The organism is Ramlibacter lithotrophicus (genome assembly GCF_012184415.1).
Lineage (GTDB): Bacteria > Pseudomonadota > Gammaproteobacteria > Burkholderiales > Burkholderiaceae_C > Ramlibacter > Ramlibacter lithotrophicus.
Genome location: NZ_VTOX01000003.1, coordinates 56,771 through 113,329 on the forward strand (window position 1 = coordinate 56,771; position 56,559 = coordinate 113,329).

54 protein-coding genes and 1 pseudogene (2 of these 55 only partly in view) are annotated in these 56,559 nt (G+C 69.4%); 23 read left to right on the plus strand and 32 right to left on the minus strand.

Features of this window, described 5'->3' with window-relative positions; translation table 11 throughout:
- The 3 genes in view from fliP to fliR are tightly spaced (at most 36 nt apart) and all read left to right on the plus strand, a layout consistent with a single transcriptional unit that may run on beyond the window.
- Positions 1-81: the final stretch of a flagellar type III secretion system pore protein FliP gene (gene fliP, locus RAMLITH_RS10120; RefSeq protein ID WP_168107288.1), read on the plus strand. 675 nt of this gene lie to the left of the window's left edge; the window shows 81 of its 756 coding nt (coding positions 676-756); its start codon lies beyond the left edge, outside the window; the stop codon is at positions 79-81.
- A gap of 3 nt (positions 82-84) precedes the next feature.
- Complete coding sequence (gene fliQ, locus RAMLITH_RS10125; protein WP_168107289.1) at positions 85-354, plus strand: flagellar biosynthesis protein FliQ; 270 nt, start codon at positions 85-87, stop codon at positions 352-354.
- A 36-nt stretch (positions 355-390) separates the two neighbouring features.
- Complete coding sequence (gene fliR, locus RAMLITH_RS10130; RefSeq protein ID WP_168107290.1) at positions 391-1,188, plus strand: flagellar biosynthetic protein FliR; 798 nt, start codon at positions 391-393, stop codon at positions 1,186-1,188.
- Here the strand turns inward: fliR and RAMLITH_RS10135 are convergent.
- The 20 genes from RAMLITH_RS10135 to flgB form a co-directional block, all read right to left on the minus strand.
- The gene (locus RAMLITH_RS10135) at positions 1,166-2,362 is read right to left on the minus strand and encodes a PAS domain-containing sensor histidine kinase (RefSeq protein WP_168107291.1); all 1,197 of its coding nucleotides are present in this window, start codon (positions 2,360-2,362) and stop codon (positions 1,166-1,168) included. The genes fliR and RAMLITH_RS10135 overlap by 23 nt on opposite strands.
- Before the next feature lie 9 nt (positions 2,363-2,371).
- Positions 2,372-3,574: a flagellar hook-associated protein FlgL gene (flgL, locus tag RAMLITH_RS10140; protein ID WP_168107292.1), complete on the minus strand. Its 1,203-nt coding sequence runs from the start codon at positions 3,572-3,574 to the stop codon at positions 2,372-2,374.
- Positions 3,575-3,588: 14 nt separating this feature from the next.
- Positions 3,589-5,280: a flagellar hook-associated protein FlgK gene (flgK, locus tag RAMLITH_RS10145; RefSeq protein WP_168107293.1), complete on the minus strand. Its 1,692-nt coding sequence runs from the start codon at positions 5,278-5,280 to the stop codon at positions 3,589-3,591.
- A 100-nt stretch (positions 5,281-5,380) separates the two neighbouring features.
- Positions 5,381-7,129, minus strand: coding sequence for a methyl-accepting chemotaxis protein (locus RAMLITH_RS10150; RefSeq protein WP_168107294.1), 1,749 nt, complete (start codon positions 7,127-7,129; stop codon positions 5,381-5,383).
- A 100-nt stretch (positions 7,130-7,229) separates the two neighbouring features.
- Positions 7,230-7,697, minus strand: coding sequence for a cache domain-containing protein (locus RAMLITH_RS10155; protein WP_168107295.1), 468 nt, complete (start codon positions 7,695-7,697; stop codon positions 7,230-7,232).
- A gap of 213 nt (positions 7,698-7,910) precedes the next feature.
- Complete coding sequence (locus tag RAMLITH_RS10160; RefSeq protein WP_168107296.1) at positions 7,911-9,629, minus strand: methyl-accepting chemotaxis protein; 1,719 nt, start codon at positions 9,627-9,629, stop codon at positions 7,911-7,913.
- An 88-nt stretch (positions 9,630-9,717) separates the two neighbouring features.
- Entirely contained in the window at positions 9,718-11,436 is a 1,719-nt protein-coding gene (locus RAMLITH_RS10165; protein WP_168107297.1) for a methyl-accepting chemotaxis protein, read from the minus strand.
- A 71-nt stretch (positions 11,437-11,507) separates the two neighbouring features.
- Complete coding sequence (locus RAMLITH_RS10170; protein WP_168107298.1) at positions 11,508-13,223, minus strand: methyl-accepting chemotaxis protein; 1,716 nt, start codon at positions 13,221-13,223, stop codon at positions 11,508-11,510.
- Between the two features lie 49 nt (positions 13,224-13,272).
- Positions 13,273-14,979, minus strand: coding sequence for a methyl-accepting chemotaxis protein (locus RAMLITH_RS10175; RefSeq protein ID WP_337786140.1), 1,707 nt, complete (start codon positions 14,977-14,979; stop codon positions 13,273-13,275).
- A 41-nt stretch (positions 14,980-15,020) separates the two neighbouring features.
- Positions 15,021-15,524 (minus strand): chemotaxis protein CheW, encoded by a 504-nt coding sequence (locus RAMLITH_RS10180; RefSeq protein WP_168107299.1) that lies wholly within the window; start codon positions 15,522-15,524, stop codon positions 15,021-15,023.
- A gap of 65 nt (positions 15,525-15,589) precedes the next feature.
- Positions 15,590-17,245 (minus strand): methyl-accepting chemotaxis protein, encoded by a 1,656-nt coding sequence (locus RAMLITH_RS10185; protein WP_168107300.1) that lies wholly within the window; start codon positions 17,243-17,245, stop codon positions 15,590-15,592.
- Between the two features lie 20 nt (positions 17,246-17,265).
- A complete protein-coding gene (gene flgJ, locus RAMLITH_RS10190; protein WP_168107301.1) occupies positions 17,266-18,297 on the minus strand; it encodes a flagellar assembly peptidoglycan hydrolase FlgJ in 1,032 nt (343 codons plus the stop codon).
- A gap of 5 nt (positions 18,298-18,302) precedes the next feature.
- Positions 18,303-19,406: a flagellar basal body P-ring protein FlgI gene (locus tag RAMLITH_RS10195; protein ID WP_168107302.1), complete on the minus strand. Its 1,104-nt coding sequence runs from the start codon at positions 19,404-19,406 to the stop codon at positions 18,303-18,305.
- A 2-nt stretch (positions 19,407-19,408) separates the two neighbouring features.
- Positions 19,409-20,095 carry a flagellar basal body L-ring protein FlgH gene (locus tag RAMLITH_RS10200; RefSeq protein ID WP_168107303.1) on the minus strand — a complete coding sequence of 229 codons (687 nt, stop codon included), beginning with the start codon at positions 20,093-20,095 and terminating at the stop codon, positions 19,409-19,411.
- Complete coding sequence (gene flgG / locus RAMLITH_RS10205) at positions 20,095-20,877, minus strand: flagellar basal-body rod protein FlgG (RefSeq protein ID WP_168107304.1); 783 nt, start codon at positions 20,875-20,877, stop codon at positions 20,095-20,097. The genes RAMLITH_RS10200 and flgG overlap by 1 nt, the downstream gene beginning before the upstream one ends.
- 23 nt (positions 20,878-20,900) lie before the next feature.
- The gene (gene flgF, locus RAMLITH_RS10210; protein WP_168107305.1) at positions 20,901-21,641 is read right to left on the minus strand and encodes a flagellar basal-body rod protein FlgF; all 741 of its coding nucleotides are present in this window, start codon (positions 21,639-21,641) and stop codon (positions 20,901-20,903) included.
- Positions 21,642-21,663: 22 nt separating this feature from the next.
- Positions 21,664-22,896 (minus strand): flagellar hook protein FlgE, encoded by a 1,233-nt coding sequence (gene flgE, locus RAMLITH_RS10215; protein ID WP_168107306.1) that lies wholly within the window; start codon positions 22,894-22,896, stop codon positions 21,664-21,666.
- A 53-nt stretch (positions 22,897-22,949) separates the two neighbouring features.
- On the minus strand, positions 22,950-23,609 hold the full coding sequence (locus RAMLITH_RS10220) for a flagellar hook assembly protein FlgD (RefSeq protein ID WP_168107307.1): 660 nt from the start codon (positions 23,607-23,609) through the stop codon (positions 22,950-22,952).
- Between the two features lie 64 nt (positions 23,610-23,673).
- Entirely contained in the window at positions 23,674-24,069 is a 396-nt protein-coding gene (gene flgC, locus RAMLITH_RS10225; protein WP_420376903.1) for a flagellar basal body rod protein FlgC, read from the minus strand.
- A gap of 20 nt (positions 24,070-24,089) precedes the next feature.
- Complete coding sequence (gene flgB, locus RAMLITH_RS10230) at positions 24,090-24,497, minus strand: flagellar basal body rod protein FlgB (protein ID WP_168107309.1); 408 nt, start codon at positions 24,495-24,497, stop codon at positions 24,090-24,092.
- A gap of 160 nt (positions 24,498-24,657) precedes the next feature.
- Between flgB and flgA the strand changes: the two genes are divergently transcribed.
- The 4 genes from flgA to RAMLITH_RS10250 all read left to right on the plus strand — a co-directional run bounded on the left by flgA (position 24,658) and on the right by RAMLITH_RS10250 (position 26,702).
- Positions 24,658-25,347: a flagellar basal body P-ring formation chaperone FlgA gene (gene flgA / locus RAMLITH_RS10235; protein ID WP_168107310.1), complete on the plus strand. Its 690-nt coding sequence runs from the start codon at positions 24,658-24,660 to the stop codon at positions 25,345-25,347.
- A gap of 100 nt (positions 25,348-25,447) precedes the next feature.
- Positions 25,448-25,726 (plus strand): flagellar biosynthesis anti-sigma factor FlgM, encoded by a 279-nt coding sequence (gene flgM, locus RAMLITH_RS10240; RefSeq protein ID WP_181956345.1) that lies wholly within the window; start codon positions 25,448-25,450, stop codon positions 25,724-25,726.
- The gene (locus tag RAMLITH_RS10245; RefSeq protein WP_238344128.1) at positions 25,726-26,172 is read left to right on the plus strand and encodes a flagella synthesis protein FlgN; all 447 of its coding nucleotides are present in this window, start codon (positions 25,726-25,728) and stop codon (positions 26,170-26,172) included. Before flgM ends, RAMLITH_RS10245 begins: the two co-directional genes overlap by 1 nt.
- A 116-nt stretch (positions 26,173-26,288) precedes the next feature.
- The gene (locus tag RAMLITH_RS10250; protein ID WP_168107311.1) at positions 26,289-26,702 is read left to right on the plus strand and encodes a hypothetical protein; all 414 of its coding nucleotides are present in this window, start codon (positions 26,289-26,291) and stop codon (positions 26,700-26,702) included.
- Positions 26,703-26,734: 32 nt separating this feature from the next.
- Here RAMLITH_RS10250 and RAMLITH_RS10255 read toward each other — a convergent pair whose 3' ends face one another.
- The 7 genes from RAMLITH_RS10255 to RAMLITH_RS10285 all read right to left on the minus strand — a co-directional run bounded on the left by RAMLITH_RS10255 (position 26,735) and on the right by RAMLITH_RS10285 (position 34,754).
- The gene (locus RAMLITH_RS10255; RefSeq protein WP_168107312.1) at positions 26,735-28,408 is read right to left on the minus strand and encodes a methyl-accepting chemotaxis protein; all 1,674 of its coding nucleotides are present in this window, start codon (positions 28,406-28,408) and stop codon (positions 26,735-26,737) included.
- Between the two features lie 162 nt (positions 28,409-28,570).
- Positions 28,571-29,506, minus strand: coding sequence for a hypothetical protein (locus tag RAMLITH_RS10260; protein WP_168107313.1), 936 nt, complete (start codon positions 29,504-29,506; stop codon positions 28,571-28,573).
- 130 nt (positions 29,507-29,636) lie between these two features.
- Positions 29,637-30,497: a flagellar motor stator protein MotA gene (motA, locus tag RAMLITH_RS10265; RefSeq protein ID WP_168107314.1), complete on the minus strand. Its 861-nt coding sequence runs from the start codon at positions 30,495-30,497 to the stop codon at positions 29,637-29,639.
- A 63-nt stretch (positions 30,498-30,560) separates the two neighbouring features.
- Positions 30,561-31,172, minus strand: coding sequence for a flagellar transcriptional regulator FlhC (gene flhC, locus RAMLITH_RS10270; protein ID WP_168107315.1), 612 nt, complete (start codon positions 31,170-31,172; stop codon positions 30,561-30,563).
- A complete protein-coding gene (gene flhD, locus RAMLITH_RS10275; protein WP_168107316.1) occupies positions 31,169-31,498 on the minus strand; it encodes a flagellar transcriptional regulator FlhD in 330 nt (109 codons plus the stop codon). Before flhD ends, flhC begins: the two co-directional genes overlap by 4 nt.
- A gap of 141 nt (positions 31,499-31,639) precedes the next feature.
- Positions 31,640-33,295 (minus strand): methyl-accepting chemotaxis protein, encoded by a 1,656-nt coding sequence (locus RAMLITH_RS10280; protein WP_168107317.1) that lies wholly within the window; start codon positions 33,293-33,295, stop codon positions 31,640-31,642.
- A gap of 19 nt (positions 33,296-33,314) precedes the next feature.
- Positions 33,315-34,754 carry a methyl-accepting chemotaxis protein gene (locus RAMLITH_RS10285; RefSeq protein WP_168107318.1) on the minus strand — a complete coding sequence of 480 codons (1,440 nt, stop codon included), beginning with the start codon at positions 34,752-34,754 and terminating at the stop codon, positions 33,315-33,317.
- Positions 34,755-35,166: 412 nt separating this feature from the next.
- Here RAMLITH_RS10285 and pilB point away from each other — a divergent pair, with 412 nt between their 5' ends.
- From pilB to RAMLITH_RS10315, 6 genes are all read left to right on the plus strand, one after another.
- Complete coding sequence (gene pilB, locus RAMLITH_RS10290) at positions 35,167-36,900, plus strand: type IV-A pilus assembly ATPase PilB (protein ID WP_168107319.1); 1,734 nt, start codon at positions 35,167-35,169, stop codon at positions 36,898-36,900.
- Positions 36,901-36,937: 37 nt separating this feature from the next.
- On the plus strand, positions 36,938-38,152 hold the full coding sequence (locus tag RAMLITH_RS10295) for a type II secretion system F family protein (RefSeq protein WP_168107320.1): 1,215 nt from the start codon (positions 36,938-36,940) through the stop codon (positions 38,150-38,152).
- Positions 38,152-38,994 (plus strand): prepilin peptidase, encoded by an 843-nt coding sequence (locus RAMLITH_RS10300; RefSeq protein ID WP_168107321.1) that lies wholly within the window; start codon positions 38,152-38,154, stop codon positions 38,992-38,994. The genes RAMLITH_RS10295 and RAMLITH_RS10300 overlap by 1 nt, the downstream gene beginning before the upstream one ends.
- Before the next feature lie 23 nt (positions 38,995-39,017).
- Positions 39,018-39,620, plus strand: a complete 603-nt coding sequence (gene coaE, locus RAMLITH_RS10305) for a dephospho-CoA kinase (RefSeq protein ID WP_168107322.1) — start codon at positions 39,018-39,020, stop codon at positions 39,618-39,620.
- Positions 39,621-39,696: 76 nt separating this feature from the next.
- On the plus strand, positions 39,697-40,455 hold the full coding sequence (gene zapD / locus RAMLITH_RS10310) for a cell division protein ZapD (RefSeq protein ID WP_168107323.1): 759 nt from the start codon (positions 39,697-39,699) through the stop codon (positions 40,453-40,455).
- 3 nt (positions 40,456-40,458) lie between these two features.
- Positions 40,459-40,677, plus strand: coding sequence for a DNA gyrase inhibitor YacG (locus RAMLITH_RS10315; protein ID WP_168107324.1), 219 nt, complete (start codon positions 40,459-40,461; stop codon positions 40,675-40,677).
- Between the two features lie 160 nt (positions 40,678-40,837).
- Here the strand turns inward: RAMLITH_RS10315 and RAMLITH_RS10320 are convergent, their stop codons facing one another.
- From RAMLITH_RS10320 to RAMLITH_RS25735, 5 genes and pseudogenes are all read right to left on the minus strand, one after another.
- Positions 40,838-41,317: an NUDIX domain-containing protein gene (locus RAMLITH_RS10320; protein WP_168107325.1), complete on the minus strand. Its 480-nt coding sequence runs from the start codon at positions 41,315-41,317 to the stop codon at positions 40,838-40,840.
- Positions 41,314-42,186, minus strand: a complete 873-nt coding sequence (locus RAMLITH_RS10325) for a DUF815 domain-containing protein (protein WP_168107326.1) — start codon at positions 42,184-42,186, stop codon at positions 41,314-41,316. The genes RAMLITH_RS10320 and RAMLITH_RS10325 overlap by 4 nt, the downstream gene beginning before the upstream one ends.
- 15 nt (positions 42,187-42,201) lie before the next feature.
- Complete coding sequence (gene argJ, locus RAMLITH_RS10330) at positions 42,202-43,428, minus strand: bifunctional glutamate N-acetyltransferase/amino-acid acetyltransferase ArgJ (RefSeq protein WP_168107327.1); 1,227 nt, start codon at positions 43,426-43,428, stop codon at positions 42,202-42,204.
- 53 nt (positions 43,429-43,481) lie between these two features.
- Positions 43,482-43,889, minus strand: coding sequence for a rhodanese-like domain-containing protein (locus RAMLITH_RS25730; RefSeq protein WP_420376904.1), 408 nt, complete (start codon positions 43,887-43,889; stop codon positions 43,482-43,484).
- A gap of 24 nt (positions 43,890-43,913) precedes the next feature.
- Positions 43,914-44,597, minus strand: a pseudogene (locus RAMLITH_RS25735) (MBL fold metallo-hydrolase); the annotation flags it as partial.
- 191 nt (positions 44,598-44,788) lie between these two features.
- Here RAMLITH_RS25735 and RAMLITH_RS10340 point away from each other — a divergent pair.
- The 10 genes from RAMLITH_RS10340 to RAMLITH_RS10385 form a co-directional block, all read left to right on the plus strand.
- Positions 44,789-45,919: a TRAP transporter substrate-binding protein gene (locus tag RAMLITH_RS10340; protein WP_168107329.1), complete on the plus strand. Its 1,131-nt coding sequence runs from the start codon at positions 44,789-44,791 to the stop codon at positions 45,917-45,919.
- 73 nt (positions 45,920-45,992) lie between these two features.
- On the plus strand, positions 45,993-46,616 hold the full coding sequence (locus tag RAMLITH_RS10345; protein WP_168107330.1) for a TRAP transporter small permease subunit: 624 nt from the start codon (positions 45,993-45,995) through the stop codon (positions 46,614-46,616).
- Positions 46,613-48,658 (plus strand): TRAP transporter large permease, encoded by a 2,046-nt coding sequence (locus RAMLITH_RS10350; RefSeq protein WP_181956346.1) that lies wholly within the window; start codon positions 46,613-46,615, stop codon positions 48,656-48,658. Before RAMLITH_RS10345 ends, RAMLITH_RS10350 begins: the two co-directional genes overlap by 4 nt.
- 127 nt (positions 48,659-48,785) lie before the next feature.
- Complete coding sequence (gene icmF, locus RAMLITH_RS10355; RefSeq protein WP_168107331.1) at positions 48,786-52,079, plus strand: fused isobutyryl-CoA mutase/GTPase IcmF; 3,294 nt, start codon at positions 48,786-48,788, stop codon at positions 52,077-52,079.
- On the plus strand, positions 52,076-52,537 hold the full coding sequence (locus RAMLITH_RS10360) for a thioesterase family protein (protein ID WP_202883259.1): 462 nt from the start codon (positions 52,076-52,078) through the stop codon (positions 52,535-52,537). The genes icmF and RAMLITH_RS10360 overlap by 4 nt, the downstream gene beginning before the upstream one ends.
- Before the next feature lie 155 nt (positions 52,538-52,692).
- Positions 52,693-53,466: an ABC transporter ATP-binding protein gene (locus RAMLITH_RS10365; RefSeq protein ID WP_168107726.1), complete on the plus strand. Its 774-nt coding sequence runs from the start codon at positions 52,693-52,695 to the stop codon at positions 53,464-53,466.
- Positions 53,466-54,170, plus strand: a complete 705-nt coding sequence (locus RAMLITH_RS10370) for an ABC transporter ATP-binding protein (protein WP_168107332.1) — start codon at positions 53,466-53,468, stop codon at positions 54,168-54,170. Before RAMLITH_RS10365 ends, RAMLITH_RS10370 begins: the two co-directional genes overlap by 1 nt.
- 76 nt (positions 54,171-54,246) lie before the next feature.
- Entirely contained in the window at positions 54,247-55,407 is a 1,161-nt protein-coding gene (locus RAMLITH_RS10375) for an ABC transporter substrate-binding protein (protein WP_181017774.1), read from the plus strand.
- A 59-nt stretch (positions 55,408-55,466) separates the two neighbouring features.
- Positions 55,467-56,354, plus strand: a complete 888-nt coding sequence (locus tag RAMLITH_RS10380) for a branched-chain amino acid ABC transporter permease (protein WP_168107334.1) — start codon at positions 55,467-55,469, stop codon at positions 56,352-56,354.
- A gap of 73 nt (positions 56,355-56,427) precedes the next feature.
- Positions 56,428-56,559: the start of a branched-chain amino acid ABC transporter permease gene (locus RAMLITH_RS10385; protein ID WP_168107727.1), read on the plus strand. Its footprint extends 816 nt past the window's final position; the window shows 132 of its 948 coding nt (coding positions 1-132); its start codon is at positions 56,428-56,430; the stop codon falls past the right edge of the window.

Genomic DNA, 56,559 nt, shown 5'->3' on the forward strand with positions numbered 1-56,559 from the left:
CCGTTCAAGCTGATGCTGTTCGTGCTCGCCGACGGCTGGCAGCTGCTGGTCGGCGCGCTCGCGCAGAGCTTCACCTTGTAGCCCATGACGCCCGAAACCGTCATGTCGCTCGGGGCGCAGGCCATCCAGCTCACCTTGCTGGTGTCCGCCCCGCTGCTGCTGGTCGCCCTGGTGGTCGGCCTGGTGATCAGCATCTTCCAGGCGGCCACGCAGATCAACGAAGCGACGCTTTCGTTCATTCCCAAGCTGATCGCCGTCTTCGTCGCGCTGGTGGTGGCCGGGCCCTGGATGCTCGCGCAACTGGTCGCCTTCATGCGGCAGCTGTTCGGCTCGATTCCGCAGCTGGTCGGCTGAGCCCGACCGCCGCGCCTCCCGGCCACCGAACACGCGATGGGCCCCGCCGTCATCTCCGTCACCTCCGCGGAGCTGATGGCCTGGACGGCGGCCTTCCTGTGGCCGTTCGTCCGCATGCTGGCCCTGGTCGCCACGGCACCGGTGCTGGGCGACCCGGCCGTGCCGCGCCAGGTCAAGGTCGCGCTCGCCGCCCTGCTTGCGTTCGCCCTCGCGCCGTCGATCGGCGCGGCGGCGGCGGTGCCCAGCGTCTCGGCCGAGGGGGTCTGGATCGCCGTGCAGCAGGTCCTCGCCGGCATCGCCATGGGCTTTTCCATGCGCCTGGTGTTCGCCGCCGTGCAGGTCGCCGGCGAGTACATCGGCCTGCAGATGGGCCTGTCGTTCGCATCGTTCTTCGATCCGTCCAGCAACGGCACCACCATGGTCGTGTCGCGCCTGCTGTACATGCTGGCGGTGCTGATCTTCCTCGCCATCGACGGCCACCTGCTCCTGATCGCGGTGCTGGCGCAGAGCTTCGAGACGCTGCCGGTCGCCGCGGCGCCGCTGTCCGCGGCCGGCTGGGCCGTGCTGGTGCGTTCGGCGGGGGAGATCTTCGCCAGCGGCCTGATGCTCGCGCTGCCGCTGGTCACCGCGCTGCTGATCCTGAACCTGGCGATGGGCATCCTCAACCGCGCATCGCCCCAGTTCAGCATCTTCGCCGTGGGCTTCCCGCTGACGCTGCTGGCGGGCGTCGCGATGCTGTACCTCCTGATGCCGCAACTGGCCGGCTTCCTCGACCCGCGGTTCGCGGCGGCGCTTGACAACGCTGGTCAGGTCATGCGGACACTTCGTCCCTGACCGGCGGCTCGAGGCCGTACTGGCAGGGCACGCACCCGGCCGCGGCGCAGGTGCCGAGCGTGAACGAGAAGGTGGCGCCCCGGCCCGGCGCCGACTCGGCCCAGATGCGGCCGCCATGGCGCTCGACGACGCGCTGCACGTTGGCCAGCCCGATCCCGGTGCCCGGGAATTCGGCCTGCGAATGCAGGCGCTGGAAGTCGCGGAACAGCTTTCCGGCGTGCGCCATGTCGAAGCCGGCGCCGTCGTCGCGCACCTGGTACACCACCTCGCCATCCGGCGCCGCCTGGGCAGTGAAGCTGATGCTCGCTTCGGCGCGGCGGCCGGTGAACTTCCAGGCGTTGGCCAGCAGGTTGTCGAGCAGGACGGTGAGCAGGTGGGGGTCGCCTCCGCCGCAGATGCCGTCCTGCACCTGCACCGACACGATGCGGTCGAGGTCGCGCAGCTGGAGATCGCGCAGGATGCGGCGTGCGGCGCCGCTGAGATCGACCCGGCGCACCGCCAGCGGCGCGTGCGCGATCCGGGCGGACGAGAGCAGCGCCTCCATGTGGCCTTCCAGCTGCCCGACGGCCGCCAGGATGCGCTCGACGTAGTGGCGGCTGCGGGGCGACGCCTCAGGACCCAGCACCCGGTCCAGGGCCCTGGCGAAGCCGGCGAGGGTGCCAAGGGGCGCCTGCAGGTCGTGCGCGACCGACACCGGCAACTGCCGCGGGGAGACGGGCGCGGAGCCTGGGGACGAGGCCGACGGTGCGGCAGGCCGCAACACGACGATGACGCGCGGCTCGCCGGCAGCGCCGGGGTACTGCGTCATGCGCACCTGCACGTCCACTGGCGTGCCGTCAACGCGCAGGGCGGTGACGGTGCCGGCCGCCTTGCCGGCGCGCCGCAACTCCGCGATCAGCGGCTCGACCCGGTGGTCGCGTGGCGCGAGCAGCGTCCGCACCGCGGTGACGCGGGCCAGCTGGCCCGGTTGCGCCCCGAGCAGTTCGGCGACGGCCGGGTTGGCGCGCTCGACGGCCCCGCCCGGCCCCAGCAGCAGCACGCCGTCCGAGGTGGCGGCGAACAGGAGGTCGAATTCCTCCCCGGGGCCGCCCGGCGGCATGCCGGCGGAACGCTCGCGCTGGTGTGCGGAGCCGGCGCAGCGTGTGACCGGTTGGCCGAGGGCGATCGGTTGCATCGCCGGGCGCTACAGGTAGTTGAACAAGGCGATGCTCTGCAGCCGGGCAAAGGTCTGCTGCGTGGCCCGCAGGTTGCTCTCGCGCTGCGCGAACTCGGTCAGCGCGCTCGCGTAATCGAGGTCCTGCAGTTCGGAGAGATAGGTCTGGTCGACGATGTTGCGCCATTCGCCGCTCGCGTCCAGCGAGTCCAGTTCGGCCAGGCGCGAGCCGACGGCCGAGCGCACGGTGAGCACGTTGTCGTGGGCGTTGGTGATCTTCGCGTTGGCCGTGCCGAGCGCGTTGCGCACGTCTGCCAGGGAAGCTGCGTCGGTCGCGGGAACCCGCAAGGCGGTGATCAGGTCGCGCATCGCCTGGAACACGTCGGTGCCGGCCTGCTGCGCATTGCCGACGGTGAAGACGTCGCCGGCGACCGGTGCGCCGTCGATCCGCACGGACAGGCCCGCAGCCGTGATCGGCTCGCCGGCCGTGAAGTCGCCGCTCGCGAGCACCGTGCCGTCGTCGGCGTTCCTGAGCGTGTACGTCGCCTTGGCCGTCGCGGTGGCGGTGGTGTCGAACGTCAGCTCGTAGTTCCCGCCGTCGGTGACGTTCACGCCGCCGAAGACGCCCGATCCCTGGTTGCCGGCGCCGGCCGCGGGCACCCGGACCGCGCTGCCCTGCACCGCGCGGAACACGCTCTCGCCGTCGTCCGTCACCGCCATCTGGCGCGAAACGTCGACCTGCACCAGCCGCTGTCCCTGGTCGCCGTTGTACGCCACGGTGGCGCCCTGCGCCACGAAGGGCGGGGCGTCGCCCTTGAACCCCGCGAACAGGTACTGCCCGTTCCCGTCGGTCGAATTGGCGACGCCCAGCAGTTCCGCGAACTGGCTTTCCAGCGCGGTGCCCAGGGTGGCGCGGTCCGCATCCGTCAGCGTGCCGTTGCCGGCCTGGACGATCAGCGCCTTGACCTCTTGCAGGACGCGGGTGGCCGACTGCAGGGCGGTCTCTTCCATGGCGAGCGACTGCCCGGCCCGGCTGCGGCTGGCCGCGTACTGCGACGTCTCGGCCAGCGACTGGCTCACGCCCAGCGCCCGCGCCGCGGCGACCGGATCCTGCGACGGCGTGATGAATTTGCTGCCGGCGCCGATCTTCTGCTGGACCTGGAACAGCTTCTGCTGCAGGCGGCCCATGCCGGCGGCGTTGCGTTCGAAGAATGCCTGCGTGCTGATTCGCATAGCGTGGATCCTGCTCAGCGCAAGCCGAGGATGGTGTCGAACATGGTGGAGGCGGCCTGGATCACCTTGGCGTTCGCCTGGTACATCTGCTGGTACTGCAGCAGGTTGGCCGTCTCCTCGTCCTGGTTCACGCCGGCCACCGAGTCGAGGCTGGCGCGCACCTGGCCGGCGAGGCTGGACTGGCTGGTGAAGGCCACTTCGACCTCCATCGCCTTGTTGCCGACCTCGCTGACCAGCCGCGCGTAGGCGCCGTTGAAGGTCGCCGTGCCGCCGACCACGGCCGCGCGCTGCAGTCCCGCCAGGGCCAGGGCATTGCGCCCGTCGGACGGCCCGCTCTGGCCGCCGTCGTCCGCGGGTCCGGCGCCGGCGGCGATCGCGACGGGGTCGGCGACCGCCACGTCGAAGTTCCGCGCGGCGGAGCGCGTCGGAACCACGAGGAACGAGTCACCCGCCTGCGGGGTGCCGGCCGCCCAGCTGAGCTCGATGCCGTCGAAGGTGATGCTGCCCGGTGCCGACGGATCGGCGCCCACCGGCGTGAAATCGACCGGCTGTCCATCCGACAGCCGGGTGACGGCCAGGCCCGGCACGCCCGCGGTGAGCCTGACCTGGACCTGGTAGTCGCTGGTCGTGAGCGCTCCGGCGTCGTCGATCGCCGCCGTGAACTGGAGCGGATCGGGATTCTGGCTGCGGGTGTCGCGATAGACCTCGGGCCCCGACAGGCGGAAGAAATCGCCGCCGGGGTCGCCGCGCAGGTCGATCCCGCGCGCATGCTGCTGGTTGAACTGCACCGCCAGCGCCGTCGCCAGGCGGCCGATCGCGTTCTGCGTGCCGGCGAGCGATTGCGATCGGAACGCCAGCACGCCGCCGAGCGCGCCGCCGCCGACCTCGCCGTCCCTCAGCTCGATCGCCTCGCCGTCCACGCCGACCAGGGCCACCGCCGTGCGGGTGGGGTCCGCCGCCGACGTGACGGCGGCCATCGTCGCGGTGCGGTCGCCCAGCACGAGCGTCTGGCCGCTGCCGACGAAGAGGTTGTACTGGCCGCCGTCCTGCCTGACGACCGCGACGTCGACCAGCTTGCTGAGGTCGTTCACCAGCTTGTCGCGCGTATCCAGCAGGTCGTTGGGCGGCTGGCCGCCGGTGGCCGCGGCCAGTTGCGAGATCTGCCGGTTCAGGCTGGCCACCTGGGTGGCGATGGCATTGACCTGGCTGACGCTGCCGGCGATCTGCTCGTTCAGCGATGCGTTCAGGTCCGTCAGGTACTGGTCGACCGAGCGGAACTTGCCGGCCAGGGCCGCCGCCGTGCTGAGCATCTCCTGGCGCGCCGCCGGATCCGCCGGCGTGTCGGCGACGCCCTGCACCCCGGTGAAGAACTTCTGCATCAGCGCGGACAGGCCGGAGTCGCGGTCGGCCAGCAGGTTGTCCAGCCGGCTGATCTGCGTCGCGTAGGTTTCCAGCCCGGCGGCCGACGAATCGGCGCGCGACAGCTGGGCCGCGAGGAATTCGTCGTAGCTGCGCTGGACGCTGGTGACCCGGGCGCCCGTACCGAGGAATCCGCCGATGGTGGCATTCGCCGGATTGGCCTGGACCACGACCTTCTGCCGGCTGTAGCCCTCGGTGTAGACGTTGGCCGTGTTCTGCGCCGTCGTCGCGAGGGCCGTGCGGGCGACGGTCAGGCCGGACAGGCCGGTGGAGAACAGAGTGGACATGGAACCTGGCTTTCGGATGCTGTCGTGGCGGTGGCGCCCGTCGCGCGGGCTCCCCTATTGCTGTTTATCGGCACGTTCCGCACGGCCGACAGGACGCGCGTCAAAACTCGGTCCACTCGTCCTTGCCGGCCCCGGCCATGACCGGCCCTCGCTGCCCGGCCCGCCGGGTCCCCGCTTCGGCCGCGACCGGTGCCGCCTCGGGCTGGGACGCCGGCCTGGCGACCAGCGGCTTGCGCGGCGGCAGCCCTGGCGGGCGATGCAACGGCCGCGAGCCGGCCACGGGCAACTCCGGGCGTTCGGTCGCGGTGGCGCCGACGTCCACCTTGAACACGCTCACCGCCTGCACCAGCGCGCCGGCCTGCCCGCGCATGGACTGCGCCGCGGCCGAGGCTTCCTCGACCAGCGCCGCGTTCTGCTGCGTCACCTGGTCCATCTGCGTGATCGCCTGATTGACCTGCTCGATCCCGCGCGTCTGCTCCTGGCTGGCCGCCGCGATCTCGGCCATGATGTCGCTCACCCGCCTGATGCTGGCGACGACCTCCTGCATGGTCTGCCCGGCGTCGGCGACGAGCCGGCTGCCTTCGCCCACCTTGCCCGCCGAATCGTCGATCAGGCCCTTGATCTCGCGCGCTGCCGCCGCCGAGCGCTGGGCCAGGCTGCGCACCTCCTGCGCGACCACCGCGAAACCGCGCCCCTGCTCGCCCGCGCGCGCCGCTTCCACCGCAGCGTTCAGCGCCAGGATGTTGGTCTGGAAGGAAATTCCGTCGATGACGGCGATGATGTCCGTCACCTTGCGGGACGATTCGTTGATCGACGCCATCGTTGCCACGACCTGACCGACCACCGTGCCGCCCCGGGCGGCAACCTCGGACGCGGACTGGGCCAGCCGGTTGGCCTGCGCCGCGTTCTCCGCGTTCTGCTTCACCGTCCCGGTCAGCTCCTCCATCGAGGCTGCCGTCTCCTCGAGCGAGGCCGCCTGCTCCTCGGTGCGCTGCGACAGGTCCTGGTTGCCGGCAGCGATCTGGTGGGACGCGGTCGAGATCGCCTCGCTGCTGGTGCGGACGTCGCCGACGATGCGTCCCAGCGAGTCGTTCATGTGCCTGAGCGCCTCGAGGAGCGCCCCGGTCTCGTCGCTGGCCCCGGCATCGATCGAGTTCGTGAGGTCGCCGGCGGCGATCTGCTGCGCGACGTCCCTGGCCGCCCCGATCGGACGCACGATGAGCCGGCTCATCGCGATGGCCGTGGCGGCCGAGACGGCGAGCGCGAGCACGAGGATCACGCCGAGCGCCAGCACGAGCTGCCGGAACGCCTGGCCCGCGGCCTCGTACTGCTCGCTGGCCAGGCGCGTCTCCAGGGCCACGAGCTGGTTCAGGTCCTTGAGCAGCGCCTGGAAACCGCCGTCGGCCGTCTGCATCGCGCTCATGCCCGTTTCCACCGCGACGGAACTGAGGTCGATCGCGGTCTCGATGTCGGTGCGGTATTTTTCCAGCTTCTTCACCGCGGCCTGGGCGAGCTGCCGCTCCTCGGGAAGGAGGCGCTCGTCGGCACCGAAGCGCCCCACCGCCTTGATCACGGCGGTCACCTTGGCCTGCTGGTCGTCCGCGACCTGCTTGATCCTGTCTTCCTTCAGGTTGTTGATCCACGTCAGCAGGCGGTACACGTTGGAATGCACCTCGCTGATCGCCTGCGACGAGTTCGCGGCGAGCTGGTAGCTGCCGAACCGCAGGTTGTACATGTCGCCGAGCGCCGCCTGCTGCCGGGTCATCACGCCGTAGGAGACGGCGCCCAGCAGCGCCAGGAACGCGATCGCGACGGCCGGGGCGGCCACCACCTTGTGCCACACTTTCATGGTCTTTCCTCGGCACCGCCGCGGTGCCTGACTGGCGCGGGCGCGCGCCGAACCGGTCGGTCGGCGGCAGGCGGGCGCCGCCCGCGCGCCGCCGTCGTGCTTACTTGTAGATGCCGCCGCAGACGACCGTGTCGTCGAGACGCTCGCAATACGCCGTCTTCGGCTCGACCTTCTTGCTGACCGGATTGAGGAACTTGTAGTCGGTCCAGAAGCTGCCCTTGGTCTTGGCCCACTCGACGCGCTCCTTGATGTACTCCTTGCCGTCGGTGTCCTTCAGGTCGATCACCATCTTGCCGACCATCTTCTCGTTGGTGCCGTGGGCGACGGCCCTGCCGTCCAGCTGGTGCACGGCCAGGTACAGGTCACGGTCGTGGAACTGGGCATTGGACTTGTCGTTGATGGCGGCGTAGCCCTTGTCCTTGCCGTTGGCCTTGATGAACGCCACTCCCTTCTTGACCATTGCTTCCGCTTCCTTGGCGGTGGCCGCGCCTTCCGCGCTCCACGCGGGGCCGGCGGCGAGCAGCGCGCCGAGCACGAGGGCGGCGGGCATGGCGAATGTGGTCTTCATCGGGGCTTCTCCTTCTCTCACGGTTGAAAAAAATCTTGGCGGCGTTGCGCCGTGAATGCCGTCGCGCGCGTGCGGGGCCACGCGGCGCGCCCGGGCACGCGAGGTCCCGGCATCAATGTACGGGGCTGCCACGGGTTCCAAATGGCCGAACACCGGGGCATTCATCGCGCTCTTCCGCGGCGGCTGCGCCTTCGTCGTGCAGCCGGCGCGGGACTAGAACTCGCGCCACTCGCCTGCTTCTGCGACGGCGGCCACCGCGAGCTGCGGCTGCGGCGGCACCGCCCTTGCCGGCCTGGCCCGCTCGAGCCTGCGCTGCGGCGCTGGCGGCGCCCGGTGTCCAGACGCCGCGGCCTGGACGGCGGCCGGTTCGACGCGCGGCGCCGGGCCGCCCTGCAGCTTGAACACGCTCACCGCCTGCACCAGCGCGCCGGCCTGCTCGCGCATGGACTGCGCCGCCGCCGAAGCCTCCTCCACCAGCGCCGCGTTCTGCTGCGTCACCTGGTCCATCTGCGTGATCGCCTGATTGACCTGCTCGATGCCGCGCGTCTGCTCGGCGCTGGCCGCCGCGATCTCGCCCATGATGTCCGTCACCCGCCTGATGCTGCCGACGATCTCGTCCATCGTCGCGCCGGCCTGGCCGACCAGTTCGCTGCCGGTATCCACCTTGCTGACGGAGTCGTCGATCAGCGCCTTGATCTCCTTGGCGGCCGCCGCCGATCGCTGCGCCAGGCTGCGAACTTCCGAGGCCACCACGGCAAAGCCGCGGCCCTGCTCGCCGGCGCGCGCCGCCTCCACCGCCGCGTTGAGCGCCAGGATGTTGGTCTGGAACGCGATCCCGTCGATCACCGTGATGATGTCGGCGATCTTGCGCGAGGCGGCGTTGATGCCCCCCATCGTGTCGACCACCTGTCCGACCACTGAGCCGCCCTTGACGGCCACTTCCGAGGCCAGCTGCGCCAGCTGGTTGGCCTGGCGGGCGTTGTCCGCGTTCTGCTTCACCGTCCCGGTCAGCTCCTCCATGGACGCGGCCGTCTCCTCGAGCGAGGCCGCCTGCTCCTCGGTGCGCTGCGACAGGTCCTGGTTGCCCGAGGCAATCTGGCCCGAGGCGGTGGAGATCGCGTCGGTGCCCTGCCGCACGTCCCGCACGATGTCCGTCAGGCTGGCCTGCATCGCAGCCAGCGACCCCAGCAGGGCGGCGACCTCGTCCTTGCCCTGGACCGAGATGCGGCGGCTCAGGTCGCCCTTGGCGACGCCGTCGGCAATCTCTGCCGCTCGCCGCAGCGGACCGGTGATGCTGAGAGTCAACCGCCAGGCCAGCACCAGGGCAAGCGCGACGGCAACCCCGCCGGACGCGAGCAGCAGCGTCGTGGCCTGCGCCCGCAGTTCCCGCGTGCGCCGGGCTGCCGCATCGAGGTCACGGCGCTCCAACTCGACCATTTCCTGCACCGCCGCGATGTAGGCCGTCGAGGTGGGTTCGAACTTCTCGGCGAAGATCTTGCTGGCGGCCTCGACGTCGCCGGCCCCCTTGGCCTTGGCGACCTCGTCGCGCGAGGTCAGGTAAGCCTTGCGGATCTGGCCGATCTTGTCGAAACGCTCGCGCTTTTCGGCCGTGTCCAGCGCCCCTTCCAGGAACTTTTGCAGCACGGTGGTTTCCTGCACCGCTTTGGCGGTGATAGGCGCAAAGTAGGCCACCAACCCCGCGTCGCTGCTCTTCGCAATGGCCGCTGCCCGCTGAACGCCGTTCGAAGTGTTGCGCATCCAGTCGGACCACGCGCGTTCGATCTTGATGTTCTTCTCCACCATCGCGTCGATCTCCACGCCCAGCTGCCGCATGCGCACTGCCGCGATCAGGCTGCTCCCGACGAACAGCAGCAGGATCAGGGCGATGAACAGCGTGAGGCGTTTGCCGATGGAAAGACTACTGAGAGACACGAAAAACACTCCGATGGGTTTGGAAGGAAGAAGGGATGTCAGGTCGCCGCCGTGGGCGGGCGTGCGGTGGCGGCCGCGCCGTAGTGGATCAGAACTCGGCCCACTCGTCCTTGCCGCTCGCGGCGAGCGCCGGTTCGCGTTGGCCCGCGGGAATGGCTTTCTGCGCCGTGGCCGCGAGCTTTCCGGCCGCCGGATGCGCGGCGGCCACGCGCCGGGCAGCCGCTTGCGCAGGCCTGGCCGCCGGCGCGAGGGACCGGACCGTGGCCATTGCGTCCACCTTGAACACGCTCACCGCCTGCACCAGCGCGCCGGCCTGCTCGCGCATGGACTGCGCCGCGGCCGAGGCTTCCTCCACCAGCGCCGCGTTCTGCTGCGTCACCTGGTCCATCTGCGTGATCGCCTGATTGACCTGCTCGATGCCGCGCGTCTGCTCGGCGCTGGCCGCCGCGATCTCGCCCATGATGTCCGTCACCCGCCTGATGCTGCCGACGATCTCGTCCATCGTCGCGCCGGCCTGGCCGACCAGTTCGCTGCCGGTATCCACCTTGCTGACGGAGTCGTCGATCAGCGCCTTGATCTCCTTGGCGGCCGCCGCCGATCGCTGCGCCAGGCTGCGAACTTCCGAGGCCACCACGGCAAAGCCGCGGCCCTGCTCGCCGGCGCGCGCCGCCTCCACCGCCGCGTTGAGCGCCAGGATGTTGGTCTGGAACGCGATCCCGTCGATCACCGTGATGATGTCGGCGATCTTGCGCGAGGCGGCGTTGATGCCCCCCATCGTGTCGACCACCTGTCCGACCACTGAGCCGCCCTTGACGGCCACTTCCGAGGCCAGCTGCGCCAGCTGGTTGGCCTGGCGGGCGTTGTCCGCGTTCTGCTTCACCGTCCCGGTCAGCTCCTCCATGGACGCGGCCGTCTCCTCGAGCGAGGCCGCCTGCTCCTCGGTGCGCTGCGACAGGTCCTGGTTGCCCGAGGCGATCTGGCCCGAGGCGGTGGAGATCGCGTCGGTGCCGGCGCGGACCTGCGCCACCACCTGCGCGAGGGAACCGCTCATGTCCTTGAGCGACTGCAGCAGCTGTCCGGTTTCGTCGCGTGAATCCACCGCGACCGTCGTGGTGAGGTCGCCGGCGGCGACTGTTTCGGCCAATGCCACCGCCCGTCTCAACGGGCGGGTGATCGCGCGGGTGAGTGTCCAGGCGACGGCGAGCCCGAGCAGCACCGCGGCGGCGCCGACGACGACCAGGACAAGCTCGCCCCGCTGGCGCAGGTGCTCGATTTTGCCGGCGGATGCCGCGGCGTCCTTGACCTGCATCTCCACCATCGCTGTGAGGTCCGCCTCGTACGCAGCGACGGCGGGGACCAGCCCCTGCTCCACGAGCTGCCGCGCCTGGGCCGTGTTGCCGTCGGCCTTGGCCTTCATGACGGCCTTGCGCGCATCCAGATACGCGGCGCGCTTGTTGGCGATCTGCGCCATCAGCGCCTTTTCCTCTGCCGTGGAGATCATGGACTCGAGCTTCTTCTGGTGCCCGGAAATCTGCGCGGACGCGGCACTGATCTCCTTCTGCAGGAACGCTTCGAGGTCCTGATCGCTGGTCTTTGCCATCGCGACCGTCCGCGCCAGGTTGGCGACCGTCCCCTGAAGCCACTCCCTTGCCACCCGCTCCATGGGCACGGCCCGGTCCACCAGCTCCCCGGTTGCCTGTCCGATGAACATGAAGCTGAACACGCCGATGACGGACGACGCCGTCAGAAGTGCGAGCACGAGCCCAAAGCCAAGCGCCATCCGCGTGGCGATCTTCCAGTTCTTCATTTGTGACTTCCCTCCCTTTGTTGATGCTTGGGCAGTTGCCGTGCTGCGCCGTGCGGCACTGCCCTTCCCGGCTAGGACGCTCTCCACTCGCCTGCTTCACCGGCGGCGGCCGCCGCGAGCCCGGGCTGCAGCGGATCCGGCCTGGCGGGCCGGGGCCGCGCCAGCGCGGCGCGCGCCGGCTGGTCGCGGCGGAGCGGCGGCTCGGGCTGGACGGCGGCCGGTTCGACGCGCGGCGCCGGGCCGCCCTGCAGCTTGAACACGCTCACCGCCTGCACCAGCGCGCCGGCCTGCTCGCGCATGGACTGCGCCGCGGCCGAGGCTTCCTCCACCAGCGCCGCGTTCTGCTGCGTCACCTGGTCCATCTGCGTGATCGCCTGGTTGACCTGCTCGATGCCGCGCGTCTGCTCCTGGCTGGCCGCCGCGATCTCGCCCATGATGTCCGTCACCCGCCTGATGCTGCCGACGATCTCCTGCATGGTCTGGCCGGCCTGATCGACCAGCTGGCTGCCCGCGTCCACCTTGCCTACCGAGTCGTCGATGAGCGCCTTGATCTCCTTGGCGGCCGCCGCCGATCGCTGCGCCAGGCTGCGAACTTCCGAGGCCACCACGGCAAAGCCGCGGCCCTGTTCGCCGGCGCGCGCCGCCTCCACCGCCGCGTTGAGCGCGAGGATGTTGGTCTGGAACGCGATGCCGTCGATCACGCCGATGATGTCGGCGATCTTGCGCGACGCGGCGTTGATGCCCGCCATGGTGTCCACGACCTGCCCGACCACCGCGCCGCCCTTCACCGCGACTTCCGACGCCGATCGCGCCAGCTGGTTGGCCTGGCGCGCGTTCTCGGCGTTCTGCTTCACGGTCCCGGTCAGCTCCTCCATGGACGCGGCCGTCTCCTCGAGCGAGGCCGCCTGCTCCTCGGTGCGCTGCGACAGGTCCTGGTTGCCCGAGGCGATCTGGCCCGAGGCGGTAGAGATCGCATCGGTGCCGGCGCGGACGTCGGTGACCACCGTCACCAGGCTGTCGGCCATGTGCTGCAGCGCCTGGAGCAATTGCGCCGCTTCGTCGCGGCCCCGCCCGTCGAGCCGCAGCCGGAGGTCGCCGGTCGCGACGGTTTCGGCGACCTGCACCGCTTCGCGCAGCGGCCGGGTGATGGACCTGGAGATGGCGACCGCCGCGCCGGCGCCAAGCGCGATGGCCAGGGCGCAGATGGCGAGCACCAGGGTGCGCGAGCGCAGGTAGTCCGCGCGCGCCTCGGCCGCACCGGCCTGCGCCGTCGCCTGCGCGTGCCGCACGATTTCGTCCGTCAAGGCGATCAGCTTGCGGCCGGAGGGTTCCGACTGGGTGATGAACAGCTCGGAAGCCTGGGCAGGACTGCCCTGGTCGGCCAGCTCCAGCAACCGGTTGTTGACCGGTACCGCCGGCTTGAGCTCCGCATCCAGCCGTTGCAGCAGACCCTTGATCGTGTCGTCGGGCGCGTTCTCCAGCAGCGCCTTCTTCGCGTTGCCGTAGCGCTGCCGGGCCCCGCCGATGTTGGCCTTCTGCGCATCGCGCGCCTCCTTGTTGCCGGCCTGCACGATGATGCTCATGCTGAGCATGATGTCGCGGATGCCGGCCGCGACCGTGGTCGCGTGCAGCACCTGGGCCGAGTTCCTGTCCACGATCGTGTCCAGGCGCTGCTGCATGTTCGTCATGGTGACGACGCCGAAGGCGCCGACGGCGGCGAGCAGCACCAGCAGCAGGCCGAAGCCAGCGCCGAGGCGCGCACCGATCTTCCAGTTCCGGAAACCCATTTGTCTTCTCCAGGTGATGTTCTGAACCCGAACGGCGCAACGGCGCCGCTCAGAACTCGGCCCATTCGTTCTTGTCTGTTTTCGCCGTTACCGGTTCGCGCCGCGCCGCGGACGGCATTGCGCGTTGAGCCGGCGCCGCGAGCTTTTTCGCCACCGGCGGTACAGCCACGCGCGTCGCCGCCGCAGGCGCGCCGACGCCCGCTTCCGGCCGGGTCGCGCGCTGCACGGCCTCGCCGTCCAACTTGAAGACGCTCACCGCCTGTACCAGCGCGCCGGCCTGCTCGCGCATGGACTGCGCCGCCGCCGAGGCTTCCTCCACCAGCGCCGCGTTCTGCTGCGTCACCTGGTCCATCTGCGTGATCGCCTGGTTCACCTGCTCGATCCCGCGCGTCTGCTCCTGGCTGGCCGCCGCGATTTCGCCCATGATGTCCGTCACCCGCCTGATGCTGCCGACGATCTCCTGCATGGTCTGGCCGGCCTGATCGACCAGCTGGCTGCCCGCGTCCACCTTGCCTACCGAGTCGTCGATCAGCGCCTTGATCTCCTTGGCGGCCGCCGCCGATCGCTGCGCCAGGCTGCGAACTTCCGAGGCCACCACGGCAAAGCCCCGGCCCTGTTCCCCGGCGCGCGCCGCCTCCACCGCCGCGTTGAGCGCGAGGATGTTGGTCTGGAACGCGATCCCGTCGATCACCGTGATGATGTCGGCGATCTTGCGCGAGGCCGCGTTGATGCCGCCCATGGTGTCGACCACCTGTCCGACCACCGAGCCGCCCTTGACGGCCACTTCCGAGGCCAGCTGCGCCAGCTGGTTGGCCTGGCGGGCGTTGTCCGCGTTCTGCTTCACCGTGCCGGTCAGCTCCTCCATGGACGCGGCCGTCTCTTCGAGCGAGGCGGCCTGCTCCTCGGTGCGCTGCGACAGGTCCTGGTTGCCCGAGGCAATCTGGCCGGAGGCGGTGGCGATGGAGTCGGTTCCGGCGCGAACCTGGCCCACCAGGCGCGCGAGGCCCTCGTTCATCGCCTTGAGTGCCTGCATCAGCTGCCCGGTCTCGTCCGTCGACCCCACCTCGATCCGCGCGGTGAGGTCACCGGCGGCGACAGTCGTGGCGATCCGCACGGCGGAGCGCAGGGGCCGCGTGACCGCCCTCGTGATGCCTGCCGCGGATGCGGTCCCCAGCAACAGGATGATGGCCGCCGTCCACAGGAGCGCGTTGCGGGCGGCCCGCAGGCTCTCCTCCACATGGCCACCGCCCGTCGCGACCATCTGGCGATTGCGCTCGCGCAACGCGGACAAGGCGCCGGCCAGGACCTTGTCGGCTCCCTGCACCGCCTGGTCGAGCTCGGGCACGGTGGCATCCCTGGCCCGCATTTCCGACAACCTCATCATCCCCGTCCGATAGGTCTTGACCCCCTCGCCGAGGGTCTTGAGCTGGGCGGCTTCGTCCGGCGAAACCTCCCCGGCCGCGGAGTACCTCGTCAGGGCCGCTTCGATCGCGGCCATGTCGGCCTGGAAGCGCTTGTCGTAGTCACCACCCCGGATGATGAAATTCTTGAAGTGGTGGATCGCGTCGGTCAATGCCGTCGATGCCTCGTCCAGAGCATCGCGCTTCTTCAGCACGACCTTGGCAACGTCGTCCCACTCGTCCCGCACGTCGTTCAAGCGGTTGACCGTGGTCGCGACGAGGACGGCCAGCAGCAGGAACACGACGGCGAATGCCAGGCCCAGCTTGACTGCAATCTTCAGGTTTCCCAATTTCACGTTGTCGCCCTCCAAGACGAGACCACTGTCGCTGGCGCCTGCTACGCCGCCACCTTCTCCACCAGTCCCATGTCGTCGCTGGACATCAGCTTGTCGATGTCCACCAGGATCAGCATCCGGTCGTCCAGCGTCCCCAGACCGATCAGGTAGTCGGTGTCGAGCGCGGCGCCCATCTCGGGCGGCGGCTTGATCTGGTCGGCGTCGAGCGTGATCACGTCCGAGACGCTGTCGACCACCATGCCGACGACGCGGCCGCGGATGTTCAGCACGATCACCACGGTGAACTGGTCGTACGTCGGCGTGCCGAGGTTGAACCTGATCCTCATGTCGATGATCGGCACGATGATCCCGCGCAGGTTCACCACGCCCTTGATGTACTCGGGCGCGTTGGCGATGCGGGTCACGGCGTCGTAGCCGCGCAGTTCCTGCACGCGCTGGATATCGATGGCGTACTCCTCCTTGCCGAGGGTGAACGTCACGACTTCCAGCCGGCGGTCGTTCGCGGCGGTGGCGTGGGGCCTGGCCCCGGTCAGCGTGTCTTCCATGGGTTTGCGTCCTTTCTCGATGGATATCGGCCGGTTGGCGGAATCGCGCAGGGTCGCGGGTCGGTTCATGCCGGTTGCGGCAGCCGCTGCGGGCGCGGGACCTCGTGCGGGAGGTCCGCCGCAGCCGCCGCCGGTGGCGCGGTCGGCGGCACGGCCGAGGCCGGCGCGACGTTGAACACGCGCACCGCCTCCAGCAACATCGCCGCTTCCTGCTGCAACGCCTTCGCTCCCGTCGCCGCCTGTTCCACCAGCGCCGCGTTCTGCTGCGTCACCTGGTCCATCTGTCCGATGGCCTGGTTGACCTGTTCGATCCCGCGCGTCTGCTCGTCGCTCGCGGCGGAGATGCCGCCCATGAGGTCGGCGACCCGCCGGATGCTGCCGACGATGTCGTGCATGGTCCGGCCTGCTTCCTCGACCAGCCGGGTGCCGGCACCGACCTTGCCCACCGAGTCGTCGATGAGGCCCTTGATCTCCCTGGCCGCCGTCGCCGAGCGCTGCGCGAGGCTGCGCACTTCCGAAGCCACCACGGCGAAGCCACGCCCCTGCTCGCCGGCGCGCGCCGCTTCCACCGCCGCGTTCAGCGCCAGGATGTTGGTCTGGAAGGCGATGCCTTCGATGACCCCGATGATGTCGGCCACCTTGCGCGAAGACTCGTCGATGGACGCCATGGTTTCCACGACCTGGCCCACCACCGCGCCGCCGCGCCCGGCCACCTCGGAGGCCGAACGCGCCAGCTGGTCGGCCTGGCGCGCGTTTTCGGCGTTCTGCTTCACGGTGCCGGTGAGCTGCTCCATGGAAGCGGCGGTCTCCTCCAGGCTGGCGGCCTGCTGCTCGGTGCGCTGCGACAGGTCCTCGTTGCCGGAGGCGATCTGCCGCGCCGCCGTGGCGATGGTCTCGGTGCCGCGCCGCACGCCGCCGACCACCTTCCCCAGGCTGGCGTTCATCTCCTGCAGGGCCGCCATCATCTGCCCGGCCTCGTCGCGCGACCGCACCCGCACTTCCACGGTCAGGTCGCCCGATGCCACGGCCCGCGCGACCGAGACGGCGTGCGCCAGCGGCCGCACCACGCCGCGCGTGACCAGCCAGGCCATCGCCGCGGCGGCAACCGCGGCCGCCGCGCTGAGCCCCACCAGCAGCAGCATGGCCAACCGGTACGAAGCGCGCGATGCGGCGGCGTCGGCTTCGGCCAGGCGCTTTTCTTCGGCGGCCAGCTGGCCCAGGGTGCCTTCCAGCTGCTGCTGCAGCGGCCGGACTTCCTTGAGCAGCACGTCGGTGGCGGCGCCCAGCCTCATCGCATCGGTGAGGTCGGCGACCTGCTGGGTCTTGGGCGCCAGCAAGGCGTACTGTTCGCCGGCCCGGCCGAACAGCGCCCGCTCCGACGCTGCCACCCCGGGGCCGGCGAGCAGCCCGGCCAGGCCCTGCTGCGCCGCGACGTATCGCTGGCGCAGCTCCTTCAGGCGCTGCAGTTCCTTCTGCAGTTCCGCCTCGTCGTCCTGGAACAGCAGCACGTTGCGGGTGGCGGTCTCGGTCGCCAGCAGCGTCGCATGCATGGCCGCCACGGCCTCGGTCCTGACATTGCGCGAGTGCACGATGTGTTCCAGCTGCGCCTGCATCCCGCTCATGCGGGCCACGCCCAGCGTCGCGACGACCACGAGCAACGCGACCACGGCCCCGAAGCCGAGTGCGAGCCGCTGGCCGATCCTGATGTTTCCGAAGTTCATGTCCCTTGCCTTGTCGTGTTTCAGAAGAGCCGCTTCATCACGCGCACCAGCTTGCTGGCGTATGCCGGGTCCGTCGCGTACCCGGCGCGCTGCAGCTCCCGCGCGGCACGGGCCGGGTCGGCTTCACCGAGCACCCGGCCGTACCGCGGATTGCCGGCGAGGAACTTCGCGTAGTCGGCAAACGCCTCCTCGTACGAGCCGTAGGCACGGAAGCGGGCCCGGACCTTGTGCGCGACGCCTTCGATCACCTCGGTGGTCGTGGCCTCCGTGACCGGTCCGCGCCACGACCGGTCGGCCTTGATGCCGAACACGTTGAAGCTGGGCGCCCCGTCGTCGCCGCGCACCTCGCGCCGGCCCCACGCCGATTCCAGCGCGGCCTGCGCGAGGATCAGCGTCTCGGGGATCCCGGTGGCCCGCGCCGCCGCGCGCGCGGCGGCGCCGAGCCGCTCGACGAAGCCCTGGACCCGGGCCGGCAGGCTGGTGGCGGAGCGGGGCGGCTCGCTGCTGCCGGCCGCACGGCCAGCCGCGTATGCGCCCAATGGAGCGAGCGCAACGGGCGCGGCATGGCCGGCGCGAATCGCCGTGCTGCGCGCCGCGCCGGCGCCGGCAGCCGTGTCGCCGCCCACCGCGCCCTCGCGAGGCGCGGCGGCGGCAGGGGTAGCGGGACGGACCGGCGCGGCAGCGCCCGGCCCGGCCGGCGGTCCCGCCGCGGCGGCGTCGCTGCCCAGCGAGCGGCGCAGCTGCTCGTACATCGAATCGGCCAGGCGCATGCCACGTCCGGAGAGGTGCTGGGCGAGCTGCTGGTCCAGCATCGACACGTACATCCGCGTGTGCTGGCCGTCGAGCAGGCCGCTGGCGGGCGTGGCGTCGCGCATGCTCTTGAGCATCATCCCCATGAACAGCGCCTCGAACTGGCGCGAGACCTGCCGCAGGCCCTCGTCCGGCGAGCGGCGGGCCGTCCGCCGCAGCGAATCCACGCCCTGCACGTCGAGGGCGAAACGCTGCTCCATGGCCGCGGTGGCCGCCGGGTGGGGTGCGACCGGACTGCTCATCGCACTCAGATGATTTCCAGTTCCGCGCGCAGCGCGCCCGCCGACTTCATCGCCTGCAGGATCGAGATCAGGTCCTGCGGATTGGCGCCCAGCGCATTGAGCCCCTTGATCACGTCGGCCAGCGAAGCGCCGGCCCTGACCATCTGCAGCGCCCCGCCGGGCTGCGAGAGCGAGATCTGCGACGTCTGCGCCGCCACGGTGGTTCCGCCGGAAAAGGGGTTGGGCTGGCTGATCACCGGCTGGCTGCTGATCACCACCGACAGGCTGCCGTGCGCCACCGCGCATTCCTGCACCCGCACCGCCTGGTTCATCACCACCGAGCCGGTGCGGGCGTTGATCACGACCCGGGCCACATCCTGCGCCGGCACCACGTCGATCGTTTCGAGACGGGCCAGGAAGCCGACGCGCTCGTGCTGCGCCGCCGGCGCCCGCACGCGGATGACCCGCGCGTCCACCGCCTCGGCCGTGCCGCCGCCGAACTGCCGGTTGATGGCATCCACGGCCCGCTGCGCGGTCCCGAAGTCGGACCGGTTCATCTCCAGCGTCAACGTGCCTTCCTCCCCGACCGGCGCGGGCACCGCGCGCTCCACCTGCGCCCCGGCCGGGATGCGCCCGGACGTGAGCTGGTTGATCTGGACCTTGCTGCCGTTGGCCGAAGCGCCGGCGCCGCCCAGCACCATGTTGCCCTGGGCCACCGCGTACACGGCGCCGTCGCTGCCCTTGAGCGGCGTCATCAGCAAGGTGCCGCCGCGCAGGCTCTTGGCATTGCCGAGGGAGGACACCGTCACGTCGATCGCCTGGCCCGGCCGCGCGAACGGTGGCAGCGTCGCGGTGACCATCACCGCGGCCACGTTCTTCAGCTGCATGTTGGTGCCGGGCGGCACCGTGACGCCGAGTTGCGCCAGCATCGTGTTGAGACTCTGCGTGGTGAACGGCGTCTGCATCGTCTGGTCGCCTGTGCCGTCCAGGCCGACCATCAGGCCGTAGCCGATCAGCGGGTTGTCGCGCACGCCTTGCACGCTGGCGAGCGCCTTGAGCGGCTCCGCGCCGGCCGGCAGCGACAGGGCCGCGGCCAGTGCGAGGGCGAGCGGCAGGAGAAGCTTGTCCATGGTCAGAACGGCATCGCGTTGAGGAAGAACCGCTGCAGCCAGCCCATCGTCTGGGCCTCGTTGATGAAGCCCTTGCTGCTGTACTCGATGCGGGCGTCCGCCACCTGCGTCGACAGCACGCTGTTGTTGCCGACCACGGTCTGCGGATTGACGATGCCGGAGAAGCGGATGAACTCGGTCCCCTGGTTGATCAGCATCTGCTTCTCGCCGCTCACCACCAGGTTGCCGTTGGCCATGACGTCGACGACGGTGACGGTGATCACGCCGTTGAAGGCGTTGGCGGCGGTGGCGCCGCCCTTGCCGCTCAGCGTGTTGTCGCCGCCCAGGCTCGCGTCCTGGCCGCGCAGCAGGCCGCCCAGGAACTTCGGCGAGACGCCGAAATCGGCCTCGACCTTGCCGTTGCGGCTGGCGGTGGTGGCGGAGTTCTTGCTCGCGTCGGCCTTTTCGCTGATGACGATGGTCAGGATGTCGCCGACGTGGCGCGGCCGCCGGTCCTCGAACAAGGCATGCCCGCGGGCGCCTTCCTGGAAGATCGCGCCCGGCGTGCGGGCCGGCGTCCGGTGTTCCGGCGCCGGGCGGGCCGTCATCGGCTGCTGCACCAGGGGCTGCGTCGGCACCTGGGCGCAGCCCGCGGCCAGCGCCAGCAGCGCGGGCACGGCGCGGCCGGCGAGCAGGCGCAGCGTCGCCATCACAACTGGCTCAGGCGCTGCAGCATCTGGTCGGATGCCTGCACCGCCTTGCTGTTGATCTCGTACGCGCGCTGGGTCTGGATCATGCTCACCAGCTCCTCCACCACGTTGACGTTGGAAGACTCGACGTAGCCCTGGCTCAGCAGGCCGGCGCCGTTGAGGCCGGGGTTGGTCTGCGTCGGCGTCCCCGACGAGTCGGTCTCGGCGTAGAGGTTCTCGCCCAGCGCCTGCAGCCCGGTGGGGTTGAGGAAGGTGGCGAGCTGCAGCTGGCCGACCTGCACGCTGGCGGTGCTGCCCGGCTGCGTGATCGACACCATGCCGTCGCGCGCGATCGTCACGCTGGTGGCGTTGGCCGGGATGGTGATGGCCGGCTGGACCGGATAGCCGCTGGCGGTCACCAGCTGGCCGTCGCGGTCCTTCTGGAACGAGCCGTCGCGGGTGTATGCCGTCGACCCGTCCGGCATCTGCACCTGGAAGAACCCGCCGCCGTTGATGGCGACGTCGTGCGGGTTCTCGGTCTTGGTGAGGTTGCCTTGGGAGTGGATGCGTTCGGTCGCGACCACGCGCACGCCCGTGCCCACCTGCAGGCCCGAAGGCAGCCGCGTCTGGTCGGAGGTCTGGCCGCCGACCTGCCGCAGGTTCTGGTACATCAGGTCCTCGAAGACGGCGCGGCTCTTCTTGAAGCCGGTGGTGCCGACGTTCGCGAGGTTGTTGGTGATGACGTCCAGCTGCTGCTGCTGCGCGTCGAGGCCGGTTCTGGCGATGGAGAGGGAGCGGAGCATGTGGTGGTCCTGTTCGTGGGGCGCTAGCCGTGGGCCAGCAGCCGGTTGGCGGATTGCGCGTTCTCGTCGGCGGTCTGCAATGCCTTCATCTGCATCTCCAGCAGGCGCGAGACGGCGATCATGTCGACCATGGCGTCGACGGCATTGACGTTGCTGCCTTCGAGGTACCCGCTGGCCACGGCGACGGCCGGATTGGCGTCCGCCGGCGGCAACCCGTCCGCCATGCGGAACAACCCGTCCTCGCCGCGCACCAGTTCGTCCGCGGCGGGATTCACCAGCTTGAGGCGGCCGACCTCCACCAGGCCGGTGGCGCCGTTGCCCGGCACCCGGGCGCTCACGAGGCCGTTGGCCGCGATCGAGATGGTGGACCCCGGCGGGATCACCAGCGGCCCGCCGTCGCCCAGCACCGGCAGCCCCGCTGCGCTGGTGACCTGGCCGTCCGGCGCCACCTGCAGGTTGCCGGCGCGGGTATAGGCCTCGCCGGCCGCGGTTTCCACCACCAGCCAGCCTGCTCCCTTGATCGCCACGTCGAGGTCGCGGCCGGTCTCGCTCAAGGGCCCTTGCCTGAAATCGGCTCCCGGCGTCGTGCCGACCACGAAGGCGCGGGTGGCGGCCTCCTCGCCGACCACAGGCACCGCCTGGAAGGCGTTGATCTGCGCCCGGAAGCCGGTGGTGCCCACGTTCGCCATGTTGTTGGCCACGGAGGCATGCTGCTCCATCGCCTGCTTGGCGCCGCTCATGGCGACATAGAGCATCCGGTCCATCGTCAGCTACTCCGGTTCGACTTCAGCGCAGGTTCACCAGGGTCTGCATGACCTGGTCCTGCGTCTTGAGGGTCTGGGCGTTGGCCTGGTAGCCGCGCTGGGCCGTGATCAGGTTGACCAGCTCGCTCGTGAGGTCGACGTTGGAGGCCTCCAGCGCGCCCGAGGTCAGCGAGCCGAGGGTCGTGCCTTCGCCGGGAGTGCCCGTCAGCGGCTGGCCCGACATGCCGGTCTCGCTCCACATGTTGTTGCCGATCGGCTCCAGCCCGTTCGGGTTGGCGAAGGAACTGAGGACGACCTGGCCGAGGACGTTGCTCTGGTCGTTGGAGTACTTGCCCGTGATCACGCCGTCGGTGCCGATCTCGTAGGAGGTCAGCACGCCGGACGTGTAGCCGTCCTGGCTGAGTCGCTGCACGGCGCTGATGTTGCCGAACTGGGTGCTGCCCGCCAGGTCGACGGTGAACGCCGGCGTCGCCGCGCCGTTGCCGTAGGTGCCGGCAATCGTGAAGCTGGTGTAAGCGGGCGCGGCATTCCTGATCGCGCCGTTCTCATCGAAGGTCACCGCCACCGCCGCCGGCGTCGTCGTGGTCCCGGTACTGCCGGCGAGCTGGGCCTGCACTTCCCATTCGCTGGTCGCGGTGTCGCTCTTGGTGAAGAACAGCACCACCTCGTGCGGATTGCCGAGGGAATCGAACACGTTCAGGGCGTTCGAATAGTGGTAGGTGCTCGAATCGGTGGCGACGAACGGCGTGGCGACCCGGTCGATGTCCTGCCTGCGCGAGTCCAGGTTGAACTGCGCCGTCACCGCGGCCGTGGCCTTCGGGGTCATCGACTGCGTGGGAAACCGCAGCGCGGTGGGCGTGCCGCCGGCCAGCGACCCGTTGGCGGTGACCCCATAGCCGGTCAGGCGCATGCCGTTGGGGCTGACGACGTAGCCGTTCGCGTCGACCGTGAACTGGCCGTTGCGCGAGTACGAGACGCTGCCGCCCTCGGGACTTTCGACGCGGAAGAAGCCGTTGCCGTTGGTGATGGCGAAGTCGAGCGGGCGGCTGGTGAGCTGGACCGACCCGGCCGCGAAATTCTGCTGCACGGCGGCGACCGACACGCCCAGGCCGATCTTGGATCCGGCGATGACGTCCTTGAACGCCACCGTGGAGCTCTTGTAGCCGATGGTGCCGGAGTTGGCGATGTTGTTGCCGATGGCGTCCAGCTGCGCGGCCGATGCCGCCAGACCGGTGATGCCTTGCGAGAAGCTCATGGTGAATCCTTGTTGCTGTGATCGGTCGAAGGGCTGGCGCGTGCTGCCGCGGCTCAGCGAAGGATGCGGACGTCGGACAGGGCGATGCGACGACCGCTCGCCAGGTCCAGGGAAACGCCGGCCGGTCCCGGCGCGACGCCGCCCACCTGCTCGTACACCAGCGTCGAGGCGGGGACGGTCGCCGGACCGTTGGCGGCGACCACGCGCACCTGGTAGGCACCGGCCGGCACCGGCCGGCCGGCATCGTCCAGGCGGTCCCAGGCGGCATCGTGCAGGCCGCCCGGCTGGGCGCCCAGGTCGATGGTGCGGACGACGGTTCCCGCGGCGTCCGTGACCAGTGCCTGCACGGAGGCGGCGGACGAGGGCAGTTCGACGGCGAACGCGGCCGGTCCCTCGCCGGCCGGCAGGCTGCTGCCGGGCGCCAGCGCCCAGCGGCCGACCATCCCGGCCGCCTGCATCATCTGCCCGGCCCCGCTTTGCGCCAGCATGGTCTGCAGCGTCGCATTCATCTTCTCGATGCCGCTGACGGTGCTCATCTGGGCGAGCTGGGACGTGAGCTGCGCGTTTTCCATCGGATTGAGCGGATCCTGGTTCTTCAGCTGCGTCACCAGCAGCTTCAGGAAGCGCTGCTCGTTGGCGGCGCTCGCCGGCGTGGCCTGGGCAGCGGCGCTGGCGGCGGTCGGGTCGGAAGCAGAGAGGGCACCGATGGACATGAGTCGTCTCCGGCACGGCGCGGTGGCGCGTGCCCGAACTGAAAATGGATGGGGCGGGTTGCGTCTACTGGCCGATGCTGAGCGTCTTCACCATCAGGGCCTTGGCCGTGTTGAGCACTTCCACGTTGGCCTGGTAACTGCGCGACGCGGAAATCATGTTGGTCATCTCCTCGACCACGTTGACGTTGGGCAGCGTCACGTAGCCCTCGCCGTTGGCCCGCGGATTCTTCGGGTCGAAGACGGTGCGCAGCGGCGACTGGTCCTCGACCACCTCGGCCACCCGCACGCCGCCGACCTCGTCGGCAGCGCCGCCCGCGACCTCGAAGACGACCTGGCGGGCCCGGTAGGGCTGGCCGTCGGGGCCGGCCACGCTGTCCGCGTTGGCCAGGTTGCTGGCCGTCACGTTCATCCGCTGCGACTGCGCACTCATCGCGGAAGCCGCCAGGTTGAAGATGTTCATGGACATGGGCAGGCGTTCTCCTATTGCTGCAGCGCCGCCAGCAGCGACTTGATCTTGCCGCTGACCACCGTCAGCCCGGCCTCGTAGCGCATCGCGTTGTCGGCGAAGTTGACGCGCTCGGCATCCATCTCGACGGTGTTGCCGTCGATGCTGGACTGGGCCGGCACGCGGTACAGGAGGCTCGCGTCGGTCGCCACGGCAGCCCCCGCGTGCAGGTGCCGGGCGGAAGTGGTCGCGAGCGTCGGCGCGCCGGCAGCCGCGCCCTGGGCGAGCACCCGGCTCAGCTCGCCGGCGAAGTCGACGTCGCGCGCCTTGTAGCCCGGCGTGTCCGCGTTCGCGATGTTGGCGGCCAGCACCTCCTGGCGCCGCGCGCGCAGGGCGAGCGCCTCCTGGTTGAAGCGCAAGGCCGCATTCAGCTTGTCGATCATCGTTCTCGGTCCTTGGGGCATTCCACGGCGGGGGTCGAGCCTGGCACCGTGTGAAGGAATTCTGCGGGACCACCGGCCCCGTCAATGGGCCGAACAGAGGCGGGTTTCCGCCGGTCCTCACCACTTCGGCCACGCACCCGGTTCCTAGAATGGCGGCATCGTGACGACCCGATTCGCCCGCTCCTGGCGCGCCACCTTGCTGGCGCTGCTCGCCGCCGCCTGCGCGAACGCGGCGGGCGCGCCGCTGGACGCCAGGGTGCGCGCCGCGATCGAGAGCTTCCTGCTCGCCCAGGCCGCCGGCGCGCCAGGGCAGGTGACGGTGCGCGTGCTGGACCCCGCGGGCGCGCTGCCTGCGTGCACGGCGCTGCAGCCGTTCCTGCCGCAGGGCGTGGCCGCCTGGGGCCGGCTCTCGGTGGGCGTGCGCTGCGCCGACGAGCGGCCATGGACCCGGTTCCTCGGTGCGCAGGTCGCGGTCCAGGGCCGCTACCTCGCGGCCGCGCGCGCAATCGGCGCCGGCCATGCACTGGACGGCGCCGACGTGCTCGAGCGCGATGGCGACCTCACGAAGCTGCCCCGGACGGTGCTCACCGATCCGGCCCTCGCCGCCGGGATGGTCGCGGCCAACCCGATCGCCCCCGGCGCCCCGCTGCGTTCGGACCTGCTGCGCGCGCCCGTCGTGATCCGCCAGGGCCAGGCAGTGCGGGTGGTGACCGAGGGCGCGGGATTCACGCTGGCCACCGACGGGCGGGCCGTGACGCAGGCCGCCGCCGGGGGCGCCGTGCAGGTCAGGACCGCCGCCGGGCGCCTGCTGACGGGGACCGCCCGGCCCGACGGCAGCGTCGGCCTGTGACGCACGGCAAGCCGGCCATGGCACAAGAAAATCTCACGCCGCGCCCTCGCGGTTCGGCCGCGACGGCCGATAAAGCGGGTAGTCCTTCTGGGGAATCATCTTGAAAATCGACCAAACCACCGGCTCCGCCGTCCCGCTGCGGCTGCCCGCCGAGGCGCGACGGGCGCCCGCACGACCGTCGTCCGAGCCGCAGGGCATCCAGGGGCAGGCCCCGTCCAACGTGCGCCGGTTCCCGGAACCCGCGGACGGCACGTTCGACGCCGACAAGGTGGCGGCGATCAGGGAGCAGATCCGCGCCGGGCAGTACACGGTCAATCCGGAGCGCATCGCCGACGGGCTGCTGGCCGGCCTGCGCGGGCTGATCACGGATCCGGAGTGATGGAGCCGCTGCTCGGTCACCTGGTCGCGCAGGCCGACTGCCTCGACGCCTTCATCGCGGCCCTGGAAGCAGAGGATGACGCCCTCAGCCAAGGCCGCCTGCAGGAGCTGCCGGCACTGACCGGACGCAAGAACGCGCTGCTGGCCAGCGTCGCGGAACTGGACCAGGCACGGGAGGCGGCCCAGGTCGCGCTCGGCCACCCGCGCGGACGTGCCGGTGCCGACGCCGCCGCGGCGAGGCAGGGCGTGCAGGACGCGTGGACGGCGCTGCTGGCCCGGGCCGAACGGGCACGCGACCTCAATCGCCGCGTCGCCGCCAAGGTGTTCACGCACCTGGACCACGCCACGCAGGCACTGGCCGTCCTGCAGGCCGACCGCCAGCCGCTGTATGGACGCGACGGCGCGCGCAGCGTGGGCGGTGGCGGCACCTCGCGCCCGGCCGGCTGAGTCCTGGCGCGGGCCGTAGGGCACGGGAGCGCCGAACAGGGACTTTTGCCTGAAACGGGTAATCCCCCCTGCACAGGCATCGCAAACTGCGTATAGTCGTAACAGGACGTTACGCCATGCCCCTCCAACTCGACCTCGACCTCGAATCCTTCCGCAACCACATGGCGTTGCGGCGTGCCGCGACCGAAATGCGGCTGCCGATGGACGAACGGCTGAAAGTGCACTTCATCACCCGCCGCGCCGAGCTGCTCGCCAACTTCAGCATCACCGCCGGCGCCTGGATGCTGCTGCTCCACGGCTGCCAGGCGCAGGGCGAGGACCGGGCCGCGCTCGCCCGGCTCAAGGACGAAGTGTTCGAGTTCAAGGAGTGGGCCGAGGAGGGGCTGCAGAAACTGCGGCTCATGGGCTTGCAGGACGCGCTGGAAAACGACGAGTGCGAGATGCCGGACGACCCGGAACTGGTCGCGGCTTTCCGGCGGATGCTCGGCGTGCCCGCACCCAAGGATCCGCCCGACGACACGCGCGGCTGACGGCCGCGCGCCGCGCCGCGCCAGGGCGCTGCCTATCCCGAATGGACCGGACCGGCCAGCAACGGCCGTGACGCGGCTTCCCGGGCAAGCGCCGGCATGCGCGGGGCCGGTGTTCCGGGCACGCCGGCGGGGCGCCGGCCTTCGAGCTGGAACGCGCCGAGCGCGTCCGTCACCAGCCGCACCTGGTGGGTGAGGCTCTCGGTGGCGGAGGCCACCTGCTGCACCAGCGCGGCGTTCTGCTGGGTGGCCTGGTCCATGTGGACGACGGCGCCGCTCACCTGCTCGATCCCCGAGCTCTGTTCCCCGGAAGCGCTGGCGATGGAGGCCATGATGCCGCTGACGCGCTGCACGGATTCCACGATGTCGCCCATGGTCCGCTGCGCGGTCTCGACCAGACGGCCCCCCTCCTCCACGCTGGCGACCGAGGCGCCGATCAGGCCCTTGATCTCCCTGGCCGCGGCCGCCGAGCGTTGCGCCAGGCTGCGCACCTCGGCCGCCACCACCGCGAACCCCCGCCCTTGCTCGCCGGCGCGGGCGGCTTCGACGGCTGCGTTCAGCGCCAGGATGTTGGTCTGGAACGCGATGCTGTCGATGACCGAGACGATGTCGCCGATCTTGCGCGAACTGCGGTTGATGGCGGCCATGGTGCTCACCACGTTGCCCACCGCCTCGCCGCCGCGCACGGCCACGGCGCACGCGCCGGCCGCCAGCTCGTTGGCCTTGAGCGCGTTGTCGGCGTTCTGGCGCACGGTGCCGGTGAGCTGCTCCATCGACGCGGCGGTCTGTTCGAGCGCGGACGCCTGTTCCTCGGTGCGCTGGGAGAGGTCGGCGTTGCCGCGCGCGATGCCGGCGACGGCGCGTTCCACGGCGCGGGTGCTGGCATGCACGTCCTTGACCACGCCGATCAGCTTGGCGTTCATCTGGTCCAGCATGCGGAACAGGCGCGTCAACTCGGGATCGCCGGAATGGGGGAACTCGGCGCCGACGTCGCCGGTGGCGACCACCGTGGCCACGGCGATCGCGGCGTCCAGCGGCCGGCCGATCTGCGTCGTCGCCCACAGGCCGAACACGGCGCTTGCGGCGAGGCCGCCGGCCGCCAGCGCCCACAGCCAGGGCGTCGCCGCCACGTCCGCCGGCAGCGTCGCCGCGAGCGCGCCCACGCCAAGGAACAAGGCAGCGAAGCTGGCGGCGCTGATCAGGCAGCGCGCGAAGAACGACATGGTGAGCGCCCGCTGCAGCAGCCCGAGGGCGCCGGTGCGTCGCACCCGCCCCCGCAGCAGCCGCACTCCTGCGGCCCGCCCTTCGCGCATGGCACGGTACAGGGCCTGCGCGGCCGCGACCTCGCCGGGCTTCGGCTTGACCCGCACCGACATGTAGCCGCTCACCTGGCCATCGGCGAGCACCGCGGTGACATTGGCCCGGACCCAGTAGAAACCGCCGTTCTTGCGGCGGTTCTTCACCATCGCCGACCATGGCCGGCCCGACGCGATCGTCTGCCACAGGTCGGCGAACGCCTCGGCCGGCATGTCGGGATGCCGGATGACGTTGTGGGCGCGGCCGACCAGTTCCTCGCGCGAGAACCCGCTACTGCGCACGAACGCTTCGTTGACGTAGGTGAGCACGCCCTTCAGGTCGGTCCGGCTCACGATCACTTCACCGTCCGGCAGGACGTATTCGTCGTCGATGACCGGCAAATTCACACGCATCGCAATCCTCTTTCTTCTCGTGGCCCGCAGGCGGCGGCGCCGAGTCTACGTACGGCCCGGTGGCGGCGATGGCAGGAACAGAAGTGCCATCGCCGGCCTGTTTGCGGCGTCGCGTCGCCCGCGCCGGTCACGCACCGCGCAGGATGCGCCGGCCGCCGCCGGTCACGCAACGGACGCCGACCGGGCGCCGTCCCTGGCGAGAAGGAACCTGCGGATGCGGCTCCAGGTGGAAGGGCCGATGCCGCGCACGCCGGCCGGCATCGCGCCGGCCGCGGCCAGCGCGTGCAGCTGCCCCACGGTCGCGATGCCGGCGTCGAGGGCCGCCTCGGTCGGCCCCGCGCCGAACCAGGGTTGCAGCGACAGCACGCTGGACTCGTCGGACGGGCGCGCCAGGTCGGCCACCGGCACGAGTCCGTGGCGCCACAGCTCGAGCTCGGTCGGCTGCGGCCGCAGGTTCACGCCGTGCGCGCGCAGCAGCCGGAACACCTCCTGGCGGCGGCGCATGGTGAGCAGGGCCGCCAGTTGCGCCGGCGTCAGCTCGCGCAGCTCGCCGACCGTGCGCAGTCCGTGCAGCGTCAGCTTGCCGAGCGTCTGCGGCTTGAGCCGCAGTCCCACGAGCGGGGTTGCGTCCCCGAAGCTCGCGGCCTCCGTCGGCCGCGCGTCGGGCCGCGGCCGCGCGCGGGTCCGTGGCTCGTCGCCGGCGCGGAAGTCCAGCCCGACCGAACGCAGCATGTCCCTGATCCGGGCCACCGTGGTGCTGCCGACGTTCACCAGCCGCCCCATCTCGGCCGCCGAGACGGCGGAGAAATCCTCGAGGGCGAAGATGTTCATGCGGCGGAACTGCTGCAGGGCGCCCGGGCGCAGGCCGAGCTTGCCGATGTCGGTCAGCGGCGTCAGCGCCTCGCTCGCCGGCGCCGCAGCGGGCACGGGCGGCACCCAGACGAATTCCACTGGCCCATCCAGCGTGTCGGCGGGCGCGGCTCGCACCTGGATCCAGTGCTTGAAGGCGCGCAGGCAGTCCGGGAGCTGGCCTGGCGGCACCGCTGCGAAGTCGGACACGGTGCGCAGGGTGCGGGGTTCCTTGTCAATGTTCAACATGCTGGTCGCTGAAATACTCCTGTCCGCGGGCGCGTCGCGCGCCGCGCGTGCGATTCGATGGTAGGTGCATGGGGCCCGGATGAATTGGCGGAACAGGCGGCCGTTTACCGCTCATTTCGCGGGCCGGCCTTCAGCGGGCCTTCACTTCACGGACGTGCCCGTCGAGTTCGCTGAACGAGGGTCGCTCGGTCGAGAACAGCACCTTGCGGCCGAACTCCACCGCCATCTGCGGGGCGTAGCCGTTCAGGCTGGCGAGCAGCGTGACTTTCGCGCACTCGTAGACCTTCATGTTCTCGGTCAGCCGCTGCGCGATCACGGAGGCCAGCGGGGCGACGAACCCGTAGGCGAGCAGCACGCCGAGGAACGTCCCGACCATGGCATGCGCGATGAGCGCGCCCATTTCCGACGGGGCGAGGTCGGCCGACGCGAGGGCGTGCACCACGCCCATCACCGCCGCCACGATGCCGAGCGCGGGCAGTGCGTCGCTGACGCGCGACAGGCTGTGCACCGGCACTTCGCCTTCGTGGCGAATGGTCTCGATCTCATGGTCCATCAGCGCCTCGATCTCGAAGGCCTCGGTGTGGCCGCTGATCACCAGGCGCAGGTAATCGCAGAGGAACTCGGTCAGCTCGGCATCCGCGAGCATGGCGGGATAGCGCTGGAAGATCTCGCTGGCGGCCGGGTCGTCGACGTCGGACTCCAGCTTCATCATGCCGTCCTTGCGCGCCTTGGCCAGCAGCTCGTAGAGCAGCGCCAGCAGATCCATGTAATGCTGGCGGTTGTGAGGCGAGGCGCGCAGCAGCCCCATGAGCTCGCGCGCCGTGGCGCGGATGGTCTTGCCGTTGTTGCCGGCGATGAAGGCGCCCACGGCCGCGCCGCCGATCATCAGCAGTTCCACCGGCTGGAACAGGACGCCGAAATGGCCGCCCATGAGCGCGTAGCCGCCGAACACGGCGGCGGCGACGACGAGGTAGCCGACCAGGACCAGCATCGTCAACCGCCTCGCGTGAACGCGCGCGCCGGCGAGTGCATCACGACGGACGGCGACGCCACGTCAGTGCACCTGCCCGGTGGCCGCCTGCGCCGGACCCGGGCCCGCGACCGCGTGCACGCCGGCGGGCCCGGCCTCGACCAGCGAGGTGAACCGCCTGCTCCTGGCCGTCTTGCCGGCGCGCGAAGGGGGGCTGCACAGGACGCAGACATAGCCGCTCTTGTTGTCGTAGGCGTGGGCGATGAACTGCCCCGTGCAGCGGCTGCACGTGGTCAGCTGCACCATGTCGCTCGCGAAGAAGCGGATCAGGGTGTATGCGCGCGTGAAGTCCAGCACCGCCTCCATGCCGAAGGCCTGCACCTGCTCGAGGTACATGCGATAGCTCTTGACCAGGGCCTCGATGCGGTCGCCGTGCACCTGTTCCAGCATGAACCGGTAGATGTTGTAGAACATCGACGAGTGGATGTTGGCCAGCCACGTCATGTACCAGTCGACCGAGAACGGCAGCAGGCCCTTGGGCGGCGAGACGCCCTTGATCTCCTTGTACAGCCGCACCAGCCGCTCGCGGCTGAGGCCGACCTCCGCCTCCAGGAACTGCAGCCGGGCACCGAGCTCGATCAGGTCGATCGCCCGCTGCACCTCGCGCGCTTCCTGCAGCACGCTCTTGCCGGTCATGCCGCCGCCTGCACGTGCGGGTCGTTGCACCGGGCCGCCAGCAGGATCGACAGGTGCGCCTGCTGCAGCGCGTGGTCCTTCGACTCCTGGACCATGCTTCCCATGGACGGCACGTCACCCAGGCGGAACCCGCACAGCACGAAGTTGGTCGCCGCGAGGCGCACGATCTGCGACAGCGACATCCCCACCACCATGTCGGCCAGTTCGCGCGTGATGCCCAGGCGGAACATGGCGGCTGCCCGGTCCTGGCGCAACAGCCGCTGCGCCAGCAGCAGGTAGGTCAGGTTGAGGTCGCTGATTTCCTTGGAAACTTCTACACCGTTCATTTCTGGTTCTCTCCGTCCGGCGTAGTGTGTCTCGATGTAATGTTCTGCAGGTAAGTAATGCGCTTATGTCGCTGACTTGCATTTCTTGACCGTGTGGTTTGCCATTTGCACGAAGGCATGCTAATCGCGCGCGTCGGAAGCTCAGGTGAGCGCGAGAGCGGCCGGCACCGCGTGCACCGGCTGCGGCGCCGCCTGCGCGGCCGGCTCGGAGGCCGCGCCCTCGCGCAGCCTGAATTCGCCCACCGCCGCGACCAGGTGCCGGGCCTGCTCCTGCAGCGAGCGTGCGGCGGTGGAAGCCTGCTCGACCAGGGCCGCGTTCTGCTGGGTGACCTGGTCCATCTGCGTGATCGCCTGGTTCACCTGCTCGATGCCCGTCGTCTGCTCCTGGCTGGCCGCGGCGATCTCGCCCATGATGTCGGTCACCCGCCGGATGCTGCCCACCACCTCCTGCATCGTGCGGCCCGCCTCGCCCACCAGCCGGCTGCCCGCATCCACCTTGCCGACCGAATCGTCGATCAGCGCCTTGATCTCCTTGGCCGCCGCCGCCGAGCGCTGTGCCAGGCCGCGCACTTCGGCCGCCACCACCGCGAAGCCCCGGCCCTGCTCGCCGGCTCGCGCCGCCTCCACCGCCGCGTTGAGCGCCAGGATGTTGGTCTGGAATGCAATGCCGTCGATCACGCCGATGATCTCGGCCATCTTCTTCGACGAGCCGTTGATCGCCGCCATCGTGTCGACCACCTGGCCGACCACCGCGCCGCCCTGCACCGCCACTTCGGCGGCCGACTGCGCCAGCTGGTTGGCCTGCCGCGCGTTGTCCGCGTTCTGCCTGACGGTGCCGGTCAGCTCCTCCATCGACGCGGCCGTCTGCTCCAGGCTCGCCGCCTGTTCCTCCGTGCGCTGCGACAGGTCCTGGTTGCCCGCCGCAATCTGCCCCGAAGCGGCGGCGACCAGGCCCGACGCCGTGCTCACCCGAGAGAGCACGTGCGTGAGCTGCCGCTCCATTTGCGCGATCGAATGCAGCAGGCTGCGGCGGTCGCCTGCGCGGGTCTGCACGTCCACGGTCAGGTCGCCGCCCGCGATCCGCCCGACCACGTCCACGGCGTAGGCCGGCTCGCCGCCCAGCTGCCGCCCCAGCAGCCGGGCGACCGCAAGACCCAGTCCGATGCTGAGGGCCACGCCGGCCAGCGCCGCGAGCGCCATGTACAGGCGCGAGGTGCGGTAGGTGGCCGCGGCGTCCTCCATCCCCGCCTTGGCCTGCCGGTCGCTGGCGGCGACGACGGCATCGAGCACCTGCTCCACCGCGCGCGAGTCCTTGACCAGTTCGCCGCTCTCGATGATCACGTTGTCGGACAGCTGCGACGTGTCCAGCGACTGCGCTTCCATGAGCTTCGAGAATGCGGCGTAGCGCTGCCTGAGCGGTCCCACCAGCGCGCGGTACTGCTGGTGGAGCCTGCCGCCCTCTGCGGTCTGCTGCAGCACCGGCGCGATCCCGGCGATGCGAGCCTCGAGCGCGTCCAGCGCCGAGACGACCGCCTTGGCGCCTTGCGCGCGCTCGCTCATCGAGCCCGCCGACAGCAGGCCGATCTGCGCGCGGCTGGCCACCAGCAGCTGGACGTGGCCCTGCTGCGCCCCCTTGAGCACCTGGAAGTCACGGTCGTGGAGACGCCGGGTGCCTTCGTCGATCCGTCCCATGTGGACGATCGCCAGCGTGCCCACCACGGCGCCGGCAGCCGCCACGGCCAGGAAACACAGGATCAGCTTGGCCGTGATCCTCAGGTTGCGGAACCATTGCGTCATCGTTCTTTCCTTGTTTGAATCAGATCAGCGCCATGTCCCGCCCGGCTGGCTGCGCCAGCGGCAGCGATCGTCCGGCGGGCCGGGGATCGGCGCCCGGCGGCGCCGCATCCAGCTTGAACGTGCCGACTGCCTGCGCCAGGCTGGCGGCCTCGTCCTGCAGCGAGCGTGCGGCGGTGGAAGCCTGCTCGACCAGGGCCGCGTTCTGCTGGGTGACCTGGTCCATCTGCGTGATCGCCTGGTTCACCTGCTCGATGCCCGTCGTCTGCTCCTGGCTGGCCGCGGCGATCTCGCCCATGATGTCGGTCACCCGCCGGATGCTGCCCACCACCTCCTGCATCGTGCGGCCCGCCTCGCCCACCAGCCGGCTGCCCGCATCCACCTTGCCGACCGAATCGTCGATCAGCGCCTTGATCTCCTTGGCCGCCGCCGCCGAGCGCTGTGCCAGGCCGCGCACTTCGGCCGCCACCACCGCGAAGCCCCGGCCCTGCTCGCCGGCTCGCGCCGCCTCCACCGCCGCGTTGAGCGCCAGGATGTTGGTCTGGAATGCAATGCCGTCGATCACGCCGATGATCTCGGCCATCTTCTTCGACGAGCCGTTGATCGCCGCCATCGTGTCGACCACCTGGCCGACCACCGCGCCGCCCTGCACCGCCACTTCGGCGGCCGACTGCGCCAGCTGGTTGGCCTGCCGCGCGTTGTCCGCGTTCTGCCTGACGGTGCCGGTCAGCTCCTCCATCGACGCGGCCGTCTGCTCCAGGCTCGCCGCCTGTTCCTCCGTGCGCTGCGACAGGTCCTGGTTGCCCGCCGCAATCTGCCCCGAAGCGGCGTGGATCGAATCGCTCGCAGCCTTGATCCGCGTCACGAGGTCGGTGAGCATGTCCTCCATGTCGCCCATTCCGCGCAGGAGCCGGCCGAAGTCGCCGCCGCGGTCGGTTTCGAAGTCGTGACTCAGGTCGCCGGAGCGCACGGTCTGCGCGATGTGCAGGGCCTCCGCCAGCGGCCGCCGGATCTGTGCCGTCAACCACCACGCCAGCGCGGCGCCGAGAAGGAGCGCGGCGATCGCGAGCAGCGCGATCTCCGTTCGCGCAGCCTGCGACAGGGCGCGCACGCGCAGGGCATCGCCGTCGATCGCGCCGCGCTGGTACTGCAGCATCTCCCCGATCGCCGCCACGTAGGCCTCCAGGGACGGCACGAGGCGGGCGTCGCTCTCCTGCGCCGCCTCGGGACCATGGCCCGCGGACTTGAGCCGCGCCACGGCGTCGCGGGCCGCGATGTACTCGGCCCGGCGTTGCGCGACCTTGCCGCTCAGCGCCCTCTGTTCCGGACGGGCCTCGAGCTGCGGCGTCCCGTGCTCGACGCCGTGCAGCCGCAGCATCGCCAGGCCCGCAATCACCCCGGTCACCGCCAGTAGCAGCCCGAAGCCCGCGCCCATGAGGACGCCAGTCGACCAGTTCTTCATTCCGCTGTCTCCTCCTGCAGCCCGGTCCGCTCCCCGTGCACGCCGCAGCGGCCGCAGTCGGGCGGCTGGTGCGGGATCGGGGTCTGGTCCAGGGCGTGCTCCTTGTTGGCCCCTGGATATCGGCGCGCGGGGGCCGGTCCCGCATAGGCTGATTGCCTAAGCCCGCTACGGAGCCTGCCCAAGGCGCGCCGGGCCCGGCGCCACGGGGTCGCGAAGTCAGTCCAAAGTGCTCGTGCGCGGCAAGGTGACCACAGTCGATCCATTCGCGCCGCATCGGCTTGTCGTGACTTTGTGCCCACTCCGCGGCAGCCGGGAGGGTCCTTGGATTTACACAACCGTATCAATGAGGGATGATGCCGTGCCAACCCTCTGATCAGCTGGGGCGAGGCGCCACCCGACCACCGCTTGCCGCATGGCCACCGCCGATTCCGTCGTCTCCGAAACGTCCGCGACCGCGCTGCCGGGCCTCGCCCGCGCCCTGATTTCCGCCGGCAAGCTGGGACAGAAGTCGGCCGAAGAGATCTCGCGCAAGGCGCACAACAACCGCAGCAGCTTCCTGGCCGAGCTGACCGGCCTGGGCGCCGTCTCGGCGGCCGACCTGGCCCACACCGTCTCCACCGCGTTCGGTGCCCCGCTGCTGGACCTCGACGCCGTCGACGCCACCCGCCTGCCCAAGCTGCTGGACCCGAAGATGTGCCAGGCATTCCGGGTGGTCGTGCTGAGCAAGCGCAACAACCGCCTGATCGTCGCCACGGCCGATCCCTCGGACCAGCAGGCCGCCGAAAAGATCAAGTTCGCCACGCAGATGGGCGTGGACTGGATCGTCGCCGAATACGACAAGCTGACCCGCCTGGTGGAAGCGAGCAGCGCGACCACCACCGAGACGATGGAGAGCATCGTCGGCGAGGACTTCGAGTTCAGCGACCTGAACGTCGAGGAGGTCGGCGAGACGACCGAGGACGACGGCGCGTCGGAGGTCGAGGACGCGCCGGTCGTCAAGTTTCTGCAGAAGATGTTGCTCGATGCCTACAACATGCGGGCATCCGACCTGCACTTCGAGCCATACGAGCACACCTACCGGGTGCGCTTCCGGGTCGACGGCGAATTGCGGGAGATCGCCTCGCCGCCGGTCGCCATCAAGGAAAAGCTGGCCTCGCGGATCAAGGTGATCTCGCGCATGGACATCTCGGAGAAGCGGGTGCCGCAGGACGGGCGCATGAAGCTCAAGGTCGGTGCCGACAAGGTCATCGACTTCCGGGTCAGCACCCTGCCGACGCTGTTCGGCGAGAAGATCGTGATCCGGATCCTGGACCCGAGCAGCGCCAGGCTGGGCATCGAGGCCCTGGGCTACGAGCCGGAGGAAAAGGAGCGGCTGCTGGCCGCGGTGCAGCGGCCGTATGGCATGGTGCTGGTGACGGGCCCGACCGGCTCGGGCAAGACCGTGTCGCTCTACACCTGCCTGAACCTGCTGAACAAGCCCGGCGTGAACATCTCGACGGCCGAAGATCCGTCGGAAATCAACATGCCGGGCATCAACCAGGTGAACGTCAACGAGAAGGCGGGCCTGACCTTCGCCGCGGCGCTGAAGTCCTTCCTGCGCCAGGACCCCGACGTGATCATGGTCGGCGAAATCCGCGACCTGGAGACCGCCGACATCGCGATCAAGGCGGCGCAGACCGGCCACCTGGTGCTCTCGACGCTGCACACCAATGACGCCCCCACCACGCTGACACGGATGCGCAACATGGGCATCGCGCCCTTCAACATCGCCTCCAGCGTGATCCTGATCACGGCCCAGCGGCTGGCGCGGCGCCTGTGCACCGTTTGCAAGGCGCCGGCCGACATCCCGTACGAGAACCTGATCGAGGCCGGATACAAGGCCGAGGAGATCGACGGCACCTGGACCCCCTATCGGCCGGTGGGCTGCTCGGCCTGCAACAACGGCTACAAGGGTCGGGTCGGCATCTACCAGGTGATGCCGATCAGCGAGGACATGCAGCGCATCATCCTGGCCGACGGCAGCGCGCTCGAGATCGCCAAGCAGGCGGAGAGCGAAGGCGTGCGCACGCTGCGCCAGTCCGGCCTGCACAAGGTCCGGCTCGGGGTCACCTCGCTGGAAGAAGTCCTGGGCTGCACCAATGTATAAGACCAAGACGGGCGAAGACCCGGAGGAGAGGTAGTCCATGGCAACCGCCGCCAAGAAGGCTTCGGAATTCGTCTTCGAGTGGGAGGGACGCGACCGCAACGGCAAGCAGGTGCGCGGGGAGACGCGCGCGGCCGGAGAGAACCAGGTCATGACGACGCTGCGGCGCCAGGGCGTCATGCCGACCAAGGTCAAGAAGCGGCGCATGCGCTCGGGCTCCAAGATCAAGCCCAAGGACATCGCCCTCTTCACCCGCCAGCTGGCCACCATGATGAAGGCCGGCGTGCCGCTGCTGCAGGCGTTCGACATCGTCGGGCGCGGCAACGCCAATCCGAGCGTCACCAAGCTGCTGAACGACGTGCGGATGGACGTGGAGACCGGCACGTCGCTGTCCGCGGCGTTCCGCAAGTACCCGCTCTATTTCAATGCGCTGTACTGCAACCTCGTGGAAGCCGGCGAAGCCGCCGGTATCCTGGAGGCGCTGCTGGACCGGCTGGCGGTCTACATGGAAAAGACGGAGGGCATCAAGTCCAAGATCAAGTCCGCGCTGATGTACCCGATCTCGGTCGTGGTGGTGGCCTTCATCGTCGTCAGCGTGATCATGATCTTCGTCATCCCGGCGTTCAAGGAAGTGTTCACCTCCTTCGGCGCCGACCTGCCGGCCCCGACGCTGTTCGTCATCGGGCTGAGCGAGTTCTTCGTCGCCTACTGGTGGCTGATCTTCGGCGGCCTGGGCGGCGGCCTGTACTTCTTCTTCCAGGCGTGGAAGCGCAGCGAGAAGGTCCAGCAGTTCATGGACCGCCTGATGCTGAAGCTGCCGGTGTTCGGCGACCTGGTCTACAAGTCGGTCATCGCCCGCTGGACCCGCACCCTCTCGACCATGTTCGCCGCCGGCGTGCCGCTGGTGGAGGCGCTCGACTCGGTGGGCGGCGCCTCCGGCAACTCGGTCTACGCCACGGCGACCGAGCGCATCCAGGTGGAAGTCTCCACCGGCACCAGCCTGACGGCGGCGATGACGAACGCCGGGGTCTTTCCCACGATGGTGCTGCAGATGTGCGCCATCGGCGAGGAGTCGGGATCGCTCGACCACATGCTGGGCAAGGCCGCCGACTTCTACGAAGCGGAGGTCGACGACATGGTGGCCGGCCTGTCCAGCCTGATGGAGCCGATCATCATCGTGTTCCTGGGCGGCCTGATCGGCGGCATCGTGGTGTCGATGTACCTGCCGATCTTCAAGCTGGGCGCCGTCGTCTGATGCTGATCTCGCCGCTGATCGACGCCGCCCTCGCCGGTGTCCTGGGCCTGCTCGTGGGCAGCTTCCTCAACGTCGTCATCTACCGGCTACCGAAGATGATGGAGCGCCACTGGGCGGACGAGTGCGCGCAGATGCAAGGCACCGCCGCGCCGGAGGCGGAGCCGTTCAGCCTGGTGCGCCCGCGCTCGCACTGCCGCCAGTGCGGACACGCGATCCGCTGGTACGAGAACGTGCCCGTGGCGAGCTGGCTGGCGCTGCGCGGCAAGTGCTCCAGCTGCGGCTCGAGGATCGGCCTGCGCTATCCGGTGGTGGAACTCGCCACCGGCGCGCTGTTCTTCCTTGCCGTGCGGCAGTGGGGCGTGAGTCCGGCCGCGGCGGCGTGGTGCGGCTTTTCCGCCGCGATCGTCGCGCTGGCCATGATCGACTGGGACACGACCCTGCTGCCCGACGACATCACCTTGCCGCTCCTGTGGGCCGGCCTCATCATCGCCGCGCTCGGCTGGACCGGCGTGACCCTGCCCCAGGCGCTGTGGGGTGCGGTGGCCGGCTACCTGTCGCTGTGGACCGTGTACCAGGCATTCAAGCTGCTGACGGGCAAGGAAGGCATGGGCTACGGCGACTTCAAGCTGTTCGCCGCGCTCGGCGCGTGGTTCGGCTGGCAGGCGCTGGTGCCGATCATCCTGATGGCCTCGGTGATCGGCGCCGTGGTCGGCATCGCGATGAAGGTCTCGAGCAGCCTGCGCGAGGGCGGCTACGTGCCGTTCGGCCCCTTCCTGGCCGGCGCCGGGCTCACGGCGATGCTGTTCGGGCCCAACGCGATCCTCGCCGCCATCGGGCTCTGAAGGCGGCTCCGCGGAGACTGACCATGGTTGTGCGTGTCGGCCTCACGGGCGGCATCGGCAGCGGCAAGAGCACCGTGCTGCAGATGCTGGCGCAGCTCGGCGCCGCCGTGGTCGACGCCGACGCGATCTCGCGCGCCACCACGGCCGCCGGCGGCGCGGCGATCCCGGCGATCGCACGGCGGTTCGGCCCCGATTTCATCGGCGCGGACGGCGCACTGGACCGTGCGCGCATGCGCGAACACGCATACGCCGACCCGCAGGCCCGGCGCGACCTGGAGCAGATCATCCATCCGCTGGTGGGCGCGCAAAGCGCACGGCAGGTGGAGGCCGCGCTGGCGGCGGGCGTGCCTTGCATCGTGTTCGACATCCCGCTGCTGGTGGAGTCGGGCCGCTGGCGCGCACAGGTGGACCGGGTGCTGGTGGTGGACTGCTCGCCCGACACGCAGGTGCAGCGGGTGGTGGCACGCAGCGCGCTGGAGCCGGAGGCGGTGCGGGCCATCATGGCGGCCCAGGCCACCCGCGCGCAGCGCCTCGCGGCGGCCGACATCGTGATCTGCAACGACGGCATTTCGCTCGAGGAACTGCGTCACATGGTGGTACAGGCGGCGCACGGCTTCGGGCTATGATTGCGCGCGAACCGGAGCCCGGCCTCCGGCAGCCGGCCCCGCGGGGGCCGGTCGCCCCATCAACAGCCCGCCAAGCGTGATCCTTTACGAATATCCCTTCAACGAACGAATCCGCACCTACCTGCGGCTGGAGCACCTGTTCCGCCGCCTGGGCGAGCTGGTGCCGCGGACGCACCCGATCGACCACCATTACGCGCTCGCCACCATCTTCGAGGTGATGGACGTGGCGGCGCGCGCCGACCTGAAGTCCGACGTGATGAAGGACCTGGAGAAGCAGAAGCAGCTCCTCAACGGCTACCGCGGCAATCCGGCAATCGCGGAAGGCGTGCTCGACGAGGTGCTGGGCACGATCGACCGCTGCTTCGGCGCCGTCAACAGCCAGCCGGGCAAGGCTGGCCAGTCGCTCACCGAGAACGAGTGGCTGATGAGCGTGCGCAGCCGCATCGGCATTCCGGGCGGCACGTGCGAGTTCGACCTGCCCGCCTATTACGCCTGGCAGCACCGCGAGGCGGGCAAGCGCCAGGACGACCTCGAGCGCTGGGCCGGCACGCTGGCGCCGCTGGCCGAATCGATCGTGCTGCTGCTCAAGCTCCTGCGCGACTCGGGCACGCCGCAGAAGGTGATCGCGAGCAACGGGCAGTTGCAGCAAAGCCTGCCGCAGGGCCGCACCTTCCAGCTGCTGCGGCTGCGGCTCGATCCGGCGCTGAAGCTGATCCCCGAGATCAGCGGCAACCGCCTGATGGTCTCGGTGCGGCTGATGCGGCAGGAGGAAGCCGCGGACCGCCTGCACGCGAGCAACGACGACGCGCCATTCGAGCTGACGCTCTGTTCCTGAAAGATGGCTGCATCGCGCGATCCCGGTGCCGTCAAGCCGCGTCTGGTGCGCTGCCCCGCCTGCGGCGGCGACAGCGTGTACTCGCCGGCCAACCCCTACCGCCCGTTCTGCTCGGAACGCTGCAAGAACATGGACCTCGGCGCGTGGGCCAGCGAGAGCTTCCGGGTGCCGGAGGAGGCGCCGCCGGACGACCAGAATTTCGGCGATCCGAAGGTGCAATAGGCAGCCGGACAGCCGAACGCAGAAGCCGCAGAGGAAGCGCAAAAGCAGCAGAAAAGACAGCAAGAAATATGAATGGGGGATGCCTCCCATCATTTCATCTGGCTGTTCTTTTGCGGCTTCTGCGTAACCTCTGCGGCTTCTGCGTCCTGCAGTTGGGTTTTCAGGAGTGCGTAGCGCCCACGAAGCCGCGCTCGGCCGCGAACCACTCCAGCACGGGAATCGTCCCGGGCAGGACAGGCTGCACCGCCACCGGCAGCCGCTGCCATGCGAACGACTGGCCCTCGTGCATGTGCAGGTCGCCGCTCCACTCGTACACCTTGCAGAAGTTCAGCCGCACCAGCGCGTGCGGATAGTCCACCACCTGGGTGCGCCACGGGTGCACGGTCCCGATCGTGACGCCGATCTCCTCGATCAGTTCGCGCCGCAGCGCCTGCTCCACGGTCTCGCCGGACTCGACCTTGCCCCCAGGGAACTCCCAGTAGCCGGCGTAGACCTTGCCCGGCGGGCGCGACGTGAGCAGGAAATCTCCATCCGGACGGATCAGCACGCCGACGGCGACGGCGACTTCGGCCCGGTCGGGCCCGCCTTCGCGCGGGCGCTCCCCGTGCGCCACCAGCGGCCGGTCGCCCTGTGCGCTCACGCCGGACGGCGCCCGGCGTAGTCGCGCGCGAATTGGTACGCAACGCGCCCGCTGCGCGAGCCGCGCTCGAGCGCCCACACCAGCGCCTGCGGGCGTGCCGCCTCGATGTCGCGCGCGCTCACGCCGAACCACGACAGCCACTGGGCGGCGATCGCCAGGTATTCCTCCTGGCTGAAGGGATAGAAACTGACCCACAGGCCGAACCGCTCGGACAACGAGATCTTCTCCTCCACCACTTCGCCCGGATGGACCTCGCCGTCCTCCGTGTGCTTGTAGCTGAGGTTTTCCTTCATGTACTCGGGCAGCAGGTGGCGCCGGTTGCTGGTCGCATAGATCAGCACGTTGGGCGTCGCCGCCGCCACCGAGCCGTCGAGAATGGACTTCAGCGCCTTGTAGCCGGGCTCGCCCTCGTCGAAGCTCAGGTCGTCGCAGTAGACGATGAACTTCTCGGGCCGCGCGGCCACGACGTCGACGATGTCCGGCAGGTCGACCAGGTGCTCCTTGTCCACCTCGATCAGGCGCAGGCCGCGGGGCGCGTATTCGTTCAGGCAGGCCTTGATCAGCGACGACTTGCCGGTGCCGCGCGCGCCGGTGAGCAGCACGTTGTTGGCCGGCAGGCCGTCGACGAACTGCAGCGTGTTGCGCTGGATCTTCTCCTTCTGCGGCTCGATCTCCTTCAGGTCCGCCAGCCGGATGCCCGCGACGTGCCGCACCGGCTCCAGCACGCCGTGTCCGGAGGAGCGCTTGCGATAGCGCCACGCGGGCGACGCGTTCCAGTCCGGCGCGGTGAGGGGCTGCGGCAGGATGGACTCGATGCGCGCGATCAGCTGGTCCGCGCGGGCGATGAGTTGTTCGATGCTGTTGGTCACTGTCCCGGTACTTCTTCAGGAGCGGTAGTCCGCGTTGATGCTCACGTAGTCGTGGCTCAGGTCGCAGGTCCACACCGTGTCGGCCGCGCTGCCGCGGCCAAGCCCGATGCGAACGGTGATCTCGCTTTGCTTCATCACGCGCTGTCCGTCCTCTTCGCGATAGGCGGGGTTGCGGCCGCCCCGCGTGACGACGTGGACGTCGTCCAGGTGGAGTTCGATCTGCGCCTGGTCCAGGTCGGCGATGCCCGCATAGCCGACGGCAGCCAGGATCCGTCCCAGGTTCGGGTCGCTCGCGAAAAACGCGGTCTTCACCAGCGGCGAATGCGCGACGGCATAGGCGACCTGGCGGCACTCGGCGGCGTTTGCACCGCCTTCGACGCGCACGGTGATGAACTTCGTCGCACCTTCGCCGTCGCGCACGATCGCCTGGGCCAGCAGCCGCGCCACCTCCAGCATGCCGGCCTTGAGCGCCTGGCCGGCGGGGCTCGCGAGCGACGTGACGGGGGCATGAGCGGCCTGGTTGGTCGCGATGACGACGAACGAATCGTTGGTCGACGTGTCGCCATCCACGGTCACGCGGTTGAACGAGCCCTCGGCCAGTTCCAGCGCCAGTTGCTGCAGCACGGCGGCATCGACCTTCGCGTCGCAGGCGAGGAAGCCGAGCATCGTCGCCATGTTCGGCCGGATCATGCCGGCGCCCTTGCTGATGCCGGTGATGGTGACCGGCGCGCCGTCGACGGTGATGCGCCGGCTGAACGCCTTGGGCACGGTGTCGGTGGTCACGATGGTTTCGGCGGCGCGCAGCCAGTGATCCGGCCTGGCGTCGGCCAGCGCCGCATCGAGGCCGGCCTCGATGCGCTCCACCGGCAACTGCTCCATGATCACGCCGGTCGAGAACGGCAGCACCTGGTGCGCAGCGACGCCGAGCCGCCGCGCGACCGCCTCGCAGGTCGCGCGCGCGCGCTGCAGGCCGTCGGCGCCGGTGCCGGCATTGGCGTTGCCGGTGTTGATCACCATCGCGCGGATGGCGCCTTGCGCCAGGTGCTCGCGACACACCTGCACCGGCGCGGCGCAGAAGCGGTTCTGGGTGAAGACGCCGGCGACGGCGGCGCCGGGCTCCAGCACGATCACGGCGAGGTCTTTGCGGTTTGCTTTGCGGATGCCGGCCTCGGTGCTGCCGAGGCGAACCCCCGCGACCGGGTGGAGATCGCCGGCACGCGGCGCGGACAGGTTGACGGGCATGGGAGTGGGGGTCCGGGTCGAAAAAGGTGACTATTGTGGCGCAGGGCGTGCGATCAGCCCTGGCGCCATGGCAGGCCGCGGAAGCGCCAGCCGCCGCGGCGGCCGCGATGCCCTTGCTCGTCCGGGTCGCCCTCGAACCCTTCGAGCACGTTGTAGGCCTCGATGCCGAGTTCGGTGGCGCGCTTCGCGGCGGCGATGGACCGCACGCCGCTGCGGCACATCAGCACCGCCTTCTTGCCTGGCGGCACAGCCGCGCGCAGCGCCGCATCGAACTGCGCGTTCATCGCCATGCCAGGCCACTGCTTCCAGGCGATCGCCACCGCTCCCGGGACAAAGCCGACCCACTCCCGCTCGGCATCGCTGCGCACGTCGACCAGCACGGCATCGCCGCGGGTCCACCAGTCGCAGGCCAGTTGCGGCGTGACGTCGCCCGCATACCCCTGCTCGCCGCGCGGTTGCAGCCCGGTCTCGTGGCCGGCGTCGTGCCGCAGCCCGGAGCTCTGGTTGGCCGGCACCGCCTCGTCGATGCGCCTGGGCCTGGGCAGGTCCAGCGCCTGCATGGTCGCCTCGAACTGCGCCTGGCTCTTGCCCGCCACGCGCGAATTGGACTTCCTTTCCTGGCCGATGGTCGAATGGGTGCGGCCCTTGTAATCGTGGCCCGGCCACACCGTCGTGTCGTCCGGCAGCGTGAACAGCACCTGCGTGATGCTGCGGTACAGGTCGGCCGCGCTGCCCGACTGGAAGTCGGCGCGGCCGCAGCCGTCGATCAGCAGCGTGTCCCCGGTGAAGACATGCGCGCGCCAGAGGTAGCTCATGCTGCCCGCCGTGTGCCCCGGCGTGTGCAGCGCCTTGAGCGTCTCGCCGCCGAAGCGAAGGGTATCGCCGTCCTGGAGTTGCACCGCGGCCGTGCCGATGCCGCAGCCGGCGGGCGCCACCGTGCGCGCGCCCGTGTGCTCCGCCAGGAGACCGGCGCTGGTGATGTGGTCGGCATGCGCGTGCGTTTCGACCGACCACAGGAGCTCGAGCCCGTATTCGCGCAGGACTGCGAGGTCGCGCTCGAGTTGCTCGTCGACGGGGTCGATGATCAGCGCCTGGCGCGTGTCCTCGTCGAACAGCAGGTAGGTGTAGGTGCTGGAAGCCTGGTCGAACAGCTGGATGGGTGGCGGCATGGCGGGCTCCGGTAGGACTCCGGTGGGGATTCCGCAGTGTAGAACCGCGCGGCGCGCGATTGCTGCGGATGCGGACGCAAGCCTGACAGGTTCCTGAACCGTCCGTGTAAACCCTGTTCCACTCCCGCTGTCCAGGGCCAAAGATAGACGAGTAACTATTTCCTCTGAACCTATCCCAGGAGACACTCGAGATGAACGATCTGAAGACCACGCGCCGCCGCAGCCTGCTGAAGGGCGCCGCCCTCGCCGCGGGTGCCATGACCGCGCCCATGATTGCCAGCGCCCAGGGCGTCACGTCCCTGCGCTTCCAGAGCACCTGGCCGTCCAAGGACATCTTCCACGAGTACGCGCTCGACTTCGCCAAGAAGGTCAACGACATGACCGGCGGCGAGCTGAAGATCGAAGTGCTGCCCGCGGGCGCGGTGGTGCCGGCGTTCGGCTTGTTCGAGGCGGTTTCCAAGGGAACGCTCGACGGCGGCCACGGCGTGCTGGGCTACCACTACGGCAAGCAGAACGCGCTGGCCCTGTGGAATTCGGGTCCGGCCTTCGGCATGGACGCCAACATGCTGCTGGCCTGGCACAAGTACGGCGGCGGCAAGGAACTGCTGGACAAGCTCTATGCGTCGATCGGCGGCAACGTGACGACGTTCCTGTCGGGTCCCATGACGACGCAGCCGCTGGGCTGGTTCAAGAAGCCGATCACCAAGGTCGAGGACTTCAAGGGCCTGAAGTTCCGCACCAACGGTCTGGCGATCGACCTCTTCACCGCCATGGGTGCGGCGGTGAACGCTCTGCCGGGCGGCGAGATCGTCCCGGCCATGGACCGCGGCCTGCTCGACGGCGCCGAGTTCAACAACGCGACGTCGGATCGCGTGCTCGGCTTCCCGGACGTCTCCAAGGTGTGCATGCTGCAAAGCTACCACCAGAGCGCCGAGACGTTCGAGATCACGTTCAACAAGACGAAGTACGAAGCGCTGAACCCGAAGTTCAAGGCCATCATCGCCAACGCCGTGGAGGCGTCGTCCGCGGACGTGTCCTGGAAGGCGATCGACCGCTATTCCAAGGACTACATCGAGCTGCAGTCGAAGGACAAGGTCAAGTTCTACAAGACGCCTGACTCGATCCTGCAGGCGCAGCTGAAGCTGTGGGACGCGATCCTCGAGAAGAAGTCGGCGGAGAACCCGCTGTTCAAGGAAATCGTCGCGTCGCAGCGGGCTTTCGCCGCGCGCGCCGTGAAGTGGGACCAGGACACCAACATCAGCCGTCGCATGGCCGTCAACCACTTCTTCGGAGCCAAGCCAGCCGGCGCCAAGAAGGCTTGACGTCGTTCCGGATCAACGCAGCCATCCGGACGCGCGTCCGGATGGCTGTTTTTTTCGCCCAGGCACCACAGCTATGCAGAAACTGCTCCTGACGATCGACAAGGTGAGCACCTTCGTCGGTCAATTCTTCTCCTGGTTGATCGTCGCGCTCACGCTGATGATCTCCTGGGAGGTGTTCTCCCGCTACATGCTGGACAACCCGCATCCCTGGGCCTTCGACGTGATGATCATGATGTACGGCACCTTGTTCATGATGGCGGGCGCCTACACGCTGTCCAAGGCCGGCCACGTCCGCGGCGACGTGCTCTACGGGTTCTTCGAGCCCCGCACCCAGGCGACCATCGACCTGATCCTCTACATCGTGTTCTTCCTGCCCGGCGTCTTCGCGCTGACCTATGCCGGCTACTTCTACGCCGCCGAGTCCTGGGCGGTGAACGAGCATTCCAACGTCACCGCGGAAGGACCGCCGATCTACCCGTTCAAGACGATGCTGCCGCTGGCCGGCGCCTTCCTGCTGGCGCAGGGCATCGTCGAGATCATCCGCTGCGTGATCTGCATCAAGCAGGGCGAATGGCCGTCGCGGATCCAGGACGTGGAGGAAGTCGACGTCGGCAAGCTCAAGGAAATGGTCCACGTGAAGGACGAGGACATCGCGAAGCTCGACCAGTTCGTGTCGCCGCAGGGGAGCACGAAATGAGGATCCGCAAGGAACTGTGGTTCGGCTTCAGCCTGATGGCGATCATCCTGGCGTTCGTCATCGTCTACACGCCCTGGAGCGGCTTCATCGACGGACACCTGGACCGCGCGGACCTGGGCGCGCTCGGGCTCCTGATGCTCGCGCTGATCGTCGTCGCCATCATGCTGGGATTCCCCACGGCTTTCACGCTGATGGGCATGGGCGTGTTCTTCGGCTGGCTCGCTTACCGGAGCGTCAATCCCGAACTCGCCAACCAGCAGATCCTCGACCTGATGGTACAGCGCGCGTATTCGGTCATGTCCAACGACGTGCTGATCGCGGTGCCGCTGTTCGTGTTCATGGGCTACCTCGTCGAGCGCGCCAACCTGATCGAGATGCTGTTCAAGAGCCTGCATCTCTCCATGGCCCGGCTGCCGGGCGCGCTGGCCGTGGCGACCATCGTCACCTGCGCGATCTTCGCCACCGCCACCGGCATCGTCGGGGCCGTGGTGACGCTGATGGGCCTGCTGGCCCTGCCGGCGATGCTGCGTGCCGGCTACAACGTGAAGCTCGCGGCCGGTTCGATCACGGCCGGCGGCTGCCTGGGCATCCTGATTCCTCCGTCGGTGCTGCTGATCGTCTACGGTGCGACCGCCGGCGTGTCGGTGGTCAAGCTGTATGCGGGCGCGTTCTTTCCCGGCCTCATGCTGGCAGCCCTGTACGTCGGTTACGTCATCGTGCTGGCCAAGTGGAAACCGCATCTGGCGCCGCCGCTCTCGGAGGCCGAGCGGCGCGTGACGCTGCCCCCCCTGTCGCAGACGCTGAGCGCGCGCGGGCGCAACGCGCTCGCCGGCCTGTGGGGTGGCCTGCGCGATCCGGCCCTGCCCCGGCGCCAGGTCGCGAGCCAGCTCTTCGTTTCGCTGCTGCCGGCCATCGCCATCACCGTCCTGCTCGTGACCATGTACGGCGCCGCGACGGCGCCCAAGGCGGCGGTGGACACGACCGGGCTGGAACAGTCTGGCGGGTCGTTCAGTTCCTTGTCGGAGGCGAGCGAGCCGGAGAGCGCGCCGGAGCCGACGGAGGAAGGCGGCCTCCAGGAGCCGCCGCAGGAAGGCGCGGGCCTGCAGGAGCCGCCCACGGAAGGCGGCGATCTGAAGGAGCCGCCGGCAGCTGCGGAGCCGGCTCCGGCCGCCGCACCCGCCGCCGCGTCCGAGACTGCCGCCGCCGAGCCGCAGGCCGCTGCTGCCGAGCGCGAGCCGGCGCCCACCTGGTTCTGGATCACACTCGCCGTTGGACTGCTGGGCCTCGCGCTCGTCAGCTGGCTGATGGACTGGCAGCGGCTGGAAATCTTCAAGATGCTGCTGGCATCGTTCTTCCCGCTCGCCGTGATGATCATGGCAGTGCTGGGCTCGATCGTGTTCGGCCTGGCGACGCCCACGGAAGCCGCGGCCGTCGGCGCGCTCGGCGGCCTGCTGCTCGCCGGCGCCTACCGGTACCTCGCGATCCGGCGCGCCGCGCCGGGTGGCGCCGTGGTCGCCGAGACCCTGAAGGACCTGGGCGGGATCATCAAGGAGTCCTCCTTCCTGACGGCCAAGACGAGCGCCATGGTCTGCTGGCTGTTCGTCGGATCCTCGATCTTCTCGGCATCGTTCGCGCTGCTGGGCGGCCAGGACATCGTCGAACGCTGGGTGCTGTCGCTCGGACTGACGCCGTTCCAGTTCATGCTGCTGGCGCAGTTCATCATCTTCATCCTGGGATGGCCGCTGGAGTGGACCGAGATCATCGTGATCTTCATGCCGATCTTCATCCCCCTGCTGCCCAAGTTCGGCGTGGACCCGCTGTTCTTCGGTCTGCTGGTCGCCCTGAACCTGCAGACCGCGTTCCTGTCACCGCCGGTGGCGATGGCGGCCTTCTACCTGAAAGGCGTTTCGCCGCCGCACGTGACCCTGAACCAGATCTTCCTGGGAATGCTGCCGTTCATGGGCATCCAGGTCATCGCGCTGATCCTGCTGTACATGTTCCCGGCGATCGGCCTCTGGCTGCCGGAATTGCTGTACAAATAGTCCGCCGGCGGGGCGAAAAAGGGCGCCGGGCGCCCTTTTTCATTCTGGGCGAAACCCGGTAAGATTGACGTTTACGTAAACGTCAAGTCAGCTCGCGGGCCCCGTCCAGCTGGCCACGGAGACACCAATGACCGACCTGTCCGCCGAATACAAGGCGCTCGCCAGCTACCGACCGACCCACAAGGTGCGCTTCGTCACCGCGGCCAGCCTGTTCGACGGCCACGACGCCGCCATCAACATCATGCGGCGCATCCTGCAGGGCATGGGCGCCGAGGTGATCCATCTCGGGCACAACCGCAGCGTCGACGAGGTCGTGACGGCCGCCCTCCAGGAGGACGTGCAGGGGATCGCCGTCAGCTCCTACCAGGGCGGCCACATCGAGTACTTCAAGTACATGGTGGACCTGCTGAAGGAGCGCGGCGGCGCGCACATCCAGGTGTTCGGCGGCGGCGGCGGCGTCATCGTCCCGGCCGAGATCCGCGAACTGCAGGAATACGGCGTGACGCGCATCTACAGCCCGGAAGACGGCCAGCGCATGGGACTGGCGGGGATGATCGGCGAGATGGTGATGCGCTGCGACCGCGACCTGTCGCCGCATGCCCCGAAGGATCTCGCCGCGATCCAGGGCCACGGCGAGCTGAACTGGCGCGCCCTCGCCCAGCTGGTCACGGCGCTGGAGAACGGCAGCGCCGACGCGAAGCTGATGCAGGCCGTGAAGGCCGAAGCGGCCGCGCGCCACGTGCCGGTCGTGGGCATCACCGGCACCGGCGGGGCGGGCAAGTCGTCGCTCACCGACGAACTGATCCGCCGCCTGCGCCTCGACCAGGGCGACCGCACGCGCGTCGCGCTGATCTCGATCGATCCTTCGCGGCGCAAGAGCGGCGGCGCGCTGCTCGGCGACCGCATCCGGATGAATGCGATCGGACCGTGGCGGGAAGGTCACCGGATCTTCATGCGCTCGCTCGCGACCCGCGATTTCGGAAGCGAGATCTCCGCGGCGCTGCCCGACGTCGTCGCCGCGTGCAAGGCCGCCGGCTTCGACCTGGTCGTGGTGGAGACGTCGGGCATCGGGCAGGGCGACGCGGCGATCGTCCCGCTGGTGGACGTCCCCATCTACGTGATGACGCCCGAGTTCGGCGCCGCCAGCCAGCTCGAGAAGATCGACATGCTGGACTTCGCCGAGTTCGTCGCCATCAACAAGTTCGACCGCAAGGGCGCGCAGGACGCCCTGCGCGACGTAGCCAAGCAGGTGCAGCGCAACCGCGAAGCCTTCGGCCGCCGGCCTGAGGAGATGCCGGTCTTCGGCACGATGGCGGCGCGCTTCAACGACGACGGCGTCACCGCGCTGTACCAGGCGCTCAAGCCGCGGCTGGCGGAACTCGGGCTGGCGCTGCAGGAGGGAACGCTGCCCAGGGTGGACGTGCGCCACAGCACCAACCAGACCCCGGTCGTGCCCGCCGCCCGCAGCCGCTACCTGGCCGAAATCAGCGACACGGTGCGCGGCTACAAGCGGCGGGCGCGGGCGCAGGCGGGCCTGGCTCGCGAGTTGCAGCAGCTGCGCGAGACGGCGCGCATGCTGCACGAGGACGACGCGCAGCGCGACGGAGCGAAGAACACGGTGCTGCGACTGGCGGACGAGCGCGACGGGCGCCTCGACGCCGACGCCCGCAAGCTGCTGGCCCAGTGGCCGCAGATGCGCGAGGCCTACGCCGGCGACGAGTACGTGGTGAAGATCCGCGACAAGGAGATCCGCACCGCGCTGACGACCAGGTCGCTCTCCGGCACGACGATCCGCAAGGTCGCGCTGCCGCAGTACGAGGACCACGGCGAGATCCTCAAGTGGCTGATGCTGGACAACGTGCCGGGCAGCTATCCCTATACCGCCGGCACCTTCGCCTTCAAGCGCGAGAACGAGGACCCCACGCGGATGTTCGCCGGCGAGGGCGACGCCTTCCGCACCAACCGCCGCTTCAAGCTGCTGTCCGAAGGGATGCCGGCCAAGCGGCTGTCCACCGCCTTCGACTCGGTCACGCTGTACGGCAACGATCCGGACCTGCGGCCGGACATCTACGGCAAGGTCGGCAACTCCGGCGTGTCGATCGCGACGCTGGACGACATGAAGGTGCTGTATTCGGGCTTCGACCTGTGCAGCCCGAGCACCTCGGTCTCGATGACCATCAACGGTCCGGCCCCGAGCATCCTCGCGATGTTCATGAACACGGCGATCGACCAGAACCTGGAGAAGTTCAGGGCCGACAACGGCCGCGAGCCGACCGATACCGAAGCCGCCAAGATCCGCGAGTGGGTGCTGGCCAACGTGCGCGGCACGGTGCAGGCCGACATCCTGAAGGAAGACCAGGGCCAGAACACCTGCATCTTCTCCACCGAGTTCAGCCTCAAGGTGATGGGCGACATCGCCGAGTACTTCGTGCACCACAACGTGCGCAACTTCTACTCGGTGTCGATCTCGGGCTACCACATCGCCGAAGCCGGCGCCAACCCGATCAGCCAGCTCGCGTTCACCCTGTCCAACGGCTTCACTCTCGTGGAAGCGTACCTGGCGCGCGGCATGCACGTCGACGACTTCGCGCCCAACCTGTCGTTCTTCTTCTCCAACGGCATGGACCCGGAGTACACCGTGATGGGCCGCGTCGCGCGCCGCATCTGGGCGGTCGCCATGAAGGAGAAGTACGGCGCCAACGAGCGCAGCCAGAAGCTCAAGTACCACATCCAGACGTCGGGGCGCAGCCTGCACGCGCAGGAGATCCAGTTCAACGACATCCGCACCACGCTGCAGGCGCTGATCGCGATCTACGACAACTGCAACTCGCTGCACACCAACGCCTTCGACGAGGCGATCACCACGCCGACCGAGGACAGCGTGCGCCGCGCGATGGCGATCCAGCTGATCATCAACCGCGAGTGGGGCCTGGCGAAGAACGAGAACCCCAACCAGGGCAGCTTCATCATCGAGGAGCTGACCGAGCTCGTCGAGGAGGCGGTGCTCGCCGAATTCGACCGCATCGCCGAGCGCGGCGGCGTGCTCGGCGCGATGGAGACGGGATACCAGCGCGGGCGCATCCAGGACGAAAGCCTGCACTACGAGATGCTGAAGCACACCGGCGAGTACCCGATCGTCGGCGTCAACACCTTCCGCAACCCGCATGGCGACGCCGTTCCAGAGAAGCTGGAACTGGCCCGTTCCACCGAAGAGGAAAAACGCAGCCAGCTGCAGCGGCTGCACGACTTCCACGCCCGCCACGCGAGGCAGGCGCCGGCCATGCTCGAGCGGCTGCAGCGGGCCGTGATCGAGAACGGCAACGTGTTCGCCGTGCTGATGGACGCCGTGCGGGTGTGCTCGCTGGGCCAGATCACCACCGCCCTGTTCGAGGTCGGCGGGCAGTACCGCCGCAGCATGTGACGGCGGCCGGCCGGGACGAGGCCGCGGTCACCTACCGCGGCGTGGTGTACCCCTGGCATTGCGACCAGGTCGGGCACATGAACGTCATGTGGTACGTCGGCAAGTTCGACGAAGCGACGTGGAACCTGTTCCTGCGCGTCGGCATCACGCCGGGGTACCTGCGCGCGAACCATCGCGGCATGGCGGCCGTCGACCAGCACATCGAGTACCGGCGCGAGCTGCACGCCGGCGACGTCGTCGCGATCCGGTCCGCGATCCTGCAGGTGGAGGGCCGCAAGATCCGCTTCCGGCACGAGATGACCAACGAGGAAACCGGCGAGGTCGCCGCGATCACGACCTTGCTGGGCGTGCACATGGACACGCAGGCGCGCAAGGCGTGCGCGTTCCCGCCGGACATCGTGGCCCGCGGCCTGGCCCTGTGCCCCGCCCCGGCGGACGGCGCGGCCGCACCAGGCTGACGCGCCGCTGACGCGGCCGGCGCCCCTTCCATCCCCAGGGCCGCGGCCCGCAAAACTACTTAGGGTCTTACCCCCTACCGCAGTGCAACACGCCTCCCTAGCATGTCGCATCCTGCGGGCGCGTGCCCGTCTTCTGCATGACCGGGAGCTGCGATTTGTCGGGTGAGATCATTCTCGAAACCACGGGCTTGACCAAGGAGTTCAAGGGCTTCGTGGCCGTCAACAACGTGAACCTGCAGGTTCGCCGCGGCGACATCCATGCGCTGATCGGCCCCAATGGCGCGGGCAAGACGACGTACTTCAACCTCCTGACCAAGTTCCTGCCCCCTACCCGCGGCACGATCACCTACCGCGGCGTCGACATCACCCACGAGAAGCCGGCGCAGACCGCGCGCCGGGGCATCGTCCGGTCGTTCCAGATTTCGGCCGTGTTTCCCCACATGACGGTGCTGGAGAACGTGCGCGCGGCCCTGCAGCGCAACCTCGGCACCTCGTTCCACTTCTGGAAGCCGGAGCGCTCGCTGTACCACCTGCACGAGCGCGCCCTCGAACTGCTGGCCGCCGTCGACCTGCAGGACTTTGCCGACGAGATGACCGTGAATCTGCCGTACGGGCGCAAGCGCGCCCTCGAGCTGGCCACGACGATGGCGCTGGAGCCCGAGCTCATGCTGCTGGACGAGCCGACCCAGGGCATGGGCCACGAGGACGTGAGCCGCGTGACCCAGCTGATCAAGAAAGTGTCCCAGGGGCGCACGATCCTCATGGTGGAACACAACATGAACGTCGTCTCCTCCATCGCCGACCGCATCACGGTGCTGCAGCGCGGCGCCGTCATCGCCGACGGCCCGTACGACGAAGTCTCGAAGAACCCGCAGGTGATCGAGGCCTACATGGGCTCCGCCGAGAACGAACTGCAGGGAGCGCACTGATGGCCGCCGAACTGCTCAAGATCGACAACCTGCACGCCTGGTACGGCGAGTCGCACGTGCTGCACGGCGTCAGCATGACGGTGGCCGAAGGCGAAGTGGTCTCCATCCTCGGCCGCAACGGCGCCGGGCGCACCACGACGCTGCGCGCCATCGTGGGCCTGACCGGCTCCCGCAAGGGCTCCATCCGCATCGGCGGCCACGAGGCCGTCAAGCTGCCGCCGCACCGCATCGCGCGGCTCGGCGTCGGCTACTGCCCCGAGGAGCGCGGCATCTTCGCCAGCCTCTCCGCCGAGGAGAACCTGCTGCTGCCGCCGCCGGTGGGCGCCGGCGGCATGAGCCTGGCCGAGATCTACGACATGTTCCCGAACCTGAAGGAGCGCGCGACGAGCCCGGGCACCCGGCTGTCCGGCGGCGAGCAGCAGATGCTCGCCGTCGCCCGCATCCTGCGCACCGGCGCGCGCCTGCTGCTGCTGGACGAGATCTCGGAGGGCCTGGCGCCGGTGATCGTGCAGAAGCTGGCCGAAACCATCCGCACGCTCAAGGCCAAGGGCTACACGATCGTGCTCGTGGAGCAGAACTTCCGCTTCGCGGCGCCGCTGGCGGACCGCTTCTACGTCATGGAGCACGGCAAGATGGTGCGCGAATTCGCCCGCCATGAACTGTCCGCCAACACCGGGATGCTGCAGGAATACCTGGGCGTCTGAACCGTTTCACCTCAAGGAGACCCACGTGAAAATCAGGAAACTCATTGCCGCCTGCGGCGTCGTCTGCGGCGGCCTGATGGCGGCGCTGCCGGCGCAAGCCCAGATCTCGGGCGACGTGATCCGCATCGGCTTCATCACGGACATGTCCAGCGTCTACGCCGACATCGACGGCCAGGGCGGCGTCGAGGCGATCAAGATGGCCATCGCCGACATGGGCGGCGCGATCAACGGCAAGAAGATCGAGATCCTCACGGCCGACCACCAGAACAAGCCCGACGTGGCCGCCACCAAGGCCCGCGAATGGTTCGACACCCAGGGCATGGACGTGCTGATCGGCGGCACCAACTCCGGCACCAGCCTGGCCATGGCCAAGGTCGCCGCCGAGAAGAAGAAGCCGTTCATCGCCGTGGGCGCCGCCTCGTCGGCGCTGACCAACGAGCAGTGCACGCCGTATACCATGCACTGGGCCTACGACACCACGGCCCTGGCCAAGGGCACCGGCAACGCGGTGGTCAAGCAGGGCGGCAAGACCTGGTACTTCCTCACGGCCGACTACGCGTTCGGGCACCAGCTGCAGACCGACACCGCCAAGGTCGTGCAGGCCTCTGGCGGCCAGATCGTGGGCTCGGTGCGGCACCCGCTCAACGCCAGCGACTTCTCCTCCTTCCTGCTGCAGGCGCAGAGCAGCAAGGCCCAGATCCTGGGCATGGCCAACGCCGGCGGCGATACCATCAACACGATCAAGGCAGCCAACGAGTTCGGCATCACCAAGACGATGAAGCTGGCCGGCCTGCTGGTGTTCATCAACGACATCCACTCGCTGGGCCTGAAGACCACCCAGGGCATGTACATGACGGACAGCTGGTACTGGAACCAGAACCAGGAAACCCGTGCCTGGGCCCGCAAGTTCTTCGACAAGATGAAGCGCATGCCTTCCTCGCTGCAGGCCGGCGACTACTCGGCGGCCACCCAGTACCTGGCCGCGGTCAAGGCCGTCGCCAGCGACGACGCCGAGAAGGTGCTCGGCCACATGAAGAAGGCCAAGTTCAACGACGTCTTCATGAAGGGCGGCTGGGTCCGCGGCGACGGCCGCGTGATCCACGACATGTACCTGATGCAGGTGAAGTCGCCCGACAAGTCCACCGAGCCGTGGGACTACTACAACGTGGCGCAGGTGTTCAAGGGCGAAGAAGCCTGGACCACCAAGGCCGACAGCAAGTGCGCGCTGTGGAAGTGACGATCGAGTAACCATCAGGAGCCGGCCCCGTCCCCGGGGCCGGTTTCGCTTCGAGTTCCATGACTGAAATCTTCGGCATTCCCATCCAGGCCTTCCTCGGGCAGCTGATGCTCGGGCTGGTCAATGGCGCGTTCTACGCCATGCTCAGCCTCGGCCTCGCCGTCATCTTCGGCCTCCTCGACATCGTGAACTTCGCGCACGGCGCCCTGTACATGGTGGGCGCGTTCGCGGCCTGGATCATGCTGGAGAAGTGGGGCGTCAACTACTGGTGGGCGCTGCTGCTGGCGCCGCTCATCGTCGGCGCCCTTGGCGTCGTGATCGAACGGGCCTTCCTCAAACGGCTGTACGGGCTCGATCCGCTCTACGGCCTTCTGCTCACCTTCGGCATCGCGCTGATCCTGGAAGGCATCTTCCGCGACCAGTACGGCGTGTCCGGCCAGTCCTACCCGGTACCTGACGCGCTCGCCGGCGCGACCAACCTCGGCTTCATGGTGCTGCCGAACTACCGCGCATGGGTGGTGCTGGCATCGATCGCCGTCTGCCTGGGCACCTGGTTCCTGATCGAGCGCACACGCCTTGGCGCCTACCTGCGGGCCGGCACCGAGAACGCCAAGCTGGTGCAGGCCTTCGGCGTCAACGTGCCGATGATGGTCATGCTGACCTACGGCGCCGGCGCGGCGCTCGCGGCGCTGGCCGGCGTGCTGGCCGCGCCGGTGATCCAGGTGACGCCGCTCATGGGCTCCAACCTCATCATCGTGGTCTTCGCGGTCGTCGTGATCGGCGGCATGGGCTCCATCCTGGGCTCGATTGTCACCGGCCTCGCGCTCGGGATCATCGAAGGCTTCACCCGGGTCTTCTACCCCGAGGCATCCAACGTCGTGGTCTTCGTCATCATGGCGATCGTGCTCATGATCCGGCCAGCCGGCCTGTTCGGGAAGGAGGCCTGACATGTCGGTCCAGCCCGCGGCCCTCGACGCCGCCCCCGGTCCCTCCCCCGCCGTCCCCGCTGCCACCACATCGATGAGCCGAGCCACACGCTTCACCTACCTCGCACTGCTCGCGCTGGCGATCGTCGCTCCGATGATCGGGCTGTACCCGGTGTTCGTGATGAAGCTGCTGTGCTTCGCGCTGTTCGCCTGCGCCTTCAACCTG

Coding starts and splice junctions, on each gene's coding strand:
- fliQ (WP_168107289.1), top strand. CDS start 85: ATGACGCCCGAAACCGTCATGTCGCTCGGGGCGCAGGCCATCCAGCTC.
- fliR (WP_168107290.1), top strand. CDS start 391: ATGGGCCCCGCCGTCATCTCCGTCACCTCCGCGGAGCTGATGGCCTGG.
- RAMLITH_RS10135 (WP_168107291.1), bottom strand. CDS start 2,362: ATGCAACCGATCGCCCTCGGCCAACCGGTCACACGCTGCGCCGGCTCC.
- flgL (WP_168107292.1), bottom strand. CDS start 3,574: ATGCGAATCAGCACGCAGGCATTCTTCGAACGCAACGCCGCCGGCATG.
- flgK (WP_168107293.1), bottom strand. CDS start 5,280: ATGTCCACTCTGTTCTCCACCGGCCTGTCCGGCCTGACCGTCGCCCGC.
- RAMLITH_RS10150 (WP_168107294.1), bottom strand. CDS start 7,129: ATGAAAGTGTGGCACAAGGTGGTGGCCGCCCCGGCCGTCGCGATCGCG.
- RAMLITH_RS10155 (WP_168107295.1), bottom strand. CDS start 7,697: ATGAAGACCACATTCGCCATGCCCGCCGCCCTCGTGCTCGGCGCGCTG.
- RAMLITH_RS10165 (WP_168107297.1), bottom strand. CDS start 11,436: ATGAAGAACTGGAAGATCGCCACGCGGATGGCGCTTGGCTTTGGGCTC.
- RAMLITH_RS10170 (WP_168107298.1), bottom strand. CDS start 13,223: ATGGGTTTCCGGAACTGGAAGATCGGTGCGCGCCTCGGCGCTGGCTTC.
- RAMLITH_RS10180 (WP_168107299.1), bottom strand. CDS start 15,524: ATGGAAGACACGCTGACCGGGGCCAGGCCCCACGCCACCGCCGCGAAC.
- RAMLITH_RS10185 (WP_168107300.1), bottom strand. CDS start 17,245: ATGAACTTCGGAAACATCAGGATCGGCCAGCGGCTCGCACTCGGCTTC.
- flgJ (WP_168107301.1), bottom strand. CDS start 18,297: ATGAGCAGTCCGGTCGCACCCCACCCGGCGGCCACCGCGGCCATGGAG.
- RAMLITH_RS10195 (WP_168107302.1), bottom strand. CDS start 19,406: ATGGACAAGCTTCTCCTGCCGCTCGCCCTCGCACTGGCCGCGGCCCTG.
- RAMLITH_RS10200 (WP_168107303.1), bottom strand. CDS start 20,095: ATGGCGACGCTGCGCCTGCTCGCCGGCCGCGCCGTGCCCGCGCTGCTG.
- flgG (WP_168107304.1), bottom strand. CDS start 20,877: ATGCTCCGCTCCCTCTCCATCGCCAGAACCGGCCTCGACGCGCAGCAG.
- flgF (WP_168107305.1), bottom strand. CDS start 21,641: ATGGACCGGATGCTCTATGTCGCCATGAGCGGCGCCAAGCAGGCGATG.
- flgE (WP_168107306.1), bottom strand. CDS start 22,896: ATGAGCTTCTCGCAAGGCATCACCGGTCTGGCGGCATCGGCCGCGCAG.
- RAMLITH_RS10220 (WP_168107307.1), bottom strand. CDS start 23,609: ATGTCCATCGGTGCCCTCTCTGCTTCCGACCCGACCGCCGCCAGCGCC.
- flgC (WP_420376903.1), bottom strand. CDS start 24,069: ATGAACATCTTCAACCTGGCGGCTTCCGCGATGAGTGCGCAGTCGCAG.
- flgB (WP_168107309.1), bottom strand. CDS start 24,497: ATGATCGACAAGCTGAATGCGGCCTTGCGCTTCAACCAGGAGGCGCTC.
- RAMLITH_RS10245 (WP_238344128.1), top strand. CDS start 25,726: ATGGAGCCGCTGCTCGGTCACCTGGTCGCGCAGGCCGACTGCCTCGAC.
- RAMLITH_RS10250 (WP_168107311.1), top strand. CDS start 26,289: ATGCCCCTCCAACTCGACCTCGACCTCGAATCCTTCCGCAACCACATG.
- RAMLITH_RS10255 (WP_168107312.1), bottom strand. CDS start 28,408: ATGCGTGTGAATTTGCCGGTCATCGACGACGAATACGTCCTGCCGGAC.
- RAMLITH_RS10260 (WP_168107313.1), bottom strand. CDS start 29,506: ATGTTGAACATTGACAAGGAACCCCGCACCCTGCGCACCGTGTCCGAC.
- motA (WP_168107314.1), bottom strand. CDS start 30,497: ATGCTGGTCCTGGTCGGCTACCTCGTCGTCGCCGCCGCCGTGTTCGGC.
- flhC (WP_168107315.1), bottom strand. CDS start 31,172: ATGACCGGCAAGAGCGTGCTGCAGGAAGCGCGCGAGGTGCAGCGGGCG.
- flhD (WP_168107316.1), bottom strand. CDS start 31,498: ATGAACGGTGTAGAAGTTTCCAAGGAAATCAGCGACCTCAACCTGACC.
- RAMLITH_RS10280 (WP_168107317.1), bottom strand. CDS start 33,295: ATGACGCAATGGTTCCGCAACCTGAGGATCACGGCCAAGCTGATCCTG.
- RAMLITH_RS10285 (WP_168107318.1), bottom strand. CDS start 34,754: ATGAAGAACTGGTCGACTGGCGTCCTCATGGGCGCGGGCTTCGGGCTG.
- pilB (WP_168107319.1), top strand. CDS start 35,167: ATGGCCACCGCCGATTCCGTCGTCTCCGAAACGTCCGCGACCGCGCTG.
- RAMLITH_RS10295 (WP_168107320.1), top strand. CDS start 36,938: ATGGCAACCGCCGCCAAGAAGGCTTCGGAATTCGTCTTCGAGTGGGAG.
- RAMLITH_RS10300 (WP_168107321.1), top strand. CDS start 38,152: ATGCTGATCTCGCCGCTGATCGACGCCGCCCTCGCCGGTGTCCTGGGC.
- coaE (WP_168107322.1), top strand. CDS start 39,018: ATGGTTGTGCGTGTCGGCCTCACGGGCGGCATCGGCAGCGGCAAGAGC.
- RAMLITH_RS10315 (WP_168107324.1), top strand. CDS start 40,459: ATGGCTGCATCGCGCGATCCCGGTGCCGTCAAGCCGCGTCTGGTGCGC.
- argJ (WP_168107327.1), bottom strand. CDS start 43,428: ATGCCCGTCAACCTGTCCGCGCCGCGTGCCGGCGATCTCCACCCGGTC.
- RAMLITH_RS10340 (WP_168107329.1), top strand. CDS start 44,789: ATGAACGATCTGAAGACCACGCGCCGCCGCAGCCTGCTGAAGGGCGCC.
- RAMLITH_RS10345 (WP_168107330.1), top strand. CDS start 45,993: ATGCAGAAACTGCTCCTGACGATCGACAAGGTGAGCACCTTCGTCGGT.
- RAMLITH_RS10350 (WP_181956346.1), top strand. CDS start 46,613: ATGAGGATCCGCAAGGAACTGTGGTTCGGCTTCAGCCTGATGGCGATC.
- icmF (WP_168107331.1), top strand. CDS start 48,786: ATGACCGACCTGTCCGCCGAATACAAGGCGCTCGCCAGCTACCGACCG.
- RAMLITH_RS10370 (WP_168107332.1), top strand. CDS start 53,466: ATGGCCGCCGAACTGCTCAAGATCGACAACCTGCACGCCTGGTACGGC.
- RAMLITH_RS10375 (WP_181017774.1), top strand. CDS start 54,247: ATGGCGGCGCTGCCGGCGCAAGCCCAGATCTCGGGCGACGTGATCCGC.
- RAMLITH_RS10380 (WP_168107334.1), top strand. CDS start 55,467: ATGACTGAAATCTTCGGCATTCCCATCCAGGCCTTCCTCGGGCAGCTG.